We start from the raw sequence: 57,546 nt of genomic DNA, 5'->3' as shown, positions 1-57,546 counted from the left end.
CGCTTCCGCGGCCGTCTCGACCTATGACGCCAGCCAGATCCAGGTCCTGGAGGGCCTGGAGGCGGTCCGCCGGCGCCCCGGGATGTATATCGGCTCGACGGACATCCGGGGCCTGCATCACCTGGTCTACGAGGTGGTGGACAACGCCGTGGACGAGGCGCTGGCGGGAGTGTGCACCCACATCCTGGTGGAGATCCTGGAGGACGGCAGCGTTCGGGTGACGGACAACGGCCGGGGGATCCCGGTGGACGTGCATCCGCAAACCGGGCGGCCGGCCCTGGAGGTGGTGATGACCACCCTGCACGCCGGCGGCAAGTTCGGGGGCGGCAGCTACAAGGTCGCCACCGGCCTGCACGGCGTCGGCGTCAGCGCGGTCAACGCCCTCTCCGAATGGCTCGAGGCCATCGTCCAGCGGGACGGCTACCGCTATCGGCAGCGTTATGAGCGGGGCCGGCCGGTGACACCGGTGGAGCGGGTGGGGAAGGCGGACCCCCAGGGCTGGTATGCCCATCCGCGCTTCCCTCCCGCCCTGCAAGGGACCATCGTCCACTTCAAGCCGGATCCCGAGATCTTCCGGGGTGGGATCGATTACAAGTTCGAGACCCTGGCCCAGCGCTTCCGGGAGATGGCCTTCCTCACCCGGGGCCTTACCATCACCCTGGTGGATCAGCGGGAGGACCGGGAGATCACTTTCTACTTCGAAGGCGGCATCCAGTCTTTCGTCCGCTACCTGAACCGCAACCGCCAGCCCCTCCACCCCATCTGGTATGTGGAGAAGACTGTAGGGGACATCCTGGTGGAGGTCGCCCTGCAATACACGGACGCCTACAACGAGACGGTGCTGGCCTTCGCCAACAACGTGAACACGGTGGATGGAGGAACCCATCTGACGGGCTTCCGCGCCGCCCTCACCCGCACCCTGAACGATTACGCCCGCAAGGCCGGCCTGCTGAAGGAGAGCGACCCCAACTTCACCGGAGAGGACGTGCGGGAAGGCCTCACCGCGGTCATCAGCGTGAAGCTCCCCGAGCCCCAGTTCGAGAGCCAGACCAAGAGCAAGCTGGGCAACGCCGAGGTGAAGGGCGCGGTGGAATCCGTGGTCGGCGAGGCCCTGGCCCGCTGGCTGGAGGAGAACCCCCGGGAGGCGAAGGCCATCATCCAGAAGTGCCTGACCTCCGCCCGCGCCCGGGAGGCCGCCCGCCAGGCCCGTGAGCTGGTCATCCGCAAGAGCGCCCTGGAATCCCTCACCTTGCCCGGCAAGCTGGCCGATTGCTCCGAGCGGGATCCGGCGAAGGCGGAGCTGTTCATCGTGGAAGGCGATTCGGCCGGCGGCTCGGCCAAGCAGGCCCGCGACCGCCATTTCCAGGCCATCCTTCCCCTGCGGGGGAAGATCCTCAACACCGAGCGCGCCCGCCTGGACAAGATGCTGGCCAACGAGGAGATCAAGGCCCTCATCTCCGCCATCGGCACCGGCATCGGGGATCAGTTCGACCTCTCCCGCCTCCGCTACGGGAAGATCATCATCCTGGCCGACGCGGATGTGGACGGAAACCACATCCGCACGCTGTTGCTCACTTTCTTCTTCCGACACATGACCCCCCTCATCGAGAACGGCCACGTCTACATCGCCCAGCCCCCCCTCTACCGCATCGAGGTGAAGAAAACCAAAGAGGTCTTCTACGCCTACTCCGACGCCGAGCGGGACGAGATCTTCGCCAAGCTGCGCAAGCGAGGCATCGACCCCTCCGACGAACGCCAGGTGGTCACCCAGCGCTACAAGGGACTCGGCGAGATGAACCCGGAGCAGCTGTGGGAGACCACCCTGGACCCGGCGCGGCGGATCCTGCTCCAGGTGACCATCGAGGACGCGGCGGAAGCAGATCGCGTGTTCGATATGCTGATGGGCGCCGCGGTGGAGCCCCGCCGCCGCTTCATCCAGGCCCACGCCAAAGAGGTGCGCAACCTCGACGTGTAAGGCGCATCCCAAAGAGCCAGATCCATACGCTGGGCGGACGCTTCGGGCGTCCGCCCAGCCTTTATGAAGAAATCAGTCTGGAGGATTAAACCATATCCATGGAAGACCGGACAGCGGTTTCCGTAACAGCCAGGGGTTCAAGCGGGCTTCCGGAGCGCGTCCGTCTTGCCCAACGCGAGGAAATTTGCGGGCCCATCGCCGCAGCATCGCCATATCCTGAGAAGATCTCGAGGAGATGAGAACGATGGTCGGCAGGCAGGGGACAGAGGTGCTCCACTTGTTGTTGCAGGCGCGGACCGACCTCATCCAGTGGGTGATGCTGGCTCTGGCAGCGGCCCTGGGGGCGTTGCTGACGCTGCTGATCCCGTTGCTTCTCCATCGCGCCGGGGCCTTCCTGAGCCGCCGGGTCGGCAGATCGTTCCGGGAAGGGAGCCTCCGGCGGGTCGCGGCGCGCACCCAGCCGGTCCTCCCCCACGCCACCGGGCCCCTGCAACACCTCACCGATCCGATCCCGCTGGAGCAGGTCTTCGTGGTCCCTCCGCTGATCCTCCGCCAGCCCTCTTCCGCCAACGTCCCCACCGCGATCCGCTGGTGGATCGTGGGCGGACCGGGATCCGGGAAGACCACGCTCCTGCAGATGCTGGCCCTCCGCTGGTCGGAGGCCGTCCGGGGACGGCCGCAGGGCCTGCTGGCGCTGCTCCGGACGCTGGCCCCGGCGGACCGGGTGCCCGCCGCCGCCACCTTCACCGCTCAACTCCCTTTCTATTTATCGGCCGCCCACTACCAGCCTCACCTCCCCCTGGGCCCGCAACTGGCGGGGCTCCTCTACCGGATCAGCCGGGGAGCACTCTCCCTGCCTGCGGATCAGGTGGAACGCTGGCTACAGCAGGGCCGGTGCGCGCTGCTGGTGGATGATCTGGGGCAAACGGATCGCCCGGACGCGGAGGCCGCCCTCCTGGAGGCGCTGGAGGAGCTGGCCGCTCGAACGCGATGCTCCATTGTGATCGCGGGGAACAACCCGGCCCTGCGGCTGGAGGGCTTCGACGGCTTCGACCTCGCCCCCTGGTCGGATCCCCAGATCCAGACGCTGATCGAGCGCTGGCAGGCGGCCCTGGGCCGCCGCAAAGGGCCTGCCCTTCCAGATCCCCAGGCGTTGCTGTCGGCGCTGCGGGAGAATGCGGAGCGCTGGGAGCTGGCCCGCCAGCCCGGATTCCTGAGTGGGCTTCTCGCCCTCGCCGTCCAGAGCGGGGGCCTGCCTGCGCGTCGCTCCGCCCTCTACGCCCAGCTCGTCCCGATCCTGATGGACCGCCCTCAGGCTCTCCCCCCGGAGGAGGATCTCCCGGCCTCCCTCAAACGGACGGCCCTGGAACATCTGGCCTGGGCGATGCGCTGGCTGCGCCGCTCCTCCTTCCCTATCGGATTCATCGAAGAAGATCTATCGGATCTCTTGCGTCAGGATCCCCGCTTGGAGACGGCCCAGGTCCATGCCGCCCTCTCCTGGCTGCGGGAGCGCTGCGGGCTGATCACCCCCGGGTCCACCATCGCCTTCCGGCATCCGGCCTTCGCCTCGGCCCTGATCGCCCAATCCGCCCTGGTGGATCCCTCGCGGCAGGCCCAGCTGCTGCAGCAGGCCGAGGAGCCGGAATGGCAGGAGGCGCTGGTGATGCTCGCCGGCCTGAGCGAGCCTGCGGCCGCGCGGCGGCTCTTGACGGAGCTTCTGGAGCCGGAGGACGACTTCTTCTACACCCGAACCCGGCTGGCCGGCCGATGCCTCATGGAGGCTCCGCACCTTCAGACGGAGATCCGGGACGCGATCGTGGGGCGCCTGCGGACGTTGCTGACGGAGGCCCCCTATTCGTTCCTGCAACAGGAGGCTGCCTCCATCCTGGCCGGCATCCCGGGCCAGCTGGAGTGGCTGGCGGATCAGCTCCGCCGTCCGGATCTGCCCTTCAGCGCCCGCGCGGCCATTGTGGAAGCCATCGCCCGGGAGCAGGGCCCCCGCGCCGTTGGGCTCCTGGCCCTGGCCCTGCGGGACGATCGCATTCCGCTTCCGATTCGAGAGCAGATCGCCGAACACCTCGGGCATCTGGGGGATCCCGCCATCGCTCGGGACCTCCTGGATCTCATCGGGGATGAGAGCCTGGGGGTGGAGCTGCGGCGCAAGGTGGTGATGGCCATCGCTCGCATCGGCGATCGATCCCTGGGCCCAGCCCTGGTCGAGCACCTGGGCCTTCCCTGGCTGAACCCCATCGTCCGCGAGACCCTTCTGGATGCGCTGCGCACCCTGGGCGATAGCCGCGTCGTGGAGGAGCTGGTGCCCCTGATCCGGGATCCTGACCTGCCGCTGGAGCTCCGGCGCCGAATGATCGAGACGGCGACGGCTCTCGCTGAGGCCTCGCATCTGGAGACCTTGCTGACCCTGGCGGAGGATCCAAACCTGGAGGTGAGCCTCCGGGCGGCGATCGTGAACGGCCTGGCCGAGGCCGGCTTCCGGGAGCTCGGCCCGTGGCTGATAGGCCTGCTCCGGGAAGGCCCCCGCCACCGCCTTCGGGCACGGGTGAGCACGTGGATCCTCCGCTCAGGCAGCCCCTTCCGGCCGTGGCTCGAACGCCTGGGCCGCCGGCTCGGCCTGGCCGGCGCGGAGCAGGAGGAGTTCGCCCGCCTGCTGTTGCAACGGCAGGCGATCATCGCCCTGGGCCGGCTGAAGGAGGCCCGCGCAGTCCCCCTGCTGCTGCGGATCCTTCAGGACCCTCAGGCCCATCCCTCCCTGCGGGCGCTGGTGCCGGACGCCCTGGCCGCCATCGGGGCCCTCCGTGTGGTCCCCCAGCTGCTGGAGGTCCTGCGAGACCGCCACGCCGATTCCACAATCCGCGAGCGGATCGCCCTGGCCCTGGGTGCGATGCGCGCGTCCGCCGCCATCCCGGCCCTCCTGGAACGGCTGCGCGATCCCACTGAAGATCCCTTTATCCAGGCCCGGGCGGCCCTGGCCATCGGGTTGATCCGCGATCCCTCCGTGGCCCCCGAGCTGATCCCCCTGCTGCGCGCGGAGAACCTCCCGGTGACCGCTCGCCGGGCCATCGCCGACGCCCTGGGGACGCTCCGGGCGCGCGAGGTGGTGCGTTCGCTGATCCAGCTGTTGCCCGATGAGCGAATCCCCTCCTCGGTGCGGCAGGCCATCGCCGAAACCCTCGGCGTCCTGGGCGCGGCGGAGATCGGCGAGGAGCTGATGTGGCTGGCGCGCGACGAGCGGATCGATCCGCACGTGCGGGGGGCCATCGCCCTGACCCTCGCCACACTCCATCATCGCCCGGCAGCCCCGGAGATCCTCGCCATGCTCCCGGACGTCCGGATCGATCCGGCGATCCGCCAGGCCCTGGCGGAAAGCCTGGGGAACCTGTGGGATCCCACCCTGATCGCCCCCCTGGCCCGGCTGCTTCTGGAGAGCGCCCTGGATCTCCCCGTCCGCCAGGGGATCCTCCGGACCCTGGAGCGCCACGGCGGGCCGGAGGCCTTCCCGACCTTCTGGATCCTGGTTCGGAATCCAGAGACCCCGATGCCGTTGCGGCGGGCGGCCGCGGATGCCCTGGTCACCTGCGCCGGGCCGGAGTTCGAGGAGACCCTGCTGACCCTGGCCCTGGACCCCGAGATGCCGCCCTATATCCAGGGGCGCGCTCTGGAGGCGCTGCGTCGAGTGGGGAACGATCCCGACACCGTGCAGGCGCTGATCCGGGCGCTGCCGGCCTCGGAGATGCCCAACGCGGTTTTCCTCACTGTGATGGAGATCGCCCAACGGGCTCGGGTGCGGTTGCTGCTCCGGGAGACCCTCTCCCGTTCCGCCCCTGAGGAAGGGCATCTCCGGCCGCCCGAAGGAGAAGGCCGATCGGCGGGTTAACCGCGGACGAGGCGTTGCGGAACGGTTATGGGGACCGGGCAGAGCGCCCGGCCTCCTCCACCGGAACGGCGACCGCCTCGCCGCCTCCCCGAAGTGGGAGGCGCGCGCCGTCCTCCCACCGGTAAAGGCCCACCCAGACCCTTAACGGCCCCTGAAGGAGCGTCTCCGGGAGCGGGATGACCCGAACCTCCCGGATGCGGTCGCCGGGTCGCCAGACCCCCGTGTTGTAGGCGCCCTCCGCGATCCCGCCATCGCGCTGGGCCTGCGGTGGGATGGCCGGCGGCCACCGGAGCGCCTCCGCCTCCCGATAGACGTGGACGAAGACGCTATAATCCCGGGAGGGCTGTCCAACCGCCTCCCAGTCCAGCGTCACCGTGAGGACCCGTCCCGCCCGCACCGCCATCCCTCCCTGCAACGCGATCCCGTCCTCGAAGACCGCGCGCAGATTCGAGCGCATCCGATCGGGCGGCTCCGCCCGCATCACCCGGTAGCGGGGGACGCTCTCTCCCGGCCACGGGGGCGGCGCCCGCACCGAAAGCAGCGCGCCCGGAGGAAGCCACCGCCGCAGGAGTGGGACTTCCTCATATTGCCAGCCGATGACCATCGCCGGAGCCGGGGGCGGATCGGGAGGATCCTCCGTCAGCCGCCGGATCCGCACGCCGGATTCCCCCCAGAGGAGGTAGCGCATCTCCGCCCGCCCGGCCCAGAGGCGCTCCGAGAGCACCACGGTGCCAGAGGGCTCCGCGCGCCGGAAGGCGCGGATCTCCTGGGCCACCTCCCACGAATCCAGGGAGAAGGCCCCGCGCACCTGGGCCTGGGCCCACCATCCCGGATGGAAGTAAGCGACGGCGTGCCAGGGGAAGCTGAGGCCGAGCCCGCCCCCGAGGAGGAGGGCCGCCGCCCAGGGCGTGCGGGCCCAGCGGGCCGCCGCCTCCGCGAGGGTCCACAGGCCGAGGGCGGCCCAGAAGACCACCACCGGCAGCGCTCCGCTGGCCCGCAGGTAATGGGGGGCTTCCGCAGCCAGGAACGTGGGCAACAGCATCGCTCCCCCCCAAAGGGCCGTGAAGGGCGCCTGGCGGAGGGCCTGGATCCCACCGACCAGGAAAACGACAGTTAGGAGGGGATCGAAGACCGGGCGGCTCTCGGTGTTGTGGCGCGGAATCGAGTCGCCTTGCCAGAAAAACATCCCGCCTACCCGCAGCGCCTGTTCCTTGGCCACCCCCAGCCAGGGGCGCCCGCCCTGGAAGGCCGCCGTCTGCTCCCCGCGGAGGGTGAACTCCGCCGGGTGCGTGAGGAAATAGGCGATCAGCGGCGAGGCGGTGAGCAGCGCGCATCCCAGGAAGGCCCCGACGGCCCGAACCCGGAAGCGATCCGGCGCCCGCCAGCGACCGAGCAGCAGCCCCAGGGCGATGGGGAGAACCGTCATGCGGGCGGCCAGGTAAGTGTAGAACCCCAGTCCCCAGATCCATCCCGCCCGCGCCCAATCCCGCTCCCGGCCGCTGCGGGCGGCGCGGGTGAAGGCCCAAAGGGTGAGGGCGGCGGCCATGGGGAACAGGCCGGCCCGGAACCCCACCCGGCTGAGGTTCAGGGGCCAGAGCAGAAAAGCCATCAGCGCCCCGCTCAGGGCGCCCACCTCCCAGCGCCGGGAGATCGTCCACGCCATCCGGAAGGTCGCGGCCACCGCGAGCAGGCCGATCATGCTGGCGGTGAGCCGCAGCGCGTAAGGGGTGGGCCCCAGGATGGCGATGGCGCCGGCCACCAGATAGACGAACAGGGGCTCGCGGCCGTTGTTCTCCGGGAAAAAGATCCGCACCTCCCCCTGCAGCACCCGCAGCGCATCCAGCCCGTAATACGCTTCGTCATACCAGAGCCCATAGGGGATGTGAGGCAGGTCCAGCCAGCGGAGCAGAGCGGCGAGCCAGAGCAGGGCGACCGCTGCCAGCCATCGCATCCGGGTTCGTCGGGGCATCCCGCAAGCTCCACACAGCCAGGAATCGCGCGGAGGATTCCTCCAAAGGGCTGAGCGGGGCATCGGTGCGCCCGCTCAGCCCTTGAAGGCGCCCGTTCTCCGAGCACGAAGGCTCAGAACAGGGAGACCTCGCCGGCGATGATCTTACGGCGGACCTGGTGGATGTTGGAGAGGTGTTCATCCACGATCGCCCGCACGGCCTCCTGGATCCCCGGGGTGAGCGGGCCGGAGCGGACCCGGACGGCGGCGTTGGCGATCAGCGGCTGATCCAGCGGCTTGCCGATCTGGGAGAGCAGATACACGGTGGCTTCCCGGATCTCCGGCAGACGGGCGACGATGTCCCGGGCGATCTCCAGGGCCAGCACGTTGTAGACCTTCCCGACGTGGGAGATGGGGTTCTTGCCCGCGGCGGCCTCCAGGCTGGAGGAGCGGAAGGGGGTGATCAGGCCGGTGATGCGGTTCCCCCGGCCGACGGCGCCATCGTCGCCCATCTCGGCGCTGGTCCCGGTCAGGGTCAGGTAGAAATCCCCCCGCTTGGCGTGATCGGCGGTGTTGACGTCAACCCGGACCGTTCGTCCCTCCAGGGCGGGGAGGCTGGAGACGAAGCGCTGCAGCGCCTCCTGCACCCCCCGCTTGGCTTCTTCATACTCCGCCGCATCGTGCACCCGGGTGGCGATGAAGGGGACGGCCACGGTCAGGATGACCTGGTTCCCCTGGCGCAGCCCCATGACCTTGACGTCCTCGCCGATGGGGAACTGGTTGATCAGCTCGTAGTTGAGATACTGGGCGGCCTGGTAGACCGCCTCCTCCAGGCCGCTGCGGGGCCAGTGGGCGACGCCGAAACTGGTGTCGTTGGCGGTCACCTGATGGACGATGTCGATCAGCTCGCTGGCGCCGCGCCCGGCGAAGCAGTCGATGATCACATGCTTCACCGGATCCAGGTAGCGCATGGTCTCCCGCAGATAGGCCCGGGCGGCCTCGATGGCGATGGTCTCCATCGGGATCGCCTGGCCGTTGTAGTAGGGGGTGCCCCGGCCGGCGATCTGGATGCGGATGGGTTTCAGCAGCTCTCCGCCGCCGAAGCGCACCGAGACCTCTCCGGCGACCAGCTGGACCTTGTCAAAGTTGTGGTGCAACGCGCCGCCCAGGTGCTCCTCGCACCAGCGGGTGTATTCCCGGCTGATGCGCTCGGCAATCCCATCGCACAGGCTGTCCGGGTGCCCGATGCCCTTCCGCTCCACGATCTCCACCGGAAGGTCCTCGATGTAAGGGCCGCCGGCTTCGGAAACCACGATGTTCCGCATCCGGGTCCTCCTTTCATAACGGGTTCAGGGTGCCTGGATCCCACGGAGGAAGGTGCCCGAGGGGCCTTCCTCCGCCTGTTCGCCGCTCGCCGCACCGCACGGCCCCCGCTTCCCCCGACGGGGTGTGAACATAAAAACACCCCGCCGGGAGGAGGGGCGGGGCAAAACAAAAGCCTCTTCTGGGAAGAAGAGGCACATCGCCGCTGCGGGCCACCTCATCTCCCAGACCGAACCGTCTGCCGGATTTGGCACCATCCCCGGGAGCGCTCCGCCGGGGGGCGGCGTGCTCCCCGGTCGGCCCTGATGCTCCACGGGAGGTTGCCGAGGCTTCGTCGGGCCGGGTCCCTCCGCCTCTCTCGATGAGTGCCACGCTCTATTCAGTTGTCCCGGGATGAGGCGTCGTCGCTTTCCACGACGCCATCATCCCTTTTGCGTTTATCTTACCACAGTAAAAGGAAATGTCAACCGTCCGAACCCCAGGATTCTTCCCGCCATCCCGCCATGCCGGGCTTTCCGAGCGAATCGGGTGAGGACGACCCGGCGGGTCACCTTCACCGGCCGGCATACATATCCGGAACCCATCCTCCGGCGCCAGGAGCCGCCCCGGGGCTTTCCGGTGTCCGCACGATGGATGCCGCCACTACTCCCGGGTTGGGGGATGGGCCTCCAGTTCGGCGAAAGCCTCGCGGAGAAGGCTTTCGACATCCGTCGGCCCCTCTCCCTTCTGCAGCCAGAGGAGGAACTCCACGTTGCCCGCCGGCCCCAGCAGCGGCGAGGGGATCAGCCCCCGGGGCCACCAGCCATGCGCCCGGCTCCACTCGATCAGCGTCCGCAACACCCGTTCGTGGACCGCGCGGTCGCGCACCACGCCCCGTTTGACCTCAGCGCGCCCGGCCTCAAACTGAGGCTTGACCAGCACGATGGCGTGGCCCTCCGGGACCAGCCAGCGATGAGCATTGGGAAGGATCAGCCGGACCGAGATGAAGGAGACATCCATGGTCACCAGATGCACGGGCTCCGGCAGTTCCGTGAGATAACGGGCGTTGGTCCGTTCCATCACGATCACCCGCGGATCCTGGCGCAGCCGCATGTCCAGCAGGCCGTAGCCCACATCGATGGCGTAGACCCGAACGGCCCCGTGCTGGAGCAGGCAATCGGTGAAGCCCCCCGTGGAAGCGCCCACATCGGCGCACACCGCCCCCCGCACGGGGACCGGGAAGCGGGCCAGGGCGGCGGCCAGCTTCAGGCCGCCGCGGCTCACGTAAGGGAAAGGCTCGATGATCCGCACCGGCGCGTCCGGCGGCACCAGGGCCCCGGGCTTGTCCACCACCCGATCCCCCACCCGGACCCGGCCGGCGCGGATCAGGCGCTGCGCCCGCTCCCGGCTCTCCGCCAGCCCTCGCTCCACCAGCAGAAGATCCAGACGAACCCGACCCATCGCCCTCTTCCCCTAAACCGGATCCGCGCGTCTTGCCCCCCACAACTTCTCCGGGCAACATGAAAGCGCAGAAATCTCTTCTATGGCGGAGGTTTCATGGGTTTCCCTCTCCGCCCGGAGGGATGGCGGTGGCTGGGCAACGGGCTGATCCTCCTGGGCGTGCTGGTCTGGGTTCCCTTCCTCACAGCGACCGCAGCGGGGGAGGACTGGCCGATCCTCCCCTTCCTGGCGGCGCATCTCGCGGGCGTGCTGGGCGGGTGGCGGCTGCGGGCCCGGGCGGCGGCAATGGAAGGACGTTCCGGCGAGGCGCGGCATGGTTGGCGGCGGCGCTGGCTCAGCCGGGTTCTGATCTATCTGGGCGTGCTGGCCTGGGTCCCCTATTTCTATCAAACCCGGATCCTGGGGCGGGAGCTGGACATCTCCCCCTACCTGGCCGCGCACCTCACCGGGGTCCTCAGCGGGGTCGCCCTGCGGCTCAGCCTCGAGCTCGAGCGGCTCCGGACTCGCCGGTGACCAAGCCCCGCACTCACTCCGGCGCGCGGATCCCGGCCTCCAGAACACGTCCGTCGGTCCACGCCCAGCTCATATGAGGCGTGTTGTGGGCGATGCCGATGCGGCCCTCCCGGTCGATGGCGATCAGCCCGCCCCGCCCATTCACCCGCTCCTCCAGCAGGCGGATGGCGGCGGTCACGGCGCCCGAGGCGGAGAGCCCCAGGGCCATGAAGTCGCAGGCCGTTTTGGCGATCACCACCCGCATCAGGGTCTCCCCCCACCCGGTGGCCACCGCCGCTCCGCTGTGATCGTCGGCGTAAGCGCCGCAGCCGATGAGGGCCGAATCCCCCACCCGGCCCGGCCATTTGTTCGACATGCCGCCGGTGGAGACCGCGGCGGCGAGGCGGCCAGCGGCATCCATGGCTGCTGCCCCGACGGTGTCCATCGGCTCGGACAGGGCCCGCGCCAGGACCTCCCGGAGATCCACGGGTCCGTCCGCCCGGAGCAGCGCCCCGCCCACAGCGTCCCGAGGGGCAGCGAGCTCGGCGTCATCGGCCATGGGCAGCCCCAGCAACTCCGCCAGGGCCTCAGCCGCCGGGCCCACGAGGAGGACATGGGGGGTGCGCTCCATCACCGCCCGGGCCAGGACGATGGGGTGGCAGACCCGACGGACGGCCGCCACGGCCCCGGCGCGCAGGGTGGTCCCTTCCATGATCAGGGCGTCCATCTCCACGGTGCCCGCCCGGGTGCGCACACTGCCCCGTCCGGCGTTGAAAGTGGGGTCCTCCTCCAGCGTCCGCACGGCGGCCTCCACCGCGTCCAGGGCGGAGCCGCCGGCCTCCAGGATCGACCATCCCGCCTGCGCCGCCCGGCGGCATCCCTCCACCGCCGCCGCGTGGCGCTCCTCCGGGATGGTCCCCGCGCCTCCGTGAACGATGAGGATCGGTCGCGGCATCGGAAGGGCTCGAAGAGCGGGATTTCTGTTTTAGATGCGTTGAAGCCTGTTGCTGTCACCGCGCCCGCTGGCTCGAGCTCCCACTACGGCTGGAACGGGAACTGGCAGGAGCCAGCCAGGCCTTCAGGGAAGCGAACGCCGCACCACTGCGTAACGGCCTGCCTCCGCCACCACCGTGAAACCAGCCCTGCGGAACATGTTCAAGGTGCCGTGATAGGCCTCCGCGTCGGATTGCGGCGCAACAGCGGGATACCCTTCGGCCCAGCGCATACCCAGCTCCGCCAAGAGCGCACATGCCGCGTTCAGAAGAGCCGTCGCCACACCGCAACGCCGGTAGTGAGGATGAACAATAAAGCAAACGATGGCACCGACGTCGCCGCTATCTGAGGTGATCAACCACGGTAACTGGCTAAGTAAAGGAAAGGATCGGCGGGGCGCCGCGTTGCACCACCCGACCGGACGGCCACCGACATAGGCCAGGATCCCCCGTGCCACTCCGTCCTGGACGGCCTGGGCTATAGCCGTCCGGTTGGCATCAGGGGAGCGGTGCTCCCACTCCGTCCGTGCGCCCGAAAAGTAGTAGTAGAAGCAGTAGCAACCTGCCCATTCCGGTCGATGGGAGAAAGTTGCCGGATCGTCGAAGAGGTCCAGAAAGTCAGAGAAGGTTTCAGTGGTTAGAGGCCTGACGATCACCGGTTGCACGGGATTTCCTCCCGGATTTAAATGGTGGAGAGCTATGTGTTCGGGGACACCTGTCGTTGCCATGGTGCGCTGCCTGAGCGTTGGCTCCCCGAGCACTTCGCCGCGGGAACCTGCCTGGCAAATCCATCCACCGACCTCTTTATGATAGTCCAGGAAGGGCTCCGGCCGCCAGCTTGAACCCGCACCCACTGCAGGCGAGCGCTTGCCCCTTCACCGACCATTCGGATGGTCTCCGCACCACTGTGAACAATGTGAGCCGGCCGCGGCATAGCAGGGGCAGGGAGTTTAAGGGCTGGTATGGAAAGTATCGTCAGGGACAGGAGCTGGCGATCAGGGGGAGGAACTGTCGATAAGGCCCGGGCGGAGGCAAGGAGGGCACAGCAGGCCGCCACCGGATTGCCGCCTCCGCATCCACCCGACCATACCCATAGAACGGATCCCACCCGGGATCCCCCAGATCACGCGCAGTGGAGAGAAGGATATCCAAGATCATTGTGGCAGGTGCCCGACACCAGACAGTCCACACCAGCCCCGCCACCCCGGCCACATGGGGCGCGGCCATGGAGGTGCCGCTTTCATAGTGATACCAGCCCCACTCCGTGGAAAAGATAATCACCCCGGGCGCGGCGATGTCCACGTGGGATCCAGAGTTAGAGAAAGACGCACGCTGATCCGAGGAATCCGTGGCGGCCACCCCGATCACCCCAGGATAGGCCGCCGGATAGAACAGCTCATTGATGCCATCGTTCCCCGCCGCCGCCACGATCAGGGCGCCCTTGCCCTGGGCGTAGGCGACGGCGTCGGCGACGACGCTGCTGGGATAGAGGCTCCCCAGGCTCAGGTTGATGACTGTGCGCTTTCCGAAAGCCGCCCCCCAATCGGCGGCATACCGGATCCCATTCGCCACCCAGGACACCAGACCCCACCCGTCTGCATCCAGCACCTTCACTGCAAGCAGGCCGCACCCCCAGCAGACCCCGGCGACGCCCTGGTTGTTGTTCGTGTTCGCCCCGGCAATCCCCGCCACGTGAGTGCCATGACCATGGTCATCCATGGGATCGCTGTCATTGTTGGCGAAATCCCACCCCAACCACAACCGGGAGGAGGCGAGATCCGGATGGGTGTAATCCACCCCCGTGTCCACGATGGCGATCCAGACCCCGGTGGTCCCGGTCACCACGTCCCAGGCCTGGGGGGCGCGGATCTTCGGGAGGTTCCACTGATCAAGGCCATAGTAAGGATCATTGGGCGTGAAGGCGATGCGGACCGGGCGATCGACCTCGGCGGTTTCGACATCGGGGCGCTGGCGGAGCCGCGCCGCCAGGGCCTCGGGGTCCTCCCCCGGCGGCACCGGGATGCGCCACCAGCGGGGGACGGCCAGGGCCTCGGCACCGGGGAAGCCGGCCGCGGCCAGGCCCGCCCGGAAGGCGCCCGGCGGGACGTTCGCTTTACGCTTCACCAGAACGCCGGGACCGCGGGAGGCCGGAGCCGTTTGCGCATCCGCCGCAGGCGGCGGGGCGGAATCGGCCGGGGTCGGTGGGGGAAGACAACGGCCATCCTCCAGCGGGAGGAAACACGCCGGCGCGGCGGAGGTGCCGGATGCGCCCGGCCATGGTCTCGCGACCGGCAGCCCTCCCAGGACCCAGGCCAGCACCAGGACGAGCCGTCTGGACCGTCGCATCGTGCACCTCCCTCCCCTGGTGTCGTGCGCAATTTTAGACCTCATGTCGATATGTGCAATTTTAGATCCGAGGCGGACTCCCCGAACCGGCGGCATCTGCGCGCGAGTCAAAAGAGGGTTTGAGGAGAAAATGGGTTTCGGGGCAGCGGCGGATGTTCGGGGATTCGGCGGACTTCGGACCTCCGATCCTCGGCCATCCCGCAAAGGGCAGAGCGCAACTCGTGCGAGGCAAGCCGGATCGCCTCAGGAGGCCGGATGTTCTCGGACACCCATCCGAAGATCCGGGCCCTTCAAATCGAATGGATCCGACGCATGCCGCCGTGGAAGAAATTCGCGATCGTGGATAGCCTCAACGAGACCGTCCGCACGCTGACCATCAGCGGCATCCGACAGCGCCATCCGCAGGCCACGCCCGAAGAGGTGCGCCGGATGCTGGCCGAGATGCTGCTGGGAGCCGAGCTGGCCGCAAAGGTGTATGGCCGTGCCCGGTGAACGGACGATGTCCTCCGATGGGAGCGCGCCGCGGGGGAGGTGGAAATCAAGGGAGGGTCGGTCGCCCGGCTCCATAGAAGACCGGATCGACACGCCCCCTCTCCGCAGCGCGCTTCCTACGATTCCCCAAACACCTCCGCCTCGAAGCGGAAGAGGCGGGCTTCCGGCCATCGCCAGGCGTCCTCCGGAAGGCCCGCTTTGAGGCAGATGGCCCGCAGGAAGGCCTCCCGATCCCATCCCTGCTCCACCGGGACCTGGGGGAGCAGCAACCCCGTGCGGCCCCCCGCCAGGATGAAGAGGCCGTCCCGCCCGATCACGATCTCCTCAGGGTCGGCCACCGGCCGCAGCGGGGAGAGGACGCTGATCTCATATTCCAGATGGGGCAACTCCTCCTCGGTCACAGGAGGGAAGCGGGGATCGTCAAGGGCGGAGAGCACCGCCACCCGCTGCACGGCGTGGGCGAGATCCGAGCGCGGCCAGACCTCCCCCCGGCATCCCCGCAGGTGGCCGCCCCGGGTCAGGGTCACGAAACAGGCGCGGGGCAATTGCAAGGCGGGGGACGAAACCGACAGCTCCGGCAGGGGCCGCCCCTGCACCGCGTGGGTCACCGCCTCCCGGGCGATCTCCAGAAGGGTGCGGCGGTCCTCCGCCCCGAGGGGCGGGTCCGGCTCCCGGGCGAAGCGGATGGCCGCGTAGCCCACCACATGGTCCTTGCGCCCGTAGGGGACGTCGCTGGAGTTGGCGTAGCGGAGCAGGGTCGTGTGGACCGCGCCGGTGCGCCGGGCGTAGGCCATGGCCGTGCGCACGGGCCCCTCGCCGCACATCAGCGTCGCCAGCCCCGGGATCCGACGGGCCATCCACTCCGCGATGGTGTGGCGAAGCAGCTCCTCATCCAGGGAGAGGATGGCGCCGATGGCGCTGAGGTCCACCTGACGGGCGTGCTCATCCCGCGGGTAGTGGGAGAGGTCGCTGCTGGCGATGACAATGGCCCGCCGGCCGGCCAGGGCCCGGGCCAGGGCCTCCGCGAGGGCCTCGATGTTCTCCGGGGAAGGCTCCCCGATCATCACCGGGACGAAGCGCAACCCGGGGAACAGCCGCTGCAGGAAGGGAAGCTCCACCTCGATGGAATGCTCCTCCAGGTGGACCTCGGGGACGAAGCGCAGCGGCGGGCCTGCGGCGAGCAGGGCGTCAGCCAGCTCCTCATCGATGGGGATCTCCCCCAGAGGGGTCCGCCACGCCCCCCGCGCCCATACGGAGATTTCGTGGAAGAAAGGCTCGACGTGGTTGGTGCCCAGCACCACCACCGCGTCGTAAGGACGGCCCTCCAGCTGCCGGAACCCCCACGCGGCCACATGGCCCGAGTAGATGTAGCCGGCGTGGGGGACGATCAGGGCGGCCGGCTCGGTCTCGTAGCGGGGCGCCTCCGCGAGCAGGCGATCCACCATCTCCTGCAGCGCCCCCGGGTCTGCCGGGTAGAAGGCGCCGGCCACCGCAGGCTCCCGGACAAGCGTGGTCCGATACGCCATCCCAGGCTCCTTTCCCTGTGAACGGGCGAGCGCCCGCGGGAGCGTTCACAGGATCGCGATCTCCCAATCCACCACCATCACGTCCGGCCGATGGGCCTGGATCCAGCGGACGGCGCCCTCCAGCGTGGCGTGGATGTGGCCGGCGTCGTTGGAGATGGTGGCCAGGCCCAGCCGGGCCGATTGCGGGAAGTCCTGATGATCGATCTCCGCCGCCGCCACGTTGAAGGACTGGCGCAGATGGGCGATAAGGGATTTCATCACGCTGCGCTTGTCTTTTAACGACAGCGCCTCCGGCAGATGCAGCTCCACCGTGCAGGTGCCTACGACCATCGCCACGCTCCTTGCCGGGGCTCCCCTTCCCGCCTCAGGATGGCCACGCGATCCCGCCACGCCGGGATCCGCGCCGCCTCCGCCGGGGTCAGGTCCCCCGGAAAGACATGGATGTTCAGGAGCTCGCGGAACGCGATCAGGATCGCCTCCGCCGCCGCCTCGAAAGCCACCGGGTGCCCCACGGCCTCCCGGAGGGTGATCGCCCGCCGACGGAGCCGCTCGGGATCCGGCCCGCGGCGCAGATACCGGGCGATGGCCCCCGGGTCGCCGTCCAGGGGCAGGGAGCCGTGCTGCAGCACCACGCCGCGATGACGCCACTGGGCGCTGCCCATGATCTTGCGCCCGCCCACGGTGAGCTCGGAATCTGTGGGCACCTCGAAGCAGACGAACCCCTCGCCCCGGACGCGCGGATCCAGCGGGGGGGCCAGGGCGACGTCGGGGACGCCCAGGGCGCGTAAGGCGGCCGCGAAGGCCTCGGCGAACCGGCGGAAGGTCTCCGGTATACCCCCCGCCGCCCGAGGGTCGGCCTCCGGGAAGATCACGCTGTAAGTGAGCTCCTCCGCGTGAAGGATGGCCCGCCCCCCTGTGGGCCGCCGCACCACCTCGACCCCATCGGCCCGACAGCGCGAGAGATCCACCTCCTCCACCGGCTGGCTCCGCCCCAGGCTGAGGCAGGGCGGATCCCAGCGGTAGAACCGCACCGTCGGCGGGGCCTCTCCGGCCGCCACGGCCTCCACGATGGCCCCATCGATGGCCATCTGAGTGGCGCCGTCCGCAGGAGGCGACCACAGCAGACGCCAGCGGGCCGGTGGGAAGGTCACGGGCGGGACAGGCGATCCTGCAGCCACTCGATCAACACCTCTTCCAGCTCCCGGCGACATTCTTCCAGGGTCGCTCCGGTAGCGTAGACCTCCGGGTACACCTCGATCTCTCCGTAATAGGTCCCGTCCTCCAGCTGGCGGAAGCGGGCCTTTTCCATCGCGGCCTCGACCAATGCGGAAAACATCGATTCGCTCCTCCCGGTGGCTCAGGGAAACCCGTGGGGCGCCCACGCCCCGGAGCGCTGTCCTCGCGGATAATCCCCATCGAGTCCCCTTCTCTCACTTATTTTAACGCATCCGGGCGGACCGAACGCCCGCATCCTCACGCTCCGGGAAAGTCTGGAGGCCCAGGGCGGCGAGTAACTGAAGGAATCCTTCGGGATCGGGGACGGCGAAGAGATGGGTGGGGCAGCGGCAGTCGCTGCTGCCGAAGTGCGGGATGGCGGGGGGCAAGTGTTCGGCCAGGGCCCGGGCCAGGGCGCACTCCGCAGCGGGATCCTCCGTTTCCCTCACGAAAGCGCCCCGCCATCGCCCGACGGCGAGCAGGTAATCGATGTGCCAGCGGCGTGTCGAGCTCCGGCCCTCCGCCACCCTCCGGTGGCGCTCCAACCGCTGGAAGCCTCCGGGCCCCCGGGCCGAGCCCACGTAGGCGTAGGTCCCAGCGAGCGGCCAGCGCCCGAGCCGGCCGACAGTCACTTCCCCCCACACCTCCAGCGACAGCACATAAACGCCCCGCGCGGCTTTCATCCCGGACCCTCTAAAAGGACCTGAGCTTCCTCCATCCGTTCCAGAGCCCATGCGGCGTGCTCCTGCAAGATGGGGTCCTCATCGGCCCGCCAGCGCTCGAGCAGCGGGCGGAGCGAACGCGCCCGCAGGTTCCCCGCGACCACCAGGGCGTTGCGCACCAGCCCCCGCCGTTTGGCCCGGCGGATGGCGCTGCGGCGGAACCGCGCCCGGAACGCTTCCTCATCCATCCTTAGGACCTCCGCCAGGGCCAAGCGGGGGATCCCTTCCCGGGGCTGGAAGGCCGGCTCAGCGGTCGGCCGGGCGAACCGCCGGTTCCAGGGGCAGACTTCCTGGCAGATGTCGCACCCGAAGATCCAGTCCCCGATCGCTGCCCGCCGCTCCGTCGGGATCCCCTCCCGCCGCTCGATGGTCAGGTAAGAGAGACAGCGCTCCGCCTCCAGGGTGCGATCGAGCCGGATACAGCCGGTCGGGCACGCCTCGATGCAGCGGGTGCAGGTGCCGCAGTGGTCCGTTGGGAAGGGCGGGTCGGGCTCCAGCTCCAGATCCACCAGCAGGATCCCCAGGAACAGGTAGGAGCCCAGGCGCGGGTGGATGAGCATGCTGTTCTTGCCGATCCATCCCAGGCCGGCCTGGACGGCCCAGGCCCGCTCCAGCACCGGCCCGGTGTCCACGTAGATCCGTCCCCGCACCGGGCGGCCGGCCTCCCGGTTGAGGAACGCCAGGAGCGCCTCCAGGCGCTCCCGCAGGACCTCGTGGTAGTCCTCCCCCCAAGCGTAGCGGGCGACCCGTCCCTGCGGCACATCCTCCCGGGGCGGCGGGGGATCCCCGGCGTAGTAGTTCATCGCCACCACGATGACGGAGCGGGCCTCCGGCCAGAGGTTGCGGATGTCCCGGCGTTTCTCGATGGCGTCGGGCCGGGTGAGATAGGCCATGGTGGCCGCGCGGCCCGCGCGGACCCATTCCTCATAGCGATCGGCGGAGGGCGTGGGGCCCGCCGCGGCCACCCCGATCAGATCGAAGCCGAGGGAGCGGGCATAGGCTTTCAGGCGCTCCTTGAGGACCACGGCTCACACCACATCGGCGGGGAGCGGCTCCGCGCGGACCAGCCCCAGGATGTGGCGGGCGATGACCAGGCGCTGGATCTCGCTGGTGCCCTCCCCGATGGTCATCAGCCGGGCGTCCCGGTAGAGCCGCTCCACCGGGAACTCCCGGCTGTAGCCGTAGCCGCCGTGGATCTGGATGGCGTTGCGGGTCACGCGCTCGGCCATCTCGCTGGCGAAGAGCTTGGCCATGGCCGCGGCCTGGGTGTAGGGGAGCCCCTGATCCCGCAGCCAGGCCGCCCGATACACCAGCAGCCGGGCGGCCTCGATCTCCACCGCCGCGTCGGCCAGCATCCACTGGACGGCCTGATAAGCGGCGATGGGCTGGCCGAAGGCGGTGCGCTCTTTCGCGTAACGGACCGCCTCCTCGAAAGCGGCCTGGGCCAGGCCCACCGAGAGGGCGCCGATGCCGATGCGCCCCCCGTCTAAGACCTGCAGGGCGTAAGGCAGGCCTCGCCCCGGCTCCCCCAGGAGGTGATCCAGGGGCACTCGCACATGATCGAAGGTCACGGCGTGGGTGGGGGAGCCGTGGAGCCCCATCTTTTTCTCCGGCGGGGCGATGGAGAGGCCCGGGGCGTCCGTGGGGACGAGGATCAGGCTGAGGCCGCGCTTGCCGGCCTCCGGGTCCGTGCGGCACAGGGTGACGATCACCTCGGCGATGCCGGCGTTGGTGCACCACATCTTCTGGCCGGTGATCACCCACTCGTCCCCATCGCGGACCGCGGTGGTGCGCACGGCGCCTAAGTCGCTGCCGCAGTGAGGCTCCGTCAGGGCCAGGGCGGCCAGTCCGTTGCGGCCGCTGGTCAGGGCCGGCAGCCAGCGCCGCTTCTGGGCCTCGCTGCCGAAGAGGAGGATCGGTGCCAGTCCCAGGCCGTTGTGGGCCGCCAGGGAGAGGGCGGTGGAGCCGCATCCCCGGGCGATCTCCTCGATGGCGATGGCGGCGCTCACATGGTCCAGCCCCGCCCCGCCGTAGTCTTCCGGGACCGTCAGGCCCAGCAGGCCCAGGGAGGCCCCTTTGCGGACTGCCTCCCAGTTGAACTCGCCGCGCTCATCCACATGGCGGGCGCGGGGCTTCAGCTCCTGCTCGGCGAACTCCCGCACCGCCTGTCGGAACAGCCGTTGCTCCTCGCTCAGGCGGAAATCCATGGCGCCTCCCGGAAACGCAAAGCTCGGTCTCTTCGCTTCACGGCCTTCCTCCTCTACGGGAGGGGCATGCCGGGCCACGCGGGGACGCTGCGGCATCCCTCACGGCGCCGCCGGCTCCGGGAAGTCCGCCCCCAGGCGGATGACCAGATCGCAGGCGCAGGCGAGATCCGGCGCGGGCTGCACCGCGGTGAGGGGGAGGCCCAGCCATCCCGCCACCTGACGGCCGGCCTCCAGGGCCTCCGGGCGGGCCAGGATGCGGGTCTGCCCGTAATCGGAGCGATCCGCGTTCCCCACCTCCACGATCTCCGCGCCGAGAGAGCGAAGGAGCTCCGCCACCCGACTCGCCAGGCCCGGCCGCATCGTCCCGTTCTGGACGGAGATGCGGGCCTTCAGGCGCATCGGCTGGGGCCCGAACAGGTCCGTCAAGGCTTCCTGGACCTTCTCGGGGATGCGAATCAGCACCTCGGCCCCGTCGGGGGTGGTGGCCGGGATGGTCATCGAGGGGCCGATGGTCACCATCCGGATCCGGTCATCGGGGATGCGGGCGGCCAGGCGGGCGAGGGCGATCATCTCCTCCAGGGAGAGGTTTGTGCGGACTCCATCCTGAACCGTCTCCCAGAGCGCCGGGGCCCGGGCGATCAGCTCCGGCAGCATGTTCAGCCGAAGCACCCGCTCCCGCACCGCCTGGATCACCTGCTGCTGGCGGCGCATGCGATCGAAGTCCCCCCCACGGGTGGCCCGCGTCCGCGCGTATTTCAACGCCGTCCGCCCATCGAGATGCTGGCACCCTGCCTCGATGTGGAAGGGCTCATACCCGTAACGGGCGTCCGGGTAATGGGGATCATCGATGGCCTCCGGGACGCAGAGATCGATGCCGCCCAGCAGATCGATGGCCTTCTCAAAGGCGGTGAAGTTCACCCGCACGTAATAGGAGGTGGCGATCCCGAAGTTATAGCGCAGGGTCTCCTGGGCCAGGGCGATCCCGCCGCCCGGGTAGCCGTAGGCGTCCCCCAGAAAGTGGGCCGTGTTGATGCGGTTCTCCCCGAAACCGGGGATCGTCACCCACAGATCGCGGGGGATGGAGAGCACCCCGGCGGAGAGACCCACGGGATCGATCGTCACCACCATGATCGTGTCGGTCCGCCAGGGGCCTGACTCCCCCTCCCGCTGATCGATCCCCAAAATCAGGATGTTCACCCGCTCCTTCCCGTTCCACTCCGGAAGATGGAGGGGGCCGCTGTGGGTGGTGGGAGAGGAAGAGACGGAGGCTCCGGGGGGCGGGAGGATGGGGACGGCGCGCAGGGCCTCCTGGAAGGCCAGACGATACGCCACGAGGCCCAACCCTGTCCCGATCCCCAGCACCCCCAGCGCCCAGAGGAGCCCGAGGAGGGGGAGCCGCCGCCATGGCGTCTGGATCCCGGGTGCCATGCCTGTCTCCTCAGCGAACCGCCTGGAGATCCCGGGGCCCGAAGGGTTCCGGCAGCAGGGCCCGCAGGGAGGTCTCCCGCACGTGTCCTTTCGCGTCGACCAGGAGGATCCGCAGGTCCGGGGAGAACTCGGAGAGGACCTGGCGGCAGGCTCCGCACGGAGTGCCGCCGTTTTCGGTGGCGACCGCGATGGCGGTGAAATGATGCTCCCCTTCGGAGATGGCCTTGAACACGGCCACCCGCTCCGCGCACAGCCCAAGGGGGTAGACCGCGTTCTCCACGTTGCATCCGGTGAACACCTGGCCGGAGGCGCTCAGCAGGGCAGCCCCCACCCGGTAGCCGGAGTAAGGGGCGTAGGCCCGCTCACGCATCCGGAGGGCCAGCTCCACCAGCGCCCGATCTTCCATCCGTGGGGTTCCTTTCCGCTGGAAGTTCATGCACGGGAATTATAGCGCAGCCGCCTCTTCCGATCGGGGGCTGGCCCTATCCGCGGTGAAGCCCCAGCTGGCGCTCCAGCGTCCCGGCCAGCCGGCCGAGGGTGTAGTTAACGAGGAAATAGATCACCGAGACCACGTAGAGGGTTTCCATGGGGTTGCGCTCCCCCTGAAAGAGGATCACCCCCCGCCGGTAGAGCTCGATGAACCCGATGATGGCGCCCAGGGAGGTGTCCTTCACCAGGGTGGCGAACTGGGCCACCAGCGGGGGAAGGGCTCGTCGGAAGGCCTGGGGGAGGATGACCAGGCGCATCGCCTGGCCGTAGGTCAAGCCCAGGGAGCGGGCGGCCTCCCACTGACCTCGGGGGAGAGAGAGGATGGCCGCGCGCAGGGCCTCGCCGTTCACCGCGCCCGTGTAGAGCCAGAGGGCGGCGATCACTGCCGCGTCGGGCCGGGTCAGCGCCTCCATCCCCAGCTGCCGGCCCAGGGCGCTCAGGCGCAGGAAGAGATAAAACATCAGCCCCAGGAGGGGGAGAGCCCGGATGCCTTCCACCAGGGCGATCACGGGGTAACGGAGCCAGAGCGGGCCGCTCAGGCGGGCCAGAGCGAAGAAGAGGGCCAGGGGAATGCTGGCCAGGATGGCGATGGCCGAGGCCTCCAGGGTGAGAAGCAGCCCCAGGGCCAGGAACCGCCAGGTAGATCCCTCGAGAAACGGCGCGAACCGCGCCGGCTCCATGCGGAAGGCCAGGGGGATCAGGGCCAGCACGATCCCCACGCCCACCAGGGTCTGCCAGGGTCGCTCCGATGCCTGCATCCCCTCCGCCTCAGAAGAGGATCCGCAGACGGCGCTCCAGAAAGTTCACCAGCCCGCTGAGGGGCACGGTGATCACCAGATAGAGAAGAAAGGCGATCAGCATCGGCCAGTCGGCGAAGGTGCGGCCGATGACGAACTCCGCCTGATACAGCAGTTCCTCGACAGCGATGGCCGAGGCGATGGAGGTGTTCTTCACCAGGGCGATGAACACAGTGCCCAGGGGCGGGATCATCATGCGGAAGGCTTGAGGCAGCAACACCAGGCGGACCATCTGGGGGAAGGTCATGCCCAGGGAGAGGGCGGCCTCGATCTGACCCCTGTGGACCGACTGGAGGCCGGCCCGCACCACCTCCGCGACGAAGGCGGCCGTGTAAACCCCCAGCCCGGCCACCGCGCTATCGAAAGAAGTGGGAAGCCGGATCCCCGCCTTGGGCAACCCGCTGTAGACGAAGACCAGCACCGGCAACAGCGGGATGTCCCGGAAGAACTCCACATACCCGGCGGCGAACCAGCGAAGGGGAGGCACCGGGGAGACCCGCAACACCCCGATCAGCGTCCCCAGGGCCAGGGCCACCCCCATGCTGGCCAGGGAGAGCCGCAGGGTCGTCCACAGGCCCAGAAGCAGGTAATGCCAGACGTCCGCCGTGCTCATGGTTCCACCCGAATGGGGGGCCTGGGATCCGTGCGGATAAGAACCGGCGGGGCGCCGTGAGCGCCCCGCCGGCGGATCTCCCTATCGGAGGGGGTCACGGCTGGCTCACCGCCCGCCAATCATCCGGCGGGGGTTCCGGCACCGTGTCGCTGGGGATCCACTTCTTGTAGATTTCCTTCCAGCGGCCGGAGGACTTGAGCTCCCGGATCACCGTGTTCACCACCTCCAGGAGCTCCTTCTCGCCTTTCTTCACCCCCACGCCGTAGGGCTCCACCGTGAAGCGCCCTCCGACCACCTTCCACTTATCCGGCTCCTGGCGCACGAAGCCGTAGAGGATGATGTCATCGGTGGTCACCGCGTCCACGCGGCCGGCGTCCATGGCCGCCACCGCCTCCGAGTAGGTGTCGAAGAGCACCACCTCGATGTTCAGCCCCTTCTGATCCGAGATGGCCCGGATGTTCTTCTCCGAGGTGGAACCCTTCACGGTGCCCACCCGCTTGCCTTTGAGGTCATCCAGGCCGTTGATGGGGCTGTTCTTGGGGACCAGGAGGGATTGGCCGGCGACGTAATAGACGACGGAGAAATCGATCTCCTTCAGGCGCTCCTCGTTGATGGTCATCGTCGAAGCCACGATGTCCACCACGCCCTCTTTGAGGAAGGGGATGCGGTTCTTGGAAATGGCCTCCTTAATCTCCACCGCGTTGGGATCGCCGAAGATGTATTCGGCCACGGCCCGGCAGATCTCCACGTCGAAGCCTTCCACCTGATTGGTCTTGGGGTTGAGGTAACCGAAGGTGGGGATGTCATACTTGGTGCCGCAGATCAGCTTGCCGCGATCCTGGATCTTGCGCAGGAGGGTCCCTTCGGGGGCGAGGGGGGCGCGGCCCTTTTTAGGGGCCGGCGTGGCCCCGGGCGCCTGACATGCCGCCAGGGCCAGGGCGAGGGCGAACCCGAGCAAGGCCGTTCGGAACAGTCTGAGCGCCATCGTCCACCTCCTGAGAGAAAGATGGCCTCCCGCCGCGGCTTCGCGGGCGTGGCAGGAGGCCTTTCTCGCTAATGACGCAGGACCTGGCTCAGGAAGACCCGGGTGCGCTCGTGCCGGGGGTTCTCGAAGATCTCATCGGGGGTCCCGACCTCCACAATCCGGCCGCCCTCCAGGAAGACCATACGGTCCGCCACATGCCGGGCGAAGCCCATCTCATGGGTGACCACCACCATGGTCATCCCTTCCCGGGCCAGATCCTCCATCACGTCCAGCACTTCCTTGATCATCTCGGGGTCCAGGGCGCTGGTCGGCTCATCGAAGAGCATGATCTTCGGCCGCATGGCCAGGCCCCGGGCGATGGCCACCCGCTGCTGCTGTCCGCCCGACAGCTGGGCCGGGTAAGCGTGGGCCTTCTCGGGGATCCCCACCCGCTCCAGGAGCTGCATGGCCAGCCGCTCCGCCTCCGCCCGGGGGATCTTCTTCACGTGCACCGGACCCAGGATGATGTTCTCCAGCACCGTCAGATGGGGGAAGAGATTGAACTGCTGGAAGACCATCCCGATCTCCTGGCGGAGGCGGTTGACGTTGATGCGGGGATCGTGAACCGGGATGCCGTCCACCCACAGCTCGCCGGAGTCGATGGGCTCCAGCCGGTTGATGGTGCGGATCAGGGTGCTCTTCCCGCCCCCGCTGGGGCCGAAGATCACCACCACTTCCCCTTCATAGATGTCCAGGGTGATGTCCCGCAAAACGTGCAGATTCCCGAACCACTTGTTTACCTGCCGGAAGGAGATGATCGGCCGGGACCCCATCCGCGCTTTCCCCACATGGAGTCGCTCCCCGCGAACACGCCGGAACACAAAGCCGGGCGGAACGCCCGGCTTCTTCTCAAGTGCCCCCGGCGGGATTCGAACCCGCAACGCAGGACTTAGGACGCCCTTGCTCTATCCAGTTGAGCTACGGGGGCCTCTCATCTCCCATTATAGCACATCCGTAAGGATGCGGGGGCGACTTGATGAGCGGGAGACGATGGGGAGGGTAAAGAAGAAATGGGAGCCCCGGCCGGGCTGGCTCTCGACCCCGATGCGCCCGCCGTGGGCCTCGACCAGATGGCGGGCGATGGCCAGCCCCAGCCCCGACCCCCCGTCCGCCCGGGCCCGGGATTTCTCCGCCCGGTAGAACCGATCGAAGACATAGGGCAGATCCTCCGGGGCGATCCCCACCCCGGTGTCGCGGACGCTCACCTGCACCTGATCCCCGAGGGGCTGGGCCTCGATGGTGATCCGGCCGCCGGCAGGCGTGTAGCGGAGGGCGTTGGTGAGCAAGTTCATCAGCACCTGCCGCAGGCGCCCCTCATCCCCCCACGCCGGCGGCAGCCCTTCCGGAAGATGCACCTCCAGCCGGATCCCCTTCTCCGCCGCCTGCAGCGCGATGCGGTCGGCGGCCTCCTCGATCAGGGATCGCAGGTCCACAGGCCCCCGCTCCAGCCGCAACTGACCGGCCTCCGCCAGGGCGAGGAGCCGCAGGTCCTCCACCAGCCGGGCCAGGTGTCGGACCTCGTCGTGGACCTGGGCGATCTGTTCCGGCGCCAGGGGAAGGACGCCATCCAGCAGCGCCTCCAGCTGCCCCTGCAGGATGCCCAGAGGGGTGCGGAGCTCGTGGGCGATGTCCGCCAGCATCTGACGCCGCTGCTGCTCCGCCCGGGCCAGCGCCTCCGCCATCTGATTGAAGGCCCGGGCCACCTCCCCCAGCTCCCCGGCCTCCTGCGCCGGGATGCGCGCGCCGAGATCCCCCCTCGCGATCCGCCGGGACGCCTGCTGGAGGGCCTGGAGCGGACGCATCAGCCGGAAGAACACAAAGGAGCCCGCCCCCAGGGCCAGGGCGATCCCGAGCAGCGTGCTGAGGGCGATGGCCCGCCGCACCTGAGCCAGGAACTCCGCCGAGGGCCCGGTGGGGCTCTCCACCTCGCCGATGAGCAGCCACCCCACCGTCCGCCCCGCCACGCGGATCGGGACCCCCTGGTCCCGCGCCGCCGGGAGAAGGGTTCCCACTGCGCTCCCCTCGGAATCCAGCCGGACCCGCCCCGCCTCGTCCGTCAGGATCAGGCGGTGGCCCATCATCCGCCACATCGCCCGGTTCATCCCCATGGGCGGATGCATGGGCCCCATGCCGGGCATGGGCATCGGCATGTCCTCGAGCACAGCCTCCACGCCCTCCCAGCTCCCAACCCGGGCGTAATATGCGGCGAAGAGCGGGGCCAGCCCCTCCGCCCAGCGCCGGTTCCCCCGGGCCACGTAGATCCGGAACTCCCCCGCGGTGGCCAGAGCGATCAGGAGGGCCGTGGTCAGCAGGCTCAGGACGACCACGCCGACGAAGGCCAGGGTCAGCTTCGCCCACAGGCTCCGCATCCGGATCCCCTCGCTCACTCCTCCCGAAGCTTGTAGCCGACCCCATAGACGGTGAGGATATACTGCGGGTTGCGGGGGTCCGGCTCGATCTTCTGGCGCAGGTTCTTGATGTGCGCGTCGATGGTCCGCTCATATCCTTCGTAGGCCACGCCCTGGATCCGCTCCAGCAGCTGTAACCGGGTGAAGACGCGGCCCGGATGACGCGCCATCGCCGTCAGCAGCTCGAACTCCGTGGGCGTCAGACGGACCTCCCGGTCGCCCACCCGCACCTCCCGACGCTCCAGGTCGATGACCAGATCCCCCACCCGGAGGACGGCGGGCGGGGAGATCTCCCCCTGCGCCCGCCGCAGGACCGCGCGAACCCGCGCCACCAGCTCGCGCGGGCTGAAGGGCTTGGTGATGTAATCGTCCGCCCCCAGCTCCAGGCCCACCACCCGATCCTCTTCCTCCACCCGCGCCGTCAGGATGATGATGGGCACCCCGGACTCCCGTCGGATGGTGCGACAGACGTCGAAGCCATCCATGCCCGGCAGCATCAGGTCCAGGACGATGAGGTCGGGCCGCTCCCGCCGGAAGGCATGCAACGCGCTGGGGCCATCCCCCACCGCGATCACGCGGAACCCCGCCTGCTCCAGGTAGGCCCGGATCACCTGGCGCATCCGGGGCTCGTCCTCCACCACCAGCACCGTCCGCATGCCGACCCTCTGCTCCGCCTGACTCCGTGGGCCTTCAGCCCTGCCGCGCCGACCCGCTGGTCAACGAAGCCCCACAGTAGGGGCAGTGGGCCCAGTCCGCCTGGACGGGGCGGCCGCACTGCGGACAGCGAGCCGCCGGAGGCGCAGCGGGGGGCAGGCCGCCGGCCCGGGTCACCTGCTGGATCCCCCAGACCACCGCGGCGATGATCAGGCCGAAGAACAGCAAGGGGAGCAGCAGGCCCAGCAACATCATCAACAGCCCGAAGCCCCAGCCCATGCCACCCCAGCCCCAGCGCCCCATCATCGGGCAACCCGGGCACCCCCAGCCCCAGCCCCACGCCGGGCCGGCCAGCAGGCCCAGGGCACCGACCAGCAGGACCAGCAACACCAGCGCTCCGATCAGCAAGCCGATCCAGTTGCGGCTCATGGTTTTCCTCCTTCACAGGGAAATTATGGACAGGAACGCGATGGTCGCGCCATCGCCCCCGAAGGATCCGTGCTCCCCCTCATGGCCATAGACCATCTGCAGGAAGCTCCCATGCCAGGTATGCACCCACACCTGGCCGGTGCTGCCGTGCACGCTGAGCATCCCAATGATCCGGCCGTCCCGCAGGATGTGCAGCGTGTAGTAGCCATAGAAAGGATCGGCCTCCTCATCTACCGTGGCCCCCGGCATCGCCTGATCCAGGTAAGCCTGAGCGATCCGCCGTGCCTCCTCCGGCGAGAGGCGCATCTCCCCGGAGACGCCCCACCCGCTCCCCATCATGCCGTGGTTCCTCATCATCCCGTAGCGGGCGTTCCACATCATGTTGGGCCCCGGCTCCGGATGGGCAGCCCCGGTGAACCGATCGATGAGGAACTCGAAGGCGTAGCGGCCGGTGGAGCGCTCCCGCGCCTGGGCGTAGAAGTGGTTATCGAAGGCCATGACCTCAGCCAGCTCCAGGTCCGGGTTCCCATAGGCGGCGATGACGTCGCGGGCGATGCGCACCGCCTCCTCATCGGAGAGGGGTGTCCCCGGGATCGTTCCCCATCCGATCCCGCCCCACGGACCCATCCTCCCGCCGGGCCACCTGCCCGGCCCCGGAGCCGAGGGGACCGGCCCGGCCCCGCCGAAGGTGGGAAGGGTCCACCCCATCGCCGTCCGTGCGATGCCGATTCCGACCCCCACCATCCCGATCAGAAGCACCAGCAACACCAGTGCCCCCACGATTTTCCAGCGCTTCATCGGCTTCCTCCCGCCTGTGGGTCTCACTTCCACCCTGGATTCTGCCCGGGTCCTGTGAAGATCCTGTGAAGATCCCCCGGAGGAAGGATGAAGGCGTCGGGACTCTCCGGCATCCCTCCCGGAGGCGCGGCGATCTCAAACAAAAAGGGGAGGAGGCCTCCTCAGGCCTTCCTCCCCGGCGTACCGCATCCGCCCGGGACCGGCTTCTGGCTTTATCCTTCCGGATGCCAGAGGAGCGGGGCGAGGACCACCCGCACGGTGACGATCTCCTTGGGGCGGGCCCGGAAGGTCAGAGAGGACCCCTCCGGGCGAAGGGGCTCCTGGGGACGCTCCATGAGGTCCGCCCGCCAGGCCGCCTGAACCGGCCGCCAGAAGGTAAGCCGGACCTGGACGACCTCCTCGGCGGCGTTATACCCTCGCACGATGAGGCCCTCCCCCTCCTCGGGGGCCTTCACGGCGGTCAGGACGAAGGCGGCCGGCTCCACCTCCAGGAACAGCCGCTCCGGCAGACGGCCGGGGCCCGCCCCCGCGAGGGGCGGCGCCAGGAACCGCTGGGCCTCCCGGATCGCCTCCCAGCGGTCGGTGTAAGGGATCAGGCTGTAGCGGAAGGCCCAGCGCCCGATCATCTGCGCGGAGGGCGTGGGCAGCGGCGGCCCCGCATGCCCCCGCCGGGATCGCAGATCCCCCCGCGACAGCCAGCCCACGCACCGCAACAGGGTGAGGGCCAGCTCCACCTGTCCCTCCGCGTCCGTCCGGGCCTCGATCTCCGGGAGCCCCTGGTTCGCCACCAGGAGCCCGCCGGCGGCGTCCTCCACGAACGCGAAGCCCTGCTGGGGGGCGGCAGACACCGGCTGCTCCACCCAGGAGTCATCTGCCCGGACGCGGAGGCCCACCGGGCGGACCACGAGGTCGAACGCCCCCTCTGTCACCCAGGTCTCGGACCGGATGCCGGTGGGGAAGACCACGCGCAGGCGGTGATCGGCCGCCCGATTGTCCACCACAACTTCCATATCGACCCGGGGAACTCCCGGTCGCAGCCATGCCCGCACAGCGATCGACAGCGGGACCGTCTCCGCGGAGCGTCCCCGGCGGTCCGGCCGCAGCCCGGCCGGGATCTCATACGGCAAATCGACCTCCAGGCACTGACCGAACGGCTCCTCCTCCCAGGCCTCGACCCGGGGCGGCGCCGCCGGGCGGTCCACCCGCCGATCCTCCGCCGGCGACTCATGGTTGTAGACATCCCCGGCATCCCCTTCATCTTCGAAGCGGTTCAGGCCGCGCCACCGCCGGCCCGTTCGGAGATCCTCCAGTTGCAGGGTCCCATCTGAGGGATCCGCGGTGAGGCGGAAGAACTCGTTGGCGATCTCCGGCTCCGCCCGGGGACGTCGGGAGATCGCGCGCGGTGTCCCGGGGCGGATCTGCAACCGATAGGTCTGGAGGCCGACCCCCCGGCCCTCGGGGAGGACGAAGGCCCAGCGGGAGGCTCCTCCCATCGCCGCCGAGACCGTCCATGGGGCTGTGAGGGCCGGTTCTCGCTCTCCCAGCTGGCGGGCCACTTGAAGGACACGGGTGATCATCCCGTGATCCATGTCCGCCGAGGCGTCCGCCCACTCCGCCCAGAGCTGCCGCCTCTCGAGATCCACCCACACCCGCTTCGCCGCATAGGGGCCCACGTGGATCCAGAGCAGGCGGTTCAGGAAGCCCGGCCACTCCGCCGGGGCGACGGTCCAGCGCGCCTCGTCAGGCGTCCCCCGCTCCACCTGAAAGAGCGGGAGCTCACGCCCCTCAGGGTCCAGGAGGCGATACGTGAGGCCCGGCGGGAGGGCAGGAAGGGTCACCTCCACCGGCCCCCGGACGGAGCCCGGGATCGGGCAGTAGACCAGCAACGCCTGCTCCATCGACGCCGGGTCCGAGGCCAGCCAGCCGGGTGGGGCTTCGGCTGCCTCCGGCCGCAGGAGCCGCTCCAGGGATTCCCGACTCACCAGGCCGGCGATCTGCTCGGCGTGATCGAAGCGCGGCCGCATGTCTTCATGGGCCGCGTCCACCCCCGTCCCGCAGATCGAATCGTGGAAGTGATTTTGAAGGAGGAGCCGCCATGCCTCGAAAAGGAAGGCCCGTCGGTCCAGGCCGCAGAGAAGATGCGCGAAGGCCATCAGGGGCTCCGCGTAGCGCTCCAGCGCGGTCTGGACGGCGGCGTTGCGCTGCTTGATCCAGATGCGGGTGGAGAGCACGCCGGGCAGGACCGGATGGCGTCGGCTGGAGCGCAGCTCCCCGTGAACCACGGGGAGATCCGACAGCTGTTGGCCGAGAGCAGTCCGCACCGCGGCGATGTAATCCGCCAGGGAAGCGAGGCGCAGGCGGAGATCCGGGAGATGCGCCTGGGCCGCCCGGAGCCACTCCGTCAGCCGCGGATGGGGGAAGAGATGATCCGTCCCGTTCATAAGCAGGAGGAGGGGAACCGGCGTGTGGGGCGCCAGGGAGAGGGCCTGGGCCTTCAGGTAGGCCGCCAGGGCCTCCGCGTCCTCCGGGATCCAGGCGGCGTTCCCGTAGCCGTCCCGGAGATACACGGTGAAGATCCGGGTGCCGTCCGGGGCTTCCCACCAGAGGAGCGTCGGCTGCTCGTCCAGGCCGCGCTGGAACACGGCGGCCTCGATCCCGAACCCTTTCAGGATCTGGGGCAGCTGCCCAACGTGGCCGAAGGGATCCGGCGTGTAGCCGATGGGCATCTCGCCGCCGAAGCGGCGGGCGATGCGGATCCCGACCTGGAGGTTGCGGACGAGCGCCTCCCCGCTCACCAGGAACTCATCGGGGAGCACATACCAGGGGCCGATCCAGAGGCGGCCGGCCTCCACCGCTTGTCGGATCCGCGGCTCCAGATCCGGGCGCACCGTTAGGACGTCCTCCAGGATCACCGACTGGCCGTCGAGCAGGAACCCCCTGAAATCCGGATCCCCCTCGATCATCCGAAGGACCTGTTCGACCAGGTCCACCAGACGGTAACGAAAGGCCTGGAAGGGACGATACCACTCCCGATCCCAGTGGGTGTGGGGGACGATGAAGGCTTCCGGTTGCATCCGTGCGCCTCCATGTGAAGATAACCGCGTTTCGAGGCCGCTTCACGGCCCCTCCGAACCCGGGCCTCCCCAGATGGGGTTGGTCATCGCGACCATCGGCAGGTCATCCGGGGTCTCCTCCGCGAAATGCCGCACGCCCCGTAGCTCCGCCCGGACGTAGCGATGGCGGCCCAGGTCGAGCTCCAGCACCCCCTCGAAGGGAGAACGATCCACCGGGAGGAAGAGGAGCTCCCCTTCCCGGGAGAGCAGCCGCAGGTGCAGGCCCTTCCCTTCCCACACCCGATAGCGCACCCGGACAGCGCCGCCGGGCGGGACGGTCTCCCCAACCATCCAGGTCGTATCCCCGCGCTCGGCCGTGAGCTCCAGCCACGGCGCGTCCACGTCCGCGGTGATCACCACCCGGCCGGAGCGGATGGCCTCCAGGATGGCCGGGATCGTCCGATCCGCCGCATACACCCAGGTGGTGGGGTGGCCGACCTGATAAAAGGGCGTGCCCTCGCCGGGTCGGTCCTGGTGTTTATCGCTGCCTCCCACCGCCGTCACCCGGCGCCCGGCCCGCAACAGCCGGTCCCAGAAGGCCAGGGATTCCCGGTTGCGCAGGGGCCATGGCCCCTGCCAGGCCTCCACGGCATCCACCGGGAGGTCCGGGGGATACTCCCAGGGTGGCCCGTCGGTCTTGGGGTGGTTGATGGAGACCAGGGCGCCCATGGCGTGGGCGGCGTCGATGACCGCCTGCAGCTCCTCCGCCGTCCGGCAGCGGAAATCCAGCCAGCGGGAGAGGCCCCAGGCGTTCATGTGGCCGTAATACGTGGTCACCTCCTCCCCCGGGATGAGCAGGAGATCCGGCCCGCTCCAGGCTCGCAGATACGGGAAGTGGCTGACGGTGTTGTGCTCCGTCACCGCCAGGAAATCCAGTCCCCGCCGCCGGGCGGCGGCCACCAGGTCCTCTAAGGAGCCCGGCGCGTCGCTGTGATGGCTGTGGCTCTGGAGGTCCCCCCGCAGCCAGGCTGCTCCGCCGCCGGGCCGGGAGGGAAGCTCCCCGGTTCCCCCCTCCGGGGGTGGGGGATGCGGGAGCGGCCCTTCCTCCTCGGAGGCCAGAACGGTCACCGCGCAGGCGCAACCCTGGGGGGCGATGCGGTAGAGCCCCAGGATCACGTGCCAGCGGCCGGGGAGGAGAGGGCCGGGCAGATAGCCTGGGGTGGCCGCCCGGGGCGTGAGCACCGCCTCCGTTCGGGCGCTCCCGCTCCAGCCCCGGAAACCCTCCCCGCGCAGGAAGTCGGCCCCTCGCGGGTCGAACAGGCCCAGGTCGATCACGTTCGGGCTCTCCGGCTGGCCCTGGCCCTCGAACGTGTAGCGGACCTCGAGGCGGGCGACGCCGGGGGGCATGTCGAAGGGCAGGAGCACATAATCCGAAGCTGCCTTGTCGGCCGGGGTGAAGCGGCCTTCCCAGCGAAGCAGGGTCTTCATCGAAGGCGTCCTCCTCATGGGGATGGAGAGCGATCCCATCATCCGGAAAGGACCGGCCGCGCCCTCACAGGGCCAGCTCCCCGCTCTCGCGGAAGAAGAGCGCTCGCTCCATCGGCACCCGCACCCACACCTGCTCCCGCAGCACCGGCGGCTCATCCACCGACAGCCGCAGGGTGAGGCGCTCCTCGTCCACCTGAACCGTCACCAGCGTCTCCACCCCAAGGGGCTCCACCGCGTAGACCCGGGCGGAGAGATGGGTCGGCCCGGGTCCCTCGGCCAAAGCCAGGTGCTCGGGACGAACCCCCAGCCAGACCCGCTCGCCCTCCCGGAAGGCCTGGCGCAACGCCTCGACGCGGTCGGCCACCGAGAGCGCCTGGCCGTCCGTCAGGATCAGGGCGGACTCGGCCAGGTGGAGGCGGCCGGAGAGCAGGTTCATGGGAGGGCTTCCGATGAAGGTGGCGACGAAAGTGTTGCGGGGCCGCCGGTAGATCTCCAGGGGCGTCCCCACCTGCAGCAGGCGGCCCCGATCCATCACCCCGATGCGGTCCGCCAGGGCCATGGCCTCCGCCTGGTCATGGGTGACGTAGACAGTGGTGATGCCCAGGGACTTCTGGAGGTGCTTCAGGAAGCTGCGGGCCTCCAGGCGCAGCTTGGCGTCCAGGTTGCTCAACGGCTCATCGAAGAGGAACGCCTGGGGGTGGTAGACCAGGGCCCGGGCGACGGCGGCTCGCTGCTGTTGCCCGCCCGACAGCTGCCCCGGCCGCCGGTCCAGCAGATCCGCGATCTGCAAGACCTCCGCCACCTCCCGGACCCGGCGGTGGATCTCGGGCTTGGCGTAACGGCGCACCTTGAGCGGGTAGCCGATGTTCTCCAGGACGGTCATGTGCGGGTAGAGGGCGTAGTCCTGGAAGACCATGGCTACGTCTCGGGCCTGCGGAGGGAGCTCGGTGACGTCGCGCTCCCCGATGAAGATCCGCCCGCGGGTGGGGCGCTCCAGCCCGGCGATGAGACGCAGGGTGGTGGTCTTCCCACACCCGGAGGGCCCCAGCAGGGCGAAGAACTCCCCGTCCTCAATGTCCAGGGTCACCGCGTCCACCGCCACCACCGTTCCGAACGCCTTCGTCACCCCCTCCAGCCGGATTCGCGCCATGGCCAGCTCTGCCTCCTCAAAAAAAGTCCTGCAGATCCCATCCTACCGGATCTCAGCGCTTGATCCCCCCGAAGAACCGGAACCCATAACGGGCGTTGACGAAGAGATAGAGAGCCAGCACCGGGAGGGCGTAGAGCAGCGCGTAGGCCGAGGTGAGGGTGAGGATGGGGGTGCCCGCCTCCGTGTAGAAAGAGTAGATGGCGATGGCGGCGGGCATGCGCGCCGGGCTGCGCAGCAGCACGAAGGGGATAAGGAAGGCCCCCCAGACCTGCACGAAGGCCCAGATCCCCACCACCATCATCCCCGGCCGCAGCAGCGGCATCACCACGTCCCATACCATCCGCCAGGGGCTCGCCCCGCAGACCATGGCCGACTCCTCGTAGGACCGGGGGAGGCCCTCCACGAAATCCCGCAGGATGAAGATGGCCGTGGGCAGCAGCCCCCCGGTGAAGGCCATGATCACCCCAACGTAAGTGTCCACCAGCCCCAGGGCGTTGGCCAGGAGGAAGATGGGGACCATGGCCGCCGTGCCGGTCACCACCGAGGAGAAGAGGATCAGGCCGTAGGTGAGGAGATCGTAGTAAGGCACCTCCGCCCGGGAGAGGGCGTAGGCGGCCAGGGTGGCCGTCAGGGTCACCACCAGCATGGTCCCCCCCGCCAAGATGAGGCTGTTGCCCAGGGCCCGCACGGCGAAGGCGTTGGCGAAAACGGCCTGGAAGTTGGCCAGGGTGAAGGGCCGGGGGATCTCCACCGCCAGGGTCCCCCGGGCGTTGAAAGGAGCCAGGGTCAGCCACAGCATGGGCAGGGCGAAGAAAGCGCCCACCAGGGCGGCGAAGCCGGAGAAGAGGATACGGGAGAGAACATGGCGGATCACCGTCATCGGGCGCGGGCCTCCCGACGCAGGGTGGAGAGATAGGCCAGGGCCAGAGTCAGGTTGATCAGCATCATCACCACGGCCACCGCCGCCCCGCGGCCGAACTCGAAATGCTGGAAGGCGACCCGGAAGGTGTAGATCGAGACCACCTCCGAGCGGAAGGTAGGGCCGCCCCCGGTGATCAGATACGGCGTGAAGGTGTTGAAGGTCCACAGGGTGATCAGGATCAGGTCCGTGACGATGTGGCTGCGGATGGAGGGAAGGATGATGTCCCGGAAGGCCTGATACGGGCGGGCCCCGGCCACCGCCGCCGCCTCCAGATACGAGGGAGGCAGCATCGCTAAGGCCGAGGAGAACAGCAACATCGAGAAAGCGGTTCCCCGCCAGGTGTTAAAGATGATGACCGAAAGCAGCGGCCGTTCGATCAGCCAGTCCACCCGCCCCAGGCCCAGGGCCGAGAGGAGGGCGTTCAGGGTCCCCTGATCCCGGTCCAGGTAAGCCACCCACATGAAGGCCACCACCACGTCCGGGATGATCCAGGCCAGGATGACCAGGGTGTAGAGGACCTCCCGCAGCAGGCCCCGGCGTCGGTGGAAGGCCCAGGCGATGGCCAACCCCACCCCTGCCTGGCCGATCAGGCCTGAGCCGATGACGAAGAGGACGCTGTTGCGCAGGGCGTTCCCGAAGTAGCCCCGCACCGCCCAGTTCTCAGGGTCGAAGAGATACCGGAAGTTGGCCAGGCCCACGAACTGAGGCCGCAGGGCCGTCTCCCCGGTCAGGGTCTGGTTGGTCAGGCTGATCCAGAGCACCCAGAGGGAGGGAAAGACCAGGAAGACAGCCACGAAGAAGAGGGCGGGCAGCAGGAACAGCAACCCGATGGGAAGGGACAGGATGGGGCGACGCTGGACCACCGGCTCCTCCTCGCGCGATCCTCCAGTGAAGGCCCGGGGCGCCGGACGACGCCCCGGGCCCTGCGAATGGCCTCACTGGCTCCGTCGGGCTCAGCGCGGCATGAGATCCAACACGTTGTCCGGCCCGACCAGGTCCGTCACCTCCTTCGCGTAGGCCTCCATGGCCCGCTCCGGCGTCATCTCGCCCGAGACCACCCGCTCGGTGGCCAGCTGGGCCGCCTGGGAGACCTTGGGATAGGCGGGAAGCATGGGGCGGACCGTGGTCAGCGGCAGCAGCTTGGCCAGCTCCGTCATCACCGGATCCCCCGTCACCGGCACGTCGTCCCGAGCACGGATCCGCGGCTCGATCTTCTGGAACTCCATCAGCATCTCCTTGCTGAACATGAACGAGAGGAAAGCCCAGGCCTCCTTCGGGTGCTTGGTGTTGGGGTTGAGGATGAAGCCGGTGCCGCCGGAGATGGTCACGAAGTCCTGGCCCCGGTAGCCCTTGCCCGGCTCCTTGGCCGGGATCTTGGCCCAGCCCACCACCTCATCCCGGTTGGGGATGGCCCACTCGGACTTAACGGCCGGGTTGACCACCGAGCGCCAGAAGTAATCCCCCTCCCACAGCATGGCGATCTTGCCGTCGCGGAACAGGGCGAAGGACTGGTTGCGGCCCTCCTTGATGAGCTGGAGGCGGGCATCGCCCAGCTTCTCATCGAGGTAGACCCGCTTGTAGAAGTTCAAAGCGTCCAGCATCGCCGGGCTGCGCACGATCCACTTGTTTTTGTCCCAATCGTAGATGAAGGAGCCCGCCGACAGCAGCACCGGGTAGAAGCCCTGCATCGTGGTCGCCTCGCCCATGGCGGTCCCGGCGTTAACCTGCATGGGGATCACATCGGGGAGGGCCTTCTTGATCTGCCGGGCGGCGGCGAAGATGTCCTCCCAGGAGGTGGGCTGCCAGTTCGCCGGCAGGCCGGCCTTCTGGAAGAGGTCCTTGCGATACCAGATCACCCGGACGTCGGTGCCGGTGGGGATGCCGTAGCGCTTGCCCTGATACATCAGCAGCGCCTGCACCCGGTCCGGGATATGGGCCCAGCCCTCCCACTGGTTGACCTCGGGGCCGGCGATCTCGTCCAGCGGCTTGATCAGCCCGCCGGCGACGAACTCCGCCGTCCAGAAGCCATCGAAGGCCATCACGTCGTGACCCTTGCCGGCCTTGAGATCCAGGGCGTATTGGGCCTTGAGCTCCTCATCGCTGCCCCCGAACTCCACCAGCCGCACCTTGACGGGGGTCCCTTTGGCGGCCATCTGCTGCTCGAAGGCGGGGATGACAGTCTCGGTGAGCCACTTCACCGTGTTGGCGTTCACCCCGCCCTTGACGCAGCGGCAGGTGATGGAGATCTCCACCGGGGCTGGAGTGGGAGAGGGCGCAGGGGTGGGGCTGGGGGCCGGCGTAGGCGGGGCGGCGGTCGGGGTGGGCGTCGGCGTGGCCGCCGGCGCGCACGCCGCGATCAGGAGGACGAACACCGCCATCCACGATAGGGCGGAACCGATTGTGCGCTTCATGGCTGCCTCCTTCTTGAGAAGATCTGCTCCCCAGCATACCGGGGAGGGATCAACGGGATGCGAAAGGGATTCCCAAGCTCGACGAAAGGGATGTGAAAAAACTTTAAAGCGGCGGCCCGCAGGATTCGCGCTCGATCAGCGTCCCCTGGAGCAGGATGCGCTTCGGGGAGGGACGGCCCTCCAGGATCTCCAGGAGCATCTCCGCCGCCAGCCGTCCCAGCTGCCGGCGGGGCTGGGCCACGGTGGTCAGCATCGGGGTCACGTATGTGCCTTCCTCCAGCCCATCAAAGCCGATGATGGAGAGGTCCCCGGGCACCCGCAAGCCGGCCCGCAGCGCCGCCTTCAGGGCGCCAATGGCCGTGAGGTCGTTGTAGCAGAACACCGCCGTAGGGCGGGGATCGGCCTCCAGCAGCCGGCGCATGGCCGCCTCCCCGCCCTCCACCCGCCCGTCCCCTTTCACCACCCATTCCGGGCGGACGGATAGCCCGGCCTCCCGCAGCGCCTGCCGGTAGCCGCGGTAACGATCCTGGTTGCTACGGCCGCCCCGGCGGCTGCCGATGTAGGCGATGGCCCGGTGGCCCAGGCGGATCAGGTAAGCCGCGGCCAGGTAGCCGCCGTGGACGTTGTCGGTGGCCACCGAGTAGACGTAGGGACCGGTCTGGTGGCTGTTGATCAGCACGATGGGGATCCGCAGGGCCTCCAGCATGGGGAGATAGCGGCTGCCCAGCCGGGAGGCGGCCACGATGATGCCGTCCACCTGCTTGGCCGCCAGGAGCTCCACGATGGCGCGCTCCTTCTCCGGGTCTTCGTGGGAGAGGCTGAGGAGGATCCCGTAGCCGCGGGCCTGGGCGACCATCTCGATGCCCTGGACCACCTCCGTATGGAAGGGGTCGCTGAGGCGGGTGACCACCACGCCGAGGGTCTGGGTGCGGCGGCCCTGGAGAGCCCGGGCCACGGGGTTCGGCCGGTAGCCCATGGCCTCGGCGATGGCCTGGATCCGCGCCCGGGTCTCCGGGCGGATCTCCTCGCTGCCCCGCAGGGCCCGGGAGACCGTGGTGTGGCTCACCCCCGCCGCCCGGGCGATGTCCTTGATGGTCACGCGCATGGCGGGTGCACACGTGTGCGAAATTCAGCCCGATTATAAAGAGATCGTGTTCGCCTGTCAAGGGGCGAATTCTCACTCCGGGGCTTTTCGGTTCTCCGGATGGGGGCCAATCTGGGCGCTGGGGTCGATCCCGGATCAAGGGCTTCCGGATATGTGTGCCCAATTCGGGAGGATGCGACAGGTCGTTCCTACCCCTCCAAAGGGGCACCGCCGGAGACTCCACCCTCTACCCACTGAACCCCCTGCCCCCGAGGCCCACGCTGTCGACACCTTCATCCTCTTCCCCGAGCAGATCTGGAAAGCCCTCATCCCCTCCCCATCCGCCTCTCTCCACGCAGTTTGACAGCCGCGCGCGGCGCGCTATCATGAGCGCAGAAGCGACGTGGGGAGTCCGCGGGCAAGCGGGCTGAGAGGGCGCCTTGCCGGAGGTCATCCGGCCCCGGCGCCGACCCATCGAACCTGATCCGGGTCATACCGGCGGAGGGACTGTCGCTGCACGGCCCCCTGCCCGCCCGTCCGTCGGCGGGCGTTTTGCATCCCCCCACGCCGCTTCTCCCATCTCCATCCTTCTCAGGAGGCCTGCCATGCTGCTGCGCAAGCCGTGGACGGAGCTCCTCCCCCGCATCCAGGCACCCCCCGAGTGGGGCATCGAGCCGGTGCCGGCAGAGGCGCGCCGGCTGGGCTTCCTCGACTACGCCGTGCTGTGGGGAGACCTCGGCGTGGGGTTGCTGGTGATGGCCGCCGGCGCGCTGCTGGTGCCCGGGCTGGGGCTGCCCCAGGCGCTGCTGGCCATCGTCGTCGGGACCCTGCTGGGGAACCTGCTGCTGGCGGCGACGGGCTACATCGGCAGCCGCACCGGCGCCCCCACGATGGTGCTGCTCCGCCCCGCCCTGGGACGCCTCGGCTCCTATCTCCCCACCGCCCTCAACGTGCTGCAGCTGATCGGCTGGGGAGCCTTCGAGATCCTCATCATGGCCCAGGCCGCCAACTTCATCAGCGCCCGCTTCCTCGGCTTCTCCAGCTACCCCTTCTGGGCCATCGCCTTCGCCCTCTGGTGCACCCTGATGGCCGTCGGGGGACCGCTGGTGGTGGTGCGCCAGTGGCTGGAGAAGTTCGCCGTCTGGCTGGTGTTGCTGACCACCCTCTGGCTCACCGTCCACCTGCTGACCCGCGGGGATCTCGCGGCGCTGTGGCGGCAGCCCGGGACCGGGGAGATGCCCTTCTGGCTCGCCGTGGACCTGGTGGCGGCGATGCCCATCTCCTGGATGCCCCTGGTGGCGGATTACAACCGCTTCGCCCGGCGGGCCGGCCCCGCCTTCTGGGGCACCTACATCGGGTATTTCATCGCCAACGTCTGGTTCTACGGCCTCGGCGCCTTGCTCCTCCTGAGCGCCCGGTCCAGCGACCTGGTCCAGGCCATCGGGGCCCTGGCCATCGGCTGGATCGTGCTGCCCATCATCCTGGTGGACGAGACGGACAACGCCTTCGCGGACATCTATTCGGCGGCGGTCTCCCTGCAGAACATCTGGCCCCGGGCCCGGCAGGCCCTCTTCGCGGTCCTCATCGGCGCGATCTGCCTGATCCTGGCCCTCACGGTGCCCCTGGCCCAGTATGAGAACTTCCTGCTCCTCATCGGCACCTTCTTCGTGCCCCTCTTCGGGGTCCTGGCGGCGGACTACTTCGTCCTCCGCCGGTCCTACACGGAGGCCGACCTGTATCAGCCCCTGGCCTTCCGATGGGAGGGTGTGATCGCCTGGGCGCTGGGCGTGGTCACCTATCAGGCCCTCGCCCGTCTCGCCCCTTCCGTGGGCGCTACCTTCCCCGCCTTCGGGGTCTCCTTCCTGGCTTACCTGGGGATCGCGGGGGCGCTCCGCGGGATCGGCCGCGTCCGGCCGGAGCGCGCGTGAGAAATCGAACCCGGGGGAGGGAACGGCCTCGATTGCGGCACGGCCAGCCGTTTTCTCCCCCTTTCAGATCTTCCTTATGCTTGCGCGAAGGAAGAAGGGGAGAACTCGATGACACGGGCCCGCGCGTTGTGGGAAGCCCATCAGGATCTGGTTCGGCGCTGCGAGGCGCATCCCTTCGTGCAGGGGATCGCCTCGGGGGAGCTGCCGCGGGAGCGTTTCGTCTTCTACGTGGAGCAGGACGCCTTCTTCCTGGAGGCCTTCGCCCGGGCTTACGCCCTGGGCCTGGCCAAGGCCCCGGATCGGGAGACGATGGACGCCTTCCGCGAGCTGCTCCAGGGCGTCTTTGAGGAGCTGCGGCTGCACGAACGCTACGCCGCGCGCTGGGGGGCGAACCTCCGCCCGGAGCCCGCGCCAGCCACCCAAGCCTACACGGATTTCCTGCTGCGGGTGGCGGCCCTGGAGCCGGTGGGGCATCTGGCGGCGGCGATGACCCCGTGCATGCGCCTCTACGCCCATCTGGGAGCCTTCCTCCGGCCGCGGACGAACCCGAACAGCCCCTACCGGGAGTGGGTGGAGACGTATTCCAGCGCGGAGTTCGAAGGGCTGGCGCGCCGCCTGGAGGCGCTGCTGGATCGGCTGCCCGGCGAAGAGGAAGCGCAGCGCGCCCTCTACCGGGCCGCGCTGCGCTTCGAGCTGGCCTTCTTCGAGGCCGCCTACCCGACGGCCGCTCGCTCCGGGTGAGGCCTGCGGGCTACGGGTTCAGCAAATACCGTCGCCGGATCCAGGCGCTGAGGCCGTCCATGGCCAGGACCAGGAGAAGCACGGTGAGCAGCACGGTGGTCAGGCGGGCGTAGGCCATGGTGCTGAGGTAGATCTGCATGTAGAACCCGATGCCCCCTGCCCCCACCAGGCCCAGCACCGTGGAGGCGCGGATGTTGTATTCCAGCATGAAGAGCAGCTGGCTGAGGACGGCGTTGGCGCTCTCCGGCCACAGCACGTAGCGGATCAGATGCCGGCGCTTCGCCCCCACGCCCCGCATCGCCTCCAGGATCTCCGGGTCGATCCCTTCGAAGAGCTCGGCGTAGAGCTTGGCCAGATACCCCACCGTGTAGAAGGCCAGCGCCAGGGTCCCGGCCAGGGGGCCCAGGCCGACCACGATGACCATCAGCACCGCCCACAGCAACGAGGGCACCGTGCGGATGGCGGCCATCAGCAGACGAGCCGCGGCCACCACCGCGGCTGGGAAAAGGGTGCGGGAGCCCAAAGCCCCCAGCGGGAACGAAAACAGAAACCCCAGCAACGTCCCCGCCAGGGCCATCTCCAGGGTCTCGAGCAGGGCGCCGCCGATCGTCGGCAGGATCCCCAGGTCCGGCGGGAACATCTCCCGCGCGAAGCGCGCCAGGTTCAGGCCGCCCTGGAGCAGACGGCCGGCCTCAAAGAAGCCCATGCGGTAAAGCAGCGCGGCCAGCACCGCCAGCATCCCCAGGCCGAGCCCGAACTCCCGCCACGGGCCCAGCGCCCAGCCCACCGTCATCCGTCGCTCCATCCGCTCCGCCTTCATCCCCATCGGTTCACGACCTCCTCTATTCGTCCAAAAGAGCTGTTCCCATAGGGCGCGGGCTCACGCCCGCGGATCGACGGCGATGAGGGGAGGGGCAGCGGGAACCGGGGATGGCTCCGGAGGGGCTTCGATGAGCTCCCGAAGGGCCGGCCAGGAGAGGGCCGCGGCGGCGCTCTCGTGGACGATGCGGCCCTCTTTGAGCACCGCCACGTGATCGGCGAACTCCTGGACCAGCTGGATCTCATGGAGGTTCAGGATCACGGTGAGGCCGCGCTCCCGGGCCAGCTCCCGCACCCGCGCCAGCACCTGGGCCGCCCGCGGCAGATCCAGGTCGGAGACGAACTCGTCCGCCAGGATCACCTGGGGGTCCTGCATCAGGGTGCGGGCGATGGCCACCCGCTGGCGCTCGCCGCCGCTGAGGCGGATCACTTTCTCGCCGGCCTTTTCCGCCAGCCCCAGGGCGGCCAGGAGGGCATACGCCCGCTCGATCTCAGCCCGGGGGAAGAAGCCCAGGGCCGTCCTCCATCCGTCGTGGCGGGCCAGGGCCCCCATCAGCACGTTCTCCAGGGCTGTCAGGCCCCGCACCAGGCCGAGCTGCTGAGGGATGTAACCCACCATCCGCCGCATCGCCGGGGGCAGGCCTTCATGCAACGGGTGGCCCAGCAGGAAGACCCGACCGCGCGGGATCGGAAGCAGGCCGGCCAGGATCCGCATCAAGGTGGTCTTCCCCGCCCCCGAGGGGCCCATGATGGCCCAGAACCCTCCCGGGGGCACCCGCAGGGACACCCCCTTCAGGATCCAGGCCCCCGGACGATAGGCGAACCAGAGGTCCTCTACCATCACCGCGGCCTCTGGGGCCGAGGAAATCTCCTCATGCACGGATAAAAAGGGTGAGGTCATCGGCGCTCCCTCGCTTTCAGGATCCAGCCACAGCGGGCGGGCCCCGCGCGTCGGGGTGGGATCCCCGCGGGGCCCGCCCGCCCTCAGGATCAGGGTCGAGGCGTCTTCTCTTCTTCCTCTTCCTCACCTCCGCCGCCTCGGCCGACCTCCACGCGCTCCGAGAAGGCGATATGCGTGCGCTGCAGATACCCCCGCAACGTCCCCAGATGGGTCCGGGCGTCGGTCTTCTGGAAGCCTACGAAGATGCCGGAAATGAACTGGCGCATGAGGCTGCGGTGTTCCGGCGCGCCCAACCCCATCAGGGCCTCCACCACGCGGGTCCGCAACGGCTCGGAGAGGGCCGGGCTCACCACCACCACGTGGGAGGGGAGCGGCCCCTGTTCCTCCAGGATCCGCGTGTGGTCAAGGACTTCATGATACAGTTTCTCGGGCACATCGCCGGCGATCACCGTGACATCCACCTGGCCGGCCTTCAAGGCCTCCCAGCACTGGCCGTAGCCCCCGGCGAACAGCACCTGGCCGAAGAAAGCCTTGGGGTCCACCTCCTGTCCCTCCGCCGGTTCGGGGAGGAGGCCCCGCTCGACCAGCCGGGCCATGGGCCCGATGTAGCCGGAGGTGGAGATCGGGCTGGGGAAGCACGCCCGCTTCCCCTTGAGCTCCGCTAAGGATTGATAGGGGCTGTCCTTGGGGACCACCCAGTAGGAGTAATAATACGTGGCCTCGGTCTTCTGAGCGCCGTGGAACACCTCCCGCACCTCCGCCAGGACCACCTGGGCGCCGGCGCGCTCGACAGCGAGCAGGCCCGCGAAGGGCCCCATGAAGGCCACGTGGGCCTGGCCGAACCGCAGGGCCTCCACCACCCCGGCCTGGCTCAGCGGGACATAGATCTCCACATCCACATCCGGGCCCAGCCGCTGCTCCAGATACTGCTCCAGCGGACGAGCCTTCTCAAGCACTTCAGAGACGGCGAAGGTCGGCTGCACCGCCACCACCAGCCGCGTTCGGGCCGCCGGCCGCGGTGCGCAGGCCATCAGGAACAGGCCGATCAGCCATACCCATCGAAGCGCCGTCCGCATGTTCTTTACCCCGCGGAACAGGATGACCGGCGAAACTTTACCCAGCTTCCCATCCCGCTGTCAATAGAAAAAGGTTCATCAAGGAATTTTCAGGATTATTTTCGAGCAAAATAACCTGGGTTAACCTCCGGATGGGGGTCGGGTTTCCTGGACGGGGGGTGTGGGGTTATGATGCGGGGAGGTCGATGCGCGGGTATTCCGGGAGCCGGTTGAGGGACGAATGGGCCCATCGGTGGAAGTTTCGCGGGATCCCGGCGGGATCGCTCGCCAGGTGGTGCGGGGCTCGGCCTACAGCGTGGCCGCCTCCCTGGTCACCATGGCCCTGGGGTTCCTCCGGATCCTGTTGCTCCTGCGCTTCCTGGGGCCGGAGGCCTTCGGGGTGATCGGGATGGCGGGTGTCTACGCCGCCGCGGCCCTTCAGCTGGTGGACTGGGGGCTGGACCAGGGGGTGTTGCACCGGCAGGCGCGGGATCGGCCCACGCTGGCGACCTATGGATGGCTCCGGATGGGCACGGTGGCGACGGCGGCGCTGGCCCTCTTCCTCGCCGCCCCGATCCTGGGCGCCCTCTACCCCCGGATGCCGGAGCTGCCCGCGGTCCTGCGCGGGCTGAGCCTGGTGGTGCTGCTGCAGGGCCTTTCCTTCGTCCAGGAGACGATGATGAGCCGGGATATGCGGTTCGACCGGCGGGCGCTGGTGGATGTGGCGGCCGCGGCAACGATGACCGTGGTGGCCCCTTATCTGGCCTGGCGGGGTTGGGGCGTCTGGGCGCTGGTGGCCGAACAGGCCAGCGGCATCGGGGTGCGGGCGCTGCTCACCTGGGGGCCCCTCCGGATGTGGCGCCCGCACCGGGGCTGGGATCCGGAGATCGCCCGTTGGTTTGTGCGGTTCGGTCGGCCCCTCTGGCTCTCCGGGAACATCCAGTTCCTGCTGGAGCGCTTCGATGACTTCTGGGTGGGCACCGTGTTAGGGCAGGAGGCGCTGGGGCTGTATGCCCGGGCCTTTGAGTTCGCCCAGTATCCGAGGCGGGTGGTGGCCGGCCCCCTGGTCCTGGTGCTCACCCCGGCCTTCGCGCGCCTCCAGGGTGATCGCCGTCGGCTCTCCCAGGCCTTTTACCGCGGCGCATATGTGCTGCTGCGGGCCAGCCTGCTGCTCAGCGGGGTGATGGCCATCGCGTTGCCCGAGCTGCTGCAGCTGTTGAACCCCCGCTGGCTGCCGATGGTGCGGACCTTCCGCCTGATGCTGGTGTATGCCATGCTGGAGGGGTGGGTGGCCCTGGCCGGCGGGCTGCTGGTGGCCACGGGGCATCCGGCGGCGATGGGTCGCGTGGCCCTCGCCCGCCTGGCTTTCTTCCTGCCGGGCGTGGTGGTCGGGGCGTGGGCCGGGGGGATCGACGGCGTGGCCCTCGCCGCCGACGGCATGATGGCGCTGAGCGCCCTCATGCTCTACCGCCCCCTCCGGGAGACCGTGGACTTCTCCATATGGCCCTTGATGGGTGGAGCCGTGGGCGCGCTCTTGATCGCCAGCACGCCGGCCCTCGCTCTCGAAGGCAGCGGGATCCCTTCCGCTCCCCTGGCGCGCATGGCCGCCAAAGCGGCGGCCTTCGGAACCCTCTACCTCCTGACGTTGCTCCTCCTGGAGGGCCGGACTTGGCGGCCCGTGGTTTCTTCCCTTCGCTCACACCTGATGAATCGCCACAGTCTATAATTCGAGACCCAGGCAGAGCTCGGGACGCCACGGAGGAGGATCCTCCCGATGAACAAGGTCTTATCCTGGTTTCGGGAGAAGCCCAGCACAGATCTCATCGCCACAATCCTGGTCGCTCTGATCCTGATGGGTCGATGGCTCTGGCTGAACTGGGAGATCGAACACGGACGCCGCGATCGCATGATGGACTTTGCTACCTATTATCTGGCATCACGAATTATCTTAAGAGGGATGGATGTTTACCGGATTTCCTCTCATGATTGGTATTTAGCCGGGAAAGATTTGGGATTGGGTTCGCATCTTGCGGTGTATATTTATTCGCCTCTTCTTGCTCTGCTCATGATCCCGATTGCGGTTCTTCCTTATCCTTGGGCGGCTCTGATATGGGGTGCTGCGACGATTGGAACCTTTGTGGGAGCGGCGTGGGCGTTCGCCCGGCGCACCGAGCTCCCGGCGTGGCCGATGTTGCTTTCTCTCCTCGTTTTCATGCCGGTGAACGTGACGATGAACTACGGCCAGGTCAACGGGTTGATCCTCCTCCTGATGGTGATGTTCCTGTGGAACCGCTCGTGGAGTCCCCTGGCGCTGGCCCTGGCGATCTGGATCAAGCCATGGCCCATCTGGTTATGGCTGTGGGCCCTCTGGCGTCGGATGTTCCGAACCGCCGCGATGGTCTTTGTCTACGGCATGCTAATCGGGATCATCTTAATGATCGCCCTCGGACCCTCAGGGGCTCGAAGCTTTCTATATCACGGCCTGCCGGATATGATCCGGCTGGCCCTGAAGATCCCCCCGGAGAACGAGCTCTGGCGGACGTTTTTCGCGCCTTTGCTCTCCGAGCCCACCCCATCGCTTCAGCGGTTTCTCTCCCTCCTCATCGGCCTCCTGACGCTCCTCCTGACATGGCCTTCCGGTCAACCGTGGGAATGGTCCGCCGGGCTGTTCGTGGCCGCGGGCAATCTGATCACCCCCTTCTCCTGGTATCACCACCTTGTATGGTCCCTCATTCCGCTCTGGGTTCTCATCAAGGAAAAGATGCATGGGGCTCTGAGTCCGTCTTCCACCTGGAGCGCCATCCTGGGAGTGTTGCTGGTCGATCTCCAGTGGATCCTGGGGTTCCTGGTCCACCGCGTGGGCTGGGAGATCTTGAAAGAGATAGAACGCTCCGGCATCTTCGCCGTGACTGGTTTGATGCTAATCTGGGCCGCTCTTGCGCTTCATATTTGGCGTTCTTCCCGCAGGATGAGGGAGCACGCGATCGCAAATGGGACGCCCGCGTCTGGCGATGGTGAGTGAGGAGATCCGAGGGGATCTGATCGAGCCGCTGCGGTGGGTGACCCGGGTGGAGCTCCTTCACTTCTACCGCCGCGCCTCCTATGGGGACCTGGATCCGGAGGCGCTGGCGGATCCCTCCTTGCGCCGCTACCGGGGTCCGGCGGACCTGCTTCGGGCGCTGGCCCGGGCCCACCCGGACCTCCTGCAAGGGGTGGACCCCTTCGCGCTGCGCCTGATGCCCATCCTGTATACGGTCTTCGCCGTCTCCCGGATCCTCGGACGCCCCCTCCTCCTGGTGACCCTGGAGAACCGTCCCCTCCCGATCAAATACGGCCAGGGCGCCCGCCTCCTGCGTCCGCTGCTGCGCCCGGTCTTCCGATGGGCCCGTCGCATCGTGGTGCTCAACGAAGGCGCCCGCGCCAACGTGCGATGGATCGGTCCTTTCGAAGGGAAAACCGAGCGACGGATGTATGGGACATGGGGCGTGGATCCCGAGCGGTTCACCCCGGAGCGCGACGGTCGGGAGCCCGATTTCGGCCCCGGGCCGGTCCTCCTCTTTGTGGGGCGGCTGGTGGAGGAGAAAGGGGTGCGGGACCTGATGCAGGCCTTCCCCCGGGTTCGCGCCCGCTTCCCCCAGGCCTGCCTGGTGCTGATCGGCGGCGGCCCCCTGCGGGCGGAGATGGAGGCGTTCAGCCGGCGCCCGCCGTGGGCCGGCGCGGTGCGCATGCTGGGCCCGGTGCGACATCGGGAGCTCCCTCCTTATTTCCGGGCGGCCGACCTCGTGATCAGCCCCTCCCGGACCACCCGCAAGTGGGCGGAGCAGGTGGGGATGGTCAACCTGCAGGCGATGGCCTGCGGGGTGCCGGTCATCGCCACCCGCAGCGGGGCGATCCCGGAGTATGTCCCCGATGGGGTGGCCGGTCGGCTGGTCCCGGAGGGGGATCCGGAGGCCCTGGCCGAAGCGATCCTTTCCTTGCTGGAAGACGGGGCACTGCGGCAGCGCCTGGGTCGCCAGGGGCGGATCTACGCCCTGGCCCATTACGACGCGCGCCAACACGTCGCCGCCGCGGAGGCGCTATGGCTGGCGCTGGCCTCTCCCGAAGCGATGCCCTGAAAGCGGAGCGCCGGCGGGAGCAGGGCCTCCTGCTCCTCTTCGCCCTGTGCGTGCTGACCTTCATCGCCTCCATCCCGCTGCCCCGGGCCGACGGCCATCTCATCGGCTCCGATGGGGCTTTCTATTACGCTCACCTCCCCTCGCTCCTTCTGGATGGCGATCTGGACTTCCGGAACCAGTATGAGCGGTCGCTGCCCCCCGATCACCCAGCCCGCTCCCGGGTCAGCCCCACCGGGATGGTCCCCAACCCGTATCCGATGGGCCCTGCCCTCCTCTGGAGCCCCTTCTTTCTCATCGCCCACGGCCTGACGCAGGCGCTGCGCGCCGGAGGGACGTCGCTGCCCGCGGATGGCTACGGCCCGCTCTATGAGGGGGTGACGTTGCTCGGCAGCATGCTGTATGGCTTTATGGCCCTCTGGATGCTGTATCGCCTCGCCGCCCGCTGGTTCGCTCCCTCCGCGGCATGGGCTGCAGTGGTTCTCCTGTGGTTTGCCGGCAACGCGGTCTACTACATGGTCGCCGAGCCGTCCATGGCGCACATGACGGCCATGTTCGCCGCCGCGCTCTTTTTCCGCTGCTGGCTGATCGCCCGGGCGCGGGATCGAGGGGGAGACTGGCTCGGGCTGGGGGCGGCGGGAGGGCTGATGCTCCTGGTGCGCCCGGCGGACGCGGTCTTCCTGATCGGCCCTTTCGTGGACCGGCTCCTCGGGCGGCCGCTCCGGGAGGCGCTGCGCGGGCTCCCGGCGCGCGCCCTCGCCTTCGCCGGGGCCGCCATCCTGGTCTTCCTTCCCCAGGCCCTGGCCTGGGAGTGGATGTATGGAGATCTGCGGCGGAGCAGCTATCTTTACGGGGCGACGGGGCCGCTGTTCCGCTGGACCGCGCCGCGCATGCTGGAGGTCTTGTTCTCCAGCTGGCACGGCCTCTTCACCTGGCATCCCATCTACGCCTTCGCCGTGCTGGGGCTGGCGTGGGCCGCACGGCGGGATCGCCCCCTGGCCCTCGCGCTGGCCGCCGGCTTCCTCGCTCAGGTCTACCTGATCGGGGCCTGGCGCGACTGGGCCCAGGGGGACGCCTTCGGGGGGCGGATGTTCCTGAGCGCGATGCCCGCCTTCGTGTTCGGGCTCTCGGCCTTGCTCGAGGCCCTGCGAGACCGAGGCTGGCTTCGCCCGGCGCTGGCGGTCGGGCTGCTCCTCGTCCTCTGGAACGGATTGTTCATGGTGCAGTATCGCCTCGGCTTCATCCCGATGTCCGCCCCTCTGACCTTCCGCCAGCTGGTGATCGAGAAGTTCCTCCTCCCCCTGGAGCTCCTGCGGCGCATGCGCTGAGGCGGCCTACGCCAGCTCGAACTCCATCGTGACCTCCCAGCTCTCCCCCGGCGAGAGCTCCAGATCCCAGAGGGCGGTCAGGCTGGTTCCCTCATAGACCCGCTCGAAGCCCGCCTCAGAGTTGGAGACGGCCTCCACGGGGAACTGCCACCAGCGGGCCGGCCGATCCAGGCGGATCAGGATCCGCCCCCACCATTCATGGACGATGGCCAGCTCCTCCGATGGGGGGAGCTCCTCGAGGGTCGCGAAGGGCCGCAGCTCCCCATCCGGCCACACCGTGTAGGCTTTGTCACTGTCCCCGCCGGACATCCCCCAGTTGATCTCCACGCCGAAGCGGGCGCGGATGGCGGAAAGGCCCAGGGGCGTCGCCCGATAGGTGACGCGGAGGAGGGGCCGGTCGGGAAGAACCTCCAGGGTCTTCTCCAGGCGCAACGGCTTCGGTCCGCCCGGCTCCCACACGTGGCCGTCCCGGCGCAGAACAACGCGGGGGATGGGCTCCGCCTCCAGAGCGATCCGCTCGTAAGGCTGGTTCACGAAGTCCCCCCACTCCGCATGCTGCGCGCGGTAGAAGTCCGTCAGGGAGGCCTCGGGGGCCATCACATGATCGATCAGCCCGGTCCGCCGATACCAGTCCACGATCAGGCGCTCCTCCAGGCCGTATTCCTTCACCCGAACCCGATGGGTGTGGATGCTTTCCAGACGGCCCTCCTCGCCGGTCCGGATGACCTCCCCCCGGGCCGCGGCCTCCCGGAGCACCGTATGGTAGCCTTCCCGATGGCGGGTCATCCCGTTGAGCAGGTTCAGGGCAGCGTCCCGCCGGTCCCATTCCAGCAGCTGCCCGCCCAGATGGGGGCTGATCAGCAACCACTGGTGAGGCGTGCCGATCACCACCTCCTCCCGGGTGTCGGCGTCGAAATCCACCTGCTCCACATACGCCCAGGGGCCCGGTCCATAACGGACCTCATCGGCGATGGCTTCGGCGGTGATCAGATGCTGATAGTTGGCCTCCCGGATGTGGAACAGGTAGATCCCTCCGAACACCCCGTGCCAGTAGGGGCAGTTGCACTGACCCGCCCAGACATGATCGAGGGCCTCAGCCCGCCGCTCCGGATCCGGGATGCGGTGGGCCTTCCGGCTGACCCAGAGCATCTTCTTGTGCATCTGGTTGACTTCGGGGTATTTGGCCAGGAAGACCCGCCAGAACCCGCCCCGGATGAAGCGCAGCAGATCGTCGCGCCCCTCCGCCTGCAGCTGATGCTTAAGGGCGGTGAGGGCGGCGGAGGCCTCGGGGGGCAGGGCCCATTCGGTCATCTCATCGTAAGAGGCGGTGGGCAGATAGACCCGGCTCAGGGGAGGGAAGCGGGCGGCGTATTCGCCCGGCGGGATGGGGATCAGCCAGTCGGCGTTCTCCTCCAGGGCGGTGAAGAACTCTTCGATCCATCCCCGATCCCAGCAATGGACATCGGTCCCCGGCCAGAGCCCGAACTTCTCCCCGTCGTCGCCCATCACGGCGACGCGAGGGGGGGCGCCGGGGGGCAGGGGCCGCTCCGCTTGCTCCCGCAGCCAGGCGATGACCTCCCGGACCGGCGCCCAGGGGATGGTGTAGCGCAGGTGTTTGGAGGTGCCGAAGATCTTGAGGGGAAAGCCCAGCTCCTCTGTGATGTAATATCCGAACAGGTCGTCATCGCTCAGCCCCACCCATTTGAAGTGGGTGTCATCCACAATCGTGTAGGCGATGCCGGCCTGGGCCAGAGCGCGAGGGAGGTGGGGCTCCCACACCCGCTCCGCCAGCCAGAACCCGGTGGGCTCCGCCCCGAAATCGGCCCGCACGGACTCGATGTGCTTGCGGATCTGCCCCTCTTTATCCTCATCGGGGATCACCGCCAGGATCGGCTCGTAATAGGCCCCGGCCATGATCTCCACCTGCCCCCGGGCCACCAGGCGCCGGATCCGGAGAAGGAGCTCCGGCCGGTGCTCCTGCAGCCAGTCCCGCAGCGGCCCGGTGTAATGCAGGGCCACCCGAACCCCCGGGTGGCGCTCCAGGGCGGCGATCATGGGCTCATACGCCCGGCGATAGGCCTCCTCGAAGACCCAGTCGAAGTTCCCCACCGGCTGGTGGTTGTGAAACGCCAGCGCAAGATAGATGGTCCCCATCCCGCATCCCTCCACCACCGGGACAGGCTCGCCGCTCAGAGGCGCGATGCAGGCCGCCTATGCCGCCTCGACCCGGAAAGCCCAAATCCCGATCGGAATGAGATGGATAAAGCGCTTTACTAAGCGCAGTAGATTAAATCCGACGGGGATGTTTGTCAAAGGGGGTGGGGAGGTTTCACAGGGGGGCGATGACCCCGACGGTGGTCCCGCTGGGGAGGTGGAGGTCGGGGAAGTCCTCGGGGGTGACGTCGCCGGCGATGATGCAGTTGCGGCCGATGCGGGCGTTCGGGGGGATGATCGCGTTCTTGCCCACCAGGGTCAGCCCGGAGGAGAGGTCCCCCAGGCGGTTGGGGCTGTAATCCATCCCGTAGCCCAGGTGGGCCTCGGCGCCCACCACCACATTCTTGTCCACGATGCAGCGGTCTACCACCGCCCCGGGCTCGATGACCGTGTCGGTCATGATCACCGAGTAGCGGACCACGGCGCCGCGTTTGACCCGCACGCCCGGGGAGAGGACGCTGTATTCCACCGTGCCCTCGATGATGCAGCCGTCGGAGATCAGGCTGTGGGCGACGTGGGCGCCGGTGCGGATGTTGACCGGCGGCCGCTCCTCGCTGCGGGTGTGGATCACCCACTCCCGGTCGTGGAGGTCCAGGGGCGGGTTGTCAGCCAGCAGGTCCATGTGGGCTTCCCAGTAGGCCTGCACCGTCCCCACGTCCACCCAGTAGCCGCTGAACCGATAAGCGTAAACCCGGTAGGCCTCGATCATACGGGGGATGATGTCCTTGCCGAAGTCGTGGGTGCTCTCCGGGTTGCGGGCGTCCTCCGTGAGCACCTCGCGCAGCACCTCCGGCCGGAAGACGTAGATGCCCATGGAGGCCAGGGTGCTCCGGGGACGGATGGGCTTCTCCTCGAAACGGATCACCCGTCCCTCCTCATCGGTCTCCAGGATGCCGAAGCGGGAGGCCTCCTCCAGGGGCACGGGGAGGGCGGCGATGGTGAGATCGGCGTTCTTCTCCGTGTGGAGGCGGAGCATGGGGTTGTAGTTCATCTTGTAAACGTGATCGCCGGCCAGGATCAGCACGTGAGTGGGGCGATGGTGCTCAATGAAATCCAGGTTCTGATAGATCGCGTCCGCCGTCCCCTGATACCAGTCGGAGTCCGCCCGCCCCAGATAGGGGGTGAGGATCCAGACCCCGCGGTGGAGCCCGTTGAGATCCCACGGGGCGCCGCTGCCGATGTGCTCGTGGAGGGAGCGGGGTCGGAACTGAGTGCAGACGCCTACCAGGTAGATGCCGGAGTTCACGCAGTTCGAGAGGGCGAAATCGATGATGCGGTATTTCCCGGCGAACGGAACCGCGGGCTTGGCCCGCTTCTGGGTGAGAATGCTCAGGCGGGTGCCCTTGCCCCCCGCCAGGATCATCGCCACCGTGCGCATCCCCCATCCCCTTGATCCGAATCCTGACCGGAGTCCGTCGCGATCTCCCCGCTCGCAACGCGAGGCAACCGCCTCGTTTGCAGCCCGGAGCGACCTGCTCTCTCCCGCCCATCAACCTCTTCGGCATTAGGGATTATGCCACGCGAGAGCCCGCCGGTAAAGGTCCTCGTAGGCCCGGGCGGAGGCGGACCAGGAGAAATCCCGGCTCATGGCTCGCCGCTGGGCTGCCTGCCATGCCGGGCGATCCGCGTAAAGGGCCAGGGCGCGGTCCACCGCGGTGAGGAAGGCCTCCACGGAGAACGGCGAGAACACGAAGCCCGTGCCGGCTTCTCCGTCGATGTCCTGGACGGTGTCGGCCAGGCCGCCCACTGCGTGGACCAGGGGGAGGGCACCGTAGCGCATGGCGATCATCTGGCCCAGGCCGCAGGGCTCGAATTTCGAGGGCATCAGGAACACATCCGCGCCCCCGTAGAGCAGCCGGGCCAGGCGCTCGTCGTGGGCCAGCCGCACCCCGGCCTGTCCGGGGAAGCGAGCGGGCCACGCCGCCAGGGCCTCCTCGTATTCCGGCATCCCGGTCCCCAGGACCGCCACCTGGATCCCGCGGGCGAACAGGGCTTCGGCGGCCTCCAGGAGCAAGGGGAGGCCCTTCTGTTCGATCAGGCGCCCGATGAAAGCGAAGAGCGGGATCTCCTCTCGCACGGGCAAACCGAAGGCATGCTGGACGGCCCGCTTGTTCTCCACCCGCCGCTCCAGGGCCTCCGCGTCGAACCGGGCCGCCAGGGCCGGATCCGTGCTTGGATCCCAGGCCTCCGGGTCCAGGCCGTTCAGGATGCCGACCAGGCGATCGGCCCGTCGCCGGAGCAAGGGCTCCAGGCCGAAGCCGAACTCCGGGGTGAGGATCTCCCGGGCGTAGCGGGGGCTCACCGTGTTGACCGCGTCGGCATGGGCGATGCCCCGAGCCAGCCAGTTGATGTGGCCGGGGGGCTCCACCTCCAGTCGATCCACATGTTCGGAGATCCCCCCGAAGGCCAGCAGGGCGTCCCCGGTGATCCCCTGATACGCCATGTTGTGGATGGTGAAGACCGTGGCGATGGGACGATAGAAGCGGTCCCGCCGGCCGACGGTGGCCAGCCAGAGGAACAGGAAGCCGGTGTGCCAGTCGTTGCCGTGGAGGATCTCCGGCTGCCAGTCGAGGTGGCGCAGCAGGGCCAGGGCCGCCCGGCAGAAGAAGATGAACCGCTGGGGGTCATCCGGGTATCCATACACCTGGTCCCGGCCGAAATACCCTTCCTCCCAGAGGAAATAGGTGGGGACTCCCGTGGCCTCGCTCACCTCAACCTCGACCACCCGGATCTCCCCAGCGAGACCCAGGGGGACCGGGAGGGGAGGCCGCAGGGGGCGAAGGTCGTAAGCGGATCCCGGGATGGCCCGGTAGCGGGGGAGGACCACCCGGACGTCGTGGCCCATCGCCCGCAACGCCCGGGGGAGTCCATATCCGACATCAGCCAGTCCGCCGACTTTGATGAAGGGAGCCGCCTCCGCGATCACGTAAAGGATGCGCATGTCGGCCTCCCGGCGCGCGGGCGGGAGAGGCCCGCGAAGGAGGGTTCTGCCGCTTTGATTATGCCACAAGCCATAAGCGGATCCGCGGGCTTCCGCTCCCCTCGGCCCCGGTGGGGCCGAACGCGGCCCCCTGCCCGGCGAGCCGGGAAACCCTGCTCCCCCTCCTTCGGGCATGAAACGTCTGGAGCTGATCGATTTGGACGGATTCCGCGCTTGAAATAAAATAAAAGGCAACCGTCAAGGCCCCGCCCTCGCCACCGCCGCCGCCCATCGGATCCGGATCGAAGGGGGTTCCCGATGCGAGTGGTCTTCCCGTTTACGGCGATCGTCGACCAGGAACGGATGAAGCGGGCCCTGGTGCTCTGTGCGATCTATCCCCAGATCGGCGGGGTGCTGATCCGGGGGGAGCGGGGCACCGCCAAGTCTACCGCCGCCCGCGCCCTGGCCGCTCTCCTGCCTGAGATCGACGTGGTTGCGGACTGCCCTTTCTCCTGTGACCCGCACCAGCCCGCCACCTGGTGCACCCTCTGCCGGGAGCGGGTGGAGCGCGGCGAGACCCTCCCGGTGGCCCGGCGCAAAACCCGCTTCGTGGATCTGCCGGTGAGCGCCACGGAGGATCGCGTGGTGGGCACTCTGGACATCGAGCGGGCGATCCAGAAGGGGGAGCGCCGCTTTGAGCCCGGGGTGTTGGCCATGGCCAACCGGGGCCTGCTGTATGTCGATGAGGTGAACCTGCTGGACGATCACATCGTGGACGTCTTGCTGGACGCGGCGGCGATGGGGGTGAACGTCGTGGAGCGGGAGGGCATCTCCTTCCAGCACCCGGCCCGCTTCATCCTCGTGGGCACCATGAATCCCGAGGAGGGAGATCTGCGGCCGCAGCTGCTGGACCGCTTCGCCCTCTGCGTGAACGTGGAAGGGGTGCGGGATCCCGCCCAGCGGGCGGAGATCCTGCGGCGCAACCTGGCCTTCGAGCAGGACCCCGAGGGGTTCCGGGCGGAGTGGGAGCCTTACGAGCGGCAGCTTTCGGAGGAGATCGCCGCCGCCCGGGAGCGGCTCCCCCATGTGGTGCACACCCCGCGGGATCTGTTGCTGATCGCCGGGCTGGTCTCCAGCCTGGGGGTGGACGGCCATCGGGCGGACCTGGTGATCCTCAAGACGGCGCGGGCCCATGCCGCCTTCAAGGGCCGGGATCAGATCACCGAGGAGGACATCCTGCTGGCGGCCGAGCTGGCGTTGCCCCATCGTCTCAAGCGCCGGCCCTTCGACGAGGATGGGCACCTCACCCTGGAGCAGCTGGCCGAGCGCATGGAGCAGGTCCGGCGTCAGGTTGAAGGCAACGCCCCCTCTCAGCCCGCCTCCTCCCCGGAGGGAGGGACCCCAAAAAAAGCCCAACGCACCGACGGGGAGCTCCGTGATCGGAGCCGGCCCGTTGGGGAGGAATCCGCGCCGTTGCAACGCCAGACCGTCACCCGCCAGGAAGGCGTGTGGTGGGAGGGAGGGAAGCCGGTCCCCATTGGGGAGACGTTTCGGGTGAAGCGCCTGGACACCCCGAAGGATCGGCGGGAGCGACGGGTCGGGGGGCGTCGCAGCGTCACCCGCTCCGCCCGCAAGCGGGGCCGTTACATCTGGGCGCGCCCCTCCCCGGGCCAAGCGGATGATCTGGCCTTCGATGCGACCCTCCGGGCAGCCGCTCCCCATCAGATCGAGCGGGATCGCTCTCGGACCGCCCTGGCCATTCATCCGGAGGACTACCATCGCAAGGTGCGGGTCCGCCGGGCGGCCAATCTGATCCTGTTCGTGGTGGACGCCTCGTGGAGCATGGCGGTGGCGGAGCGGATGGAGGCGACCAAGGGGGCGATCCTCTCCCTGTTGACGGATGCCTATCAACGGCGGGATCGGGTGGGGCTGATCGTTTTCCAGAAGGATCGGGCCCGTCTGGTGCTGCCGCCCACCTCCAGCGTGGACCTAGCCAAGAAGGCGCTGGAGGACATCCCGGTGGGAGGCAAGACGCCGCTGTCGGCGGGCCTGCTTCTGGCGTATGAGGTGCTCTGCCGGGAGATGCTCCTGCGCCCGGAGGTGCGTCCGCTGATGATCTTGCTGACCGATGGGGCGGGGAACGTCTCCATGAGCGAGCTGCCGCCGCAGGAGGAGGCTCATCGCATTGCCGATCTCTTCCGGGAGCGGGG

Annotated in this window: 47 protein-coding genes, 1 tRNA gene and 2 riboswitches (2 of these 50 running past the window's edge); of the genes, 11 read left to right on the top strand and 37 right to left on the bottom strand. The window is 68.7% G+C overall.

Features of this window, described 5'->3' with window-relative positions; genetic code table 11:
* Positions 1-1,975 carry the 3' portion of a DNA topoisomerase (ATP-hydrolyzing) subunit B gene (gyrB, locus tag KNN16_RS14625; protein WP_299283569.1) on the top strand. Its footprint begins 44 nt before the window's first position, so 1,975 of the gene's 2,019 nt are visible here — the last part of the coding sequence; its start codon lies beyond the left edge, outside the window; it ends in the stop codon at positions 1,973-1,975.
* Between the two features lie 244 nt (positions 1,976-2,219).
* A complete protein-coding gene (locus tag KNN16_RS14620; RefSeq protein ID WP_303897820.1) occupies positions 2,220-5,867 on the top strand; it encodes a HEAT repeat domain-containing protein in 3,648 nt (1,215 codons plus the stop codon).
* Positions 5,868-5,892: 25 nt separating this feature from the next.
* Here KNN16_RS14620 and KNN16_RS14615 read toward each other — a convergent pair whose 3' ends face one another.
* The 3 genes from KNN16_RS14615 to KNN16_RS14605 form a co-directional block, all read right to left on the bottom strand.
* Positions 5,893-7,836 (bottom strand): glycosyltransferase family 39 protein, encoded by a 1,944-nt coding sequence (locus tag KNN16_RS14615; RefSeq protein ID WP_303897819.1) that lies wholly within the window; start codon positions 7,834-7,836, stop codon positions 5,893-5,895.
* Between the two features lie 113 nt (positions 7,837-7,949).
* Entirely contained in the window at positions 7,950-9,140 is a 1,191-nt protein-coding gene (locus tag KNN16_RS14610) for a methionine adenosyltransferase (RefSeq protein ID WP_299283573.1), read from the bottom strand.
* A gap of 212 nt (positions 9,141-9,352) precedes the next feature.
* Positions 9,353-9,506, bottom strand: a riboswitch (SAM riboswitch).
* A gap of 274 nt (positions 9,507-9,780) precedes the next feature.
* Positions 9,781-10,578 carry a TlyA family RNA methyltransferase gene (locus KNN16_RS14605; RefSeq protein ID WP_299283575.1) on the bottom strand — a complete coding sequence of 266 codons (798 nt, stop codon included), beginning with the start codon at positions 10,576-10,578 and terminating at the stop codon, positions 9,781-9,783.
* Between the two features lie 96 nt (positions 10,579-10,674).
* Here KNN16_RS14605 and KNN16_RS14600 point away from each other — a divergent pair, with 96 nt between their 5' ends.
* A complete protein-coding gene (locus KNN16_RS14600) occupies positions 10,675-11,091 on the top strand; it encodes a hypothetical protein (protein ID WP_303897817.1) in 417 nt (138 codons plus the stop codon).
* A 13-nt stretch (positions 11,092-11,104) separates the two neighbouring features.
* On the opposite strand, the gene KNN16_RS14595 is transcribed toward KNN16_RS14600, so the two are convergent.
* The 3 genes from KNN16_RS14595 to KNN16_RS14585 form a co-directional block, all read right to left on the bottom strand.
* A complete protein-coding gene (locus KNN16_RS14595) occupies positions 11,105-12,025 on the bottom strand; it encodes an isoaspartyl peptidase/L-asparaginase family protein (protein ID WP_303897814.1) in 921 nt (306 codons plus the stop codon).
* A gap of 123 nt (positions 12,026-12,148) precedes the next feature.
* Positions 12,149-12,727 carry a GNAT family N-acetyltransferase gene (locus KNN16_RS14590; RefSeq protein ID WP_303897813.1) on the bottom strand — a complete coding sequence of 193 codons (579 nt, stop codon included), beginning with the start codon at positions 12,725-12,727 and terminating at the stop codon, positions 12,149-12,151.
* 310 nt (positions 12,728-13,037) lie between these two features.
* A complete protein-coding gene (locus KNN16_RS14585; protein WP_303897812.1) occupies positions 13,038-14,408 on the bottom strand; it encodes a S8 family peptidase in 1,371 nt (456 codons plus the stop codon).
* Between the two features lie 255 nt (positions 14,409-14,663).
* Here KNN16_RS14585 and KNN16_RS14580 point away from each other — a divergent pair, with 255 nt between their 5' ends.
* A complete protein-coding gene (locus KNN16_RS14580; RefSeq protein WP_303897810.1) occupies positions 14,664-14,900 on the top strand; it encodes a hypothetical protein in 237 nt (78 codons plus the stop codon).
* Between the two features lie 116 nt (positions 14,901-15,016).
* On the opposite strand, the gene amrB is transcribed toward KNN16_RS14580, so the two are convergent.
* From amrB to KNN16_RS14455, 25 genes are all read right to left on the bottom strand, one after another.
* On the bottom strand, positions 15,017-16,426 hold the full coding sequence (amrB, locus tag KNN16_RS14575; RefSeq protein ID WP_303897808.1) for an AmmeMemoRadiSam system protein B: 1,410 nt from the start codon (positions 16,424-16,426) through the stop codon (positions 15,017-15,019).
* Positions 16,427-16,471: 45 nt separating this feature from the next.
* Positions 16,472-16,756 (bottom strand): DUF503 domain-containing protein, encoded by a 285-nt coding sequence (locus tag KNN16_RS14570; protein ID WP_159461579.1) that lies wholly within the window; start codon positions 16,754-16,756, stop codon positions 16,472-16,474.
* Positions 16,747-17,577 carry a biotin/lipoate A/B protein ligase family protein gene (locus KNN16_RS14565; protein ID WP_303897806.1) on the bottom strand — a complete coding sequence of 277 codons (831 nt, stop codon included), beginning with the start codon at positions 17,575-17,577 and terminating at the stop codon, positions 16,747-16,749. Before KNN16_RS14565 ends, KNN16_RS14570 begins: the two co-directional genes overlap by 10 nt.
* Positions 17,574-17,762 (bottom strand): hypothetical protein, encoded by a 189-nt coding sequence (locus tag KNN16_RS14560; protein ID WP_273094636.1) that lies wholly within the window; start codon positions 17,760-17,762, stop codon positions 17,574-17,576. Before KNN16_RS14560 ends, KNN16_RS14565 begins: the two co-directional genes overlap by 4 nt.
* 103 nt (positions 17,763-17,865) lie before the next feature.
* Positions 17,866-18,324: a DUF123 domain-containing protein gene (locus KNN16_RS14555; RefSeq protein ID WP_303897804.1), complete on the bottom strand. Its 459-nt coding sequence runs from the start codon at positions 18,322-18,324 to the stop codon at positions 17,866-17,868.
* Entirely contained in the window at positions 18,321-19,388 is a 1,068-nt protein-coding gene (gene queG / locus KNN16_RS14550) for a tRNA epoxyqueuosine(34) reductase QueG (protein WP_303897803.1), read from the bottom strand. Before queG ends, KNN16_RS14555 begins: the two co-directional genes overlap by 4 nt.
* A 3-nt stretch (positions 19,389-19,391) precedes the next feature.
* Entirely contained in the window at positions 19,392-20,570 is a 1,179-nt protein-coding gene (locus KNN16_RS14545; protein ID WP_299283739.1) for an acyl-CoA dehydrogenase, read from the bottom strand.
* 99 nt (positions 20,571-20,669) lie between these two features.
* Positions 20,670-21,998: an LCP family protein gene (locus tag KNN16_RS14540; protein ID WP_303897801.1), complete on the bottom strand. Its 1,329-nt coding sequence runs from the start codon at positions 21,996-21,998 to the stop codon at positions 20,670-20,672.
* Between the two features lie 10 nt (positions 21,999-22,008).
* Positions 22,009-22,404 (bottom strand): cytidine deaminase, encoded by a 396-nt coding sequence (gene cdd, locus KNN16_RS14535; RefSeq protein ID WP_088570726.1) that lies wholly within the window; start codon positions 22,402-22,404, stop codon positions 22,009-22,011.
* A gap of 76 nt (positions 22,405-22,480) precedes the next feature.
* Complete coding sequence (locus KNN16_RS14530) at positions 22,481-23,245, bottom strand: amino acid ABC transporter permease (RefSeq protein WP_299283734.1); 765 nt, start codon at positions 23,243-23,245, stop codon at positions 22,481-22,483.
* Positions 23,246-23,255: 10 nt separating this feature from the next.
* Positions 23,256-23,897, bottom strand: a complete 642-nt coding sequence (locus tag KNN16_RS14525; RefSeq protein WP_088570655.1) for an amino acid ABC transporter permease — start codon at positions 23,895-23,897, stop codon at positions 23,256-23,258.
* A gap of 94 nt (positions 23,898-23,991) precedes the next feature.
* Positions 23,992-24,882, bottom strand: a complete 891-nt coding sequence (locus tag KNN16_RS14520) for a transporter substrate-binding domain-containing protein (protein ID WP_303897800.1) — start codon at positions 24,880-24,882, stop codon at positions 23,992-23,994.
* Positions 24,883-24,950: 68 nt separating this feature from the next.
* Positions 24,951-25,679 (bottom strand): amino acid ABC transporter ATP-binding protein, encoded by a 729-nt coding sequence (locus tag KNN16_RS14515; RefSeq protein WP_366972189.1) that lies wholly within the window; start codon positions 25,677-25,679, stop codon positions 24,951-24,953.
* Between the two features lie 96 nt (positions 25,680-25,775).
* Positions 25,776-25,849, bottom strand: a tRNA-Arg gene (locus tag KNN16_RS14510).
* Positions 25,850-25,862: 13 nt separating this feature from the next.
* Complete coding sequence (locus tag KNN16_RS14505; protein WP_303897799.1) at positions 25,863-27,290, bottom strand: cell wall metabolism sensor histidine kinase WalK; 1,428 nt, start codon at positions 27,288-27,290, stop codon at positions 25,863-25,865.
* A gap of 14 nt (positions 27,291-27,304) precedes the next feature.
* The gene (locus KNN16_RS14500; protein ID WP_303897797.1) at positions 27,305-27,985 is read right to left on the bottom strand and encodes a response regulator transcription factor; all 681 of its coding nucleotides are present in this window, start codon (positions 27,983-27,985) and stop codon (positions 27,305-27,307) included.
* A 34-nt stretch (positions 27,986-28,019) separates the two neighbouring features.
* Positions 28,020-28,412, bottom strand: coding sequence for a zinc ribbon domain-containing protein (locus KNN16_RS14495; RefSeq protein WP_303897795.1), 393 nt, complete (start codon positions 28,410-28,412; stop codon positions 28,020-28,022).
* A gap of 12 nt (positions 28,413-28,424) precedes the next feature.
* Positions 28,425-29,210, bottom strand: a complete 786-nt coding sequence (locus KNN16_RS14490) for a hypothetical protein (protein ID WP_303897793.1) — start codon at positions 29,208-29,210, stop codon at positions 28,425-28,427.
* Positions 29,211-29,422: 212 nt separating this feature from the next.
* On the bottom strand, positions 29,423-32,284 hold the full coding sequence (locus tag KNN16_RS14485) for a glycosyl hydrolase-related protein (protein ID WP_303897792.1): 2,862 nt from the start codon (positions 32,282-32,284) through the stop codon (positions 29,423-29,425).
* 42 nt (positions 32,285-32,326) lie between these two features.
* A complete protein-coding gene (locus KNN16_RS14480; protein ID WP_303897791.1) occupies positions 32,327-33,751 on the bottom strand; it encodes a CehA/McbA family metallohydrolase in 1,425 nt (474 codons plus the stop codon).
* 64 nt (positions 33,752-33,815) lie between these two features.
* A complete protein-coding gene (locus tag KNN16_RS14475) occupies positions 33,816-34,901 on the bottom strand; it encodes an ABC transporter ATP-binding protein (RefSeq protein WP_303897790.1) in 1,086 nt (361 codons plus the stop codon).
* Between the two features lie 52 nt (positions 34,902-34,953).
* Positions 34,954-35,781, bottom strand: coding sequence for a carbohydrate ABC transporter permease (locus tag KNN16_RS14470; protein WP_299283713.1), 828 nt, complete (start codon positions 35,779-35,781; stop codon positions 34,954-34,956).
* Complete coding sequence (locus tag KNN16_RS14465) at positions 35,778-36,686, bottom strand: carbohydrate ABC transporter permease (protein ID WP_303897789.1); 909 nt, start codon at positions 36,684-36,686, stop codon at positions 35,778-35,780. The genes KNN16_RS14470 and KNN16_RS14465 overlap by 4 nt, the downstream gene beginning before the upstream one ends.
* Before the next feature lie 90 nt (positions 36,687-36,776).
* Positions 36,777-38,234: an extracellular solute-binding protein gene (locus KNN16_RS14460; RefSeq protein WP_303897788.1), complete on the bottom strand. Its 1,458-nt coding sequence runs from the start codon at positions 38,232-38,234 to the stop codon at positions 36,777-36,779.
* 103 nt (positions 38,235-38,337) lie between these two features.
* Positions 38,338-39,339 carry a LacI family DNA-binding transcriptional regulator gene (locus KNN16_RS14455; RefSeq protein WP_303897787.1) on the bottom strand — a complete coding sequence of 334 codons (1,002 nt, stop codon included), beginning with the start codon at positions 39,337-39,339 and terminating at the stop codon, positions 38,338-38,340.
* A 373-nt stretch (positions 39,340-39,712) separates the two neighbouring features.
* Positions 39,713-39,843, top strand: a riboswitch (TPP riboswitch).
* 80 nt (positions 39,844-39,923) lie between these two features.
* Here KNN16_RS14455 and cytX point away from each other — a divergent pair.
* Positions 39,924-41,246: a putative hydroxymethylpyrimidine transporter CytX gene (gene cytX / locus KNN16_RS14450; protein ID WP_303897786.1), complete on the top strand. Its 1,323-nt coding sequence runs from the start codon at positions 39,924-39,926 to the stop codon at positions 41,244-41,246.
* Between the two features lie 108 nt (positions 41,247-41,354).
* The gene (locus KNN16_RS14445) at positions 41,355-41,987 is read left to right on the top strand and encodes a TenA family protein (protein ID WP_303897785.1); all 633 of its coding nucleotides are present in this window, start codon (positions 41,355-41,357) and stop codon (positions 41,985-41,987) included.
* Between the two features lie 10 nt (positions 41,988-41,997).
* Here KNN16_RS14445 and phnE read toward each other — a convergent pair whose 3' ends face one another.
* The 3 genes from phnE to KNN16_RS14430 form a co-directional block, all read right to left on the bottom strand.
* The gene (gene phnE / locus KNN16_RS14440) at positions 41,998-42,813 is read right to left on the bottom strand and encodes a phosphonate ABC transporter, permease protein PhnE (RefSeq protein ID WP_299283703.1); all 816 of its coding nucleotides are present in this window, start codon (positions 42,811-42,813) and stop codon (positions 41,998-42,000) included.
* 54 nt (positions 42,814-42,867) lie between these two features.
* Complete coding sequence (locus KNN16_RS14435; RefSeq protein WP_303900625.1) at positions 42,868-43,647, bottom strand: phosphonate ABC transporter ATP-binding protein; 780 nt, start codon at positions 43,645-43,647, stop codon at positions 42,868-42,870.
* 149 nt (positions 43,648-43,796) lie between these two features.
* Positions 43,797-44,783, bottom strand: a complete 987-nt coding sequence (locus tag KNN16_RS14430; RefSeq protein WP_303897784.1) for a phosphate/phosphite/phosphonate ABC transporter substrate-binding protein — start codon at positions 44,781-44,783, stop codon at positions 43,797-43,799.
* A 220-nt stretch (positions 44,784-45,003) separates the two neighbouring features.
* Between KNN16_RS14430 and KNN16_RS14425 the strand changes: the two genes are divergently transcribed.
* The 4 genes from KNN16_RS14425 to KNN16_RS14410 are packed head-to-tail and all read left to right on the top strand — an operon-like array spanning position 45,004 to position 50,202.
* Positions 45,004-46,488: an oligosaccharide flippase family protein gene (locus tag KNN16_RS14425; RefSeq protein WP_303897782.1), complete on the top strand. Its 1,485-nt coding sequence runs from the start codon at positions 45,004-45,006 to the stop codon at positions 46,486-46,488.
* Positions 46,489-46,536: 48 nt separating this feature from the next.
* A complete protein-coding gene (locus KNN16_RS14420; protein WP_322794720.1) occupies positions 46,537-47,784 on the top strand; it encodes a glycosyltransferase family 87 protein in 1,248 nt (415 codons plus the stop codon).
* The gene (locus KNN16_RS14415; RefSeq protein ID WP_303897780.1) at positions 47,753-48,877 is read left to right on the top strand and encodes a glycosyltransferase family 4 protein; all 1,125 of its coding nucleotides are present in this window, start codon (positions 47,753-47,755) and stop codon (positions 48,875-48,877) included. Before KNN16_RS14420 ends, KNN16_RS14415 begins: the two co-directional genes overlap by 32 nt.
* Positions 48,841-50,202: a glycosyltransferase family 39 protein gene (locus tag KNN16_RS14410; protein ID WP_303897778.1), complete on the top strand. Its 1,362-nt coding sequence runs from the start codon at positions 48,841-48,843 to the stop codon at positions 50,200-50,202. Before KNN16_RS14415 ends, KNN16_RS14410 begins: the two co-directional genes overlap by 37 nt.
* 6 nt (positions 50,203-50,208) lie before the next feature.
* Here the strand turns inward: KNN16_RS14410 and KNN16_RS14405 are convergent, their stop codons facing one another.
* The 3 genes from KNN16_RS14405 to KNN16_RS14395 all read right to left on the bottom strand — a co-directional run bounded on the left by KNN16_RS14405 (position 50,209) and on the right by KNN16_RS14395 (position 55,357).
* Positions 50,209-52,356: an alpha-amylase/4-alpha-glucanotransferase domain-containing protein gene (locus tag KNN16_RS14405; protein ID WP_303897777.1), complete on the bottom strand. Its 2,148-nt coding sequence runs from the start codon at positions 52,354-52,356 to the stop codon at positions 50,209-50,211.
* A gap of 175 nt (positions 52,357-52,531) precedes the next feature.
* Positions 52,532-53,794, bottom strand: a complete 1,263-nt coding sequence (locus tag KNN16_RS14400) for a glucose-1-phosphate adenylyltransferase (protein ID WP_299283433.1) — start codon at positions 53,792-53,794, stop codon at positions 52,532-52,534.
* Between the two features lie 126 nt (positions 53,795-53,920).
* Positions 53,921-55,357 (bottom strand): glycogen synthase, encoded by a 1,437-nt coding sequence (locus KNN16_RS14395; protein ID WP_303897776.1) that lies wholly within the window; start codon positions 55,355-55,357, stop codon positions 53,921-53,923.
* Positions 55,358-55,654: 297 nt separating this feature from the next.
* On the opposite strand from KNN16_RS14395, the gene KNN16_RS14390 reads away from it, so the two are divergent.
* Positions 55,655-57,546, top strand: the 5' portion of a protein-coding gene (locus tag KNN16_RS14390) for a putative cobaltochelatase (RefSeq protein ID WP_299283429.1). 151 nt of this gene lie beyond the right edge of the window; only the first 1,892 of its 2,043 coding nucleotides appear in the window; the start codon lies at positions 55,655-55,657; the stop codon falls past the right edge of the window.

Origin of the sequence: Thermoflexus hugenholtzii, from assembly GCF_018771565.1 — a bacterium.
GTDB lineage: Bacteria > Chloroflexota > Anaerolineae > Thermoflexales > Thermoflexaceae > Thermoflexus > Thermoflexus hugenholtzii_A.
The sequence above is the reverse complement of the archived record's forward strand: the minus strand, read 5'-3'. Positions and strand labels throughout refer to the sequence as shown.

Bases quoted from the DNA above. Each gene is read 5' to 3' on its own strand.
- KNN16_RS14400 (WP_299283433.1), bottom strand. From the start codon at position 53,794: ATGCGCACGGTGGCGATGATCCTGGCGGGGGGCAAGGGCACCCGCCTG.
- KNN16_RS14530 (WP_299283734.1), bottom strand. From the start codon at position 23,245: ATGCAGGCATCGGAGCGACCCTGGCAGACCCTGGTGGGCGTGGGGATC.
- KNN16_RS14605 (WP_299283575.1), bottom strand. From the start codon at position 10,578: ATGGGTCGGGTTCGTCTGGATCTTCTGCTGGTGGAGCGAGGGCTGGCG.
- KNN16_RS14610 (WP_299283573.1), bottom strand. From the start codon at position 9,140: ATGCGGAACATCGTGGTTTCCGAAGCCGGCGGCCCTTACATCGAGGAC.
- KNN16_RS14525 (WP_088570655.1), bottom strand. From the start codon at position 23,897: ATGAGCACGGCGGACGTCTGGCATTACCTGCTTCTGGGCCTGTGGACG.
- KNN16_RS14600 (WP_303897817.1), top strand. From the start codon at position 10,675: ATGGGTTTCCCTCTCCGCCCGGAGGGATGGCGGTGGCTGGGCAACGGG.
- KNN16_RS14455 (WP_303897787.1), bottom strand. From the start codon at position 39,339: ATGCGCGTGACCATCAAGGACATCGCCCGGGCGGCGGGGGTGAGCCAC.
- KNN16_RS14415 (WP_303897780.1), top strand. From the start codon at position 47,753: ATGGGACGCCCGCGTCTGGCGATGGTGAGTGAGGAGATCCGAGGGGAT.
- KNN16_RS14480 (WP_303897791.1), bottom strand. From the start codon at position 33,751: ATGAAGACCCTGCTTCGCTGGGAAGGCCGCTTCACCCCGGCCGACAAG.
- KNN16_RS14495 (WP_303897795.1), bottom strand. From the start codon at position 28,412: ATGAGCCGCAACTGGATCGGCTTGCTGATCGGAGCGCTGGTGTTGCTG.
- amrB (WP_303897808.1), bottom strand. From the start codon at position 16,426: ATGGCGTATCGGACCACGCTTGTCCGGGAGCCTGCGGTGGCCGGCGCC.
- KNN16_RS14620 (WP_303897820.1), top strand. From the start codon at position 2,220: ATGGTCGGCAGGCAGGGGACAGAGGTGCTCCACTTGTTGTTGCAGGCG.
- KNN16_RS14470 (WP_299283713.1), bottom strand. From the start codon at position 35,781: ATGACGGTGATCCGCCATGTTCTCTCCCGTATCCTCTTCTCCGGCTTC.
- KNN16_RS14580 (WP_303897810.1), top strand. From the start codon at position 14,664: ATGTTCTCGGACACCCATCCGAAGATCCGGGCCCTTCAAATCGAATGG.
- KNN16_RS14500 (WP_303897797.1), bottom strand. From the start codon at position 27,985: ATGCGGACGGTGCTGGTGGTGGAGGACGAGCCCCGGATGCGCCAGGTG.
- KNN16_RS14545 (WP_299283739.1), bottom strand. From the start codon at position 20,570: ATGGATTTCCGCCTGAGCGAGGAGCAACGGCTGTTCCGACAGGCGGTG.
- KNN16_RS14520 (WP_303897800.1), bottom strand. From the start codon at position 24,882: ATGGCGCTCAGACTGTTCCGAACGGCCTTGCTCGGGTTCGCCCTCGCC.
- KNN16_RS14615 (WP_303897819.1), bottom strand. From the start codon at position 7,836: ATGCCCCGACGAACCCGGATGCGATGGCTGGCAGCGGTCGCCCTGCTC.
- KNN16_RS14595 (WP_303897814.1), bottom strand. From the start codon at position 12,025: ATGCCGCGACCGATCCTCATCGTTCACGGAGGCGCGGGGACCATCCCG.
- phnE (WP_299283703.1), bottom strand. From the start codon at position 42,813: ATGGGGATGAAGGCGGAGCGGATGGAGCGACGGATGACGGTGGGCTGG.
- KNN16_RS14425 (WP_303897782.1), top strand. From the start codon at position 45,004: ATGGGCCCATCGGTGGAAGTTTCGCGGGATCCCGGCGGGATCGCTCGC.
- KNN16_RS14570 (WP_159461579.1), bottom strand. From the start codon at position 16,756: ATGGTCGTAGGCACCTGCACGGTGGAGCTGCATCTGCCGGAGGCGCTG.
- cytX (WP_303897786.1), top strand. From the start codon at position 39,924: ATGCTGCTGCGCAAGCCGTGGACGGAGCTCCTCCCCCGCATCCAGGCA.
- KNN16_RS14410 (WP_303897778.1), top strand. From the start codon at position 48,841: ATGGCTGGCGCTGGCCTCTCCCGAAGCGATGCCCTGAAAGCGGAGCGC.
- KNN16_RS14430 (WP_303897784.1), bottom strand. From the start codon at position 44,783: ATGCGGACGGCGCTTCGATGGGTATGGCTGATCGGCCTGTTCCTGATG.
- KNN16_RS14485 (WP_303897792.1), bottom strand. From the start codon at position 32,284: ATGCAACCGGAAGCCTTCATCGTCCCCCACACCCACTGGGATCGGGAG.
- KNN16_RS14445 (WP_303897785.1), top strand. From the start codon at position 41,355: ATGACACGGGCCCGCGCGTTGTGGGAAGCCCATCAGGATCTGGTTCGG.
- KNN16_RS14490 (WP_303897793.1), bottom strand. From the start codon at position 29,210: ATGAAGCGCTGGAAAATCGTGGGGGCACTGGTGTTGCTGGTGCTTCTG.
- KNN16_RS14505 (WP_303897799.1), bottom strand. From the start codon at position 27,290: ATGCGGAGCCTGTGGGCGAAGCTGACCCTGGCCTTCGTCGGCGTGGTC.
- KNN16_RS14405 (WP_303897777.1), bottom strand. From the start codon at position 52,356: ATGGGGACCATCTATCTTGCGCTGGCGTTTCACAACCACCAGCCGGTG.
- KNN16_RS14475 (WP_303897790.1), bottom strand. From the start codon at position 34,901: ATGGCGCGAATCCGGCTGGAGGGGGTGACGAAGGCGTTCGGAACGGTG.
- KNN16_RS14435 (WP_303900625.1), bottom strand. From the start codon at position 43,647: ATGGTAGAGGACCTCTGGTTCGCCTATCGTCCGGGGGCCTGGATCCTG.
- cdd (WP_088570726.1), bottom strand. From the start codon at position 22,404: ATGGAAGATCGGGCGCTGGTGGAGCTGGCCCTCCGGATGCGTGAGCGG.
- KNN16_RS14395 (WP_303897776.1), bottom strand. From the start codon at position 55,357: ATGCGCATCCTTTACGTGATCGCGGAGGCGGCTCCCTTCATCAAAGTC.
- KNN16_RS14560 (WP_273094636.1), bottom strand. From the start codon at position 17,762: ATGTTTTCCGCATTGGTCGAGGCCGCGATGGAAAAGGCCCGCTTCCGC.
- KNN16_RS14555 (WP_303897804.1), bottom strand. From the start codon at position 18,324: ATGAAAGCCGCGCGGGGCGTTTATGTGCTGTCGCTGGAGGTGTGGGGG.
- KNN16_RS14420 (WP_322794720.1), top strand. From the start codon at position 46,537: ATGAACAAGGTCTTATCCTGGTTTCGGGAGAAGCCCAGCACAGATCTC.
- KNN16_RS14460 (WP_303897788.1), bottom strand. From the start codon at position 38,234: ATGAAGCGCACAATCGGTTCCGCCCTATCGTGGATGGCGGTGTTCGTC.
- KNN16_RS14585 (WP_303897812.1), bottom strand. From the start codon at position 14,408: ATGCGACGGTCCAGACGGCTCGTCCTGGTGCTGGCCTGGGTCCTGGGA.
- KNN16_RS14540 (WP_303897801.1), bottom strand. From the start codon at position 21,998: ATGGCACCCGGGATCCAGACGCCATGGCGGCGGCTCCCCCTCCTCGGG.